Origin of the sequence: Geobacillus zalihae NBRC 101842 (assembly GCF_001544135.1) — a bacterium.
In the GTDB taxonomy this organism is placed as follows: domain Bacteria; phylum Bacillota; class Bacilli; order Bacillales; family Anoxybacillaceae; genus Geobacillus; species Geobacillus zalihae.
The window spans coordinates 225,050-281,591 of the sequence record NZ_BCPV01000001.1 but is presented as its reverse complement, the minus strand read 5'-3'; the positions used below and the strand labels follow the sequence as shown (position 1 = coordinate 281,591).

Annotated in this window: 60 protein-coding genes, 1 other RNA gene and 2 other annotated features (1 of these 63 only partly in view); of the genes, 53 read left to right on the top strand and 8 right to left on the bottom strand. The window is 53.8% G+C overall.

Annotation, left to right across the window (positions count from 1 at the left end; genetic code table 11):
- The first annotated feature begins 2 nt into the window (after positions 1 to 2).
- The 6 genes from ahpC (at position 3) to GZ1_RS01465 (ending at position 6,825) form a co-directional block, all read left to right on the top strand.
- Positions 3 to 566 carry an alkyl hydroperoxide reductase subunit C gene (gene ahpC / locus GZ1_RS01490; RefSeq protein WP_011232052.1) on the top strand — a complete coding sequence of 188 codons (564 nt, stop codon included), beginning with the start codon at positions 3 to 5 and terminating at the stop codon, positions 564 to 566.
- 14 nt (positions 567 to 580) lie between these two features.
- Entirely contained in the window at positions 581 to 2,110 is a 1,530-nt protein-coding gene (gene ahpF / locus GZ1_RS01485) for an alkyl hydroperoxide reductase subunit F (protein ID WP_011232051.1), read from the top strand.
- 201 nt (positions 2,111 to 2,311) lie between these two features.
- Positions 2,312 to 2,543, top strand: a binding site (T-box leader).
- A gap of 46 nt (positions 2,544 to 2,589) precedes the next feature.
- Complete coding sequence (gene hisS, locus GZ1_RS01480; RefSeq protein ID WP_033006345.1) at positions 2,590 to 3,870, top strand: histidine--tRNA ligase; 1,281 nt, start codon at positions 2,590 to 2,592, stop codon at positions 3,868 to 3,870.
- Positions 3,871 to 3,874: 4 nt separating this feature from the next.
- Positions 3,875 to 5,647, top strand: coding sequence for an aspartate--tRNA ligase (gene aspS / locus GZ1_RS01475; RefSeq protein WP_060787731.1), 1,773 nt, complete (start codon positions 3,875 to 3,877; stop codon positions 5,645 to 5,647).
- A gap of 75 nt (positions 5,648 to 5,722) precedes the next feature.
- Positions 5,723 to 5,909, top strand: a non-coding RNA gene (gene ssrS / locus GZ1_RS01470) — 6S RNA.
- A 151-nt stretch (positions 5,910 to 6,060) separates the two neighbouring features.
- On the top strand, positions 6,061 to 6,825 hold the full coding sequence (locus tag GZ1_RS01465; RefSeq protein ID WP_020756171.1) for a tRNA threonylcarbamoyladenosine dehydratase: 765 nt from the start codon (positions 6,061 to 6,063) through the stop codon (positions 6,823 to 6,825).
- Between the two features lie 546 nt (positions 6,826 to 7,371).
- Here the strand turns inward: GZ1_RS01465 and GZ1_RS01460 are convergent.
- Positions 7,372 to 8,022, bottom strand: coding sequence for an RsfA family transcriptional regulator (locus GZ1_RS01460; RefSeq protein ID WP_060787730.1), 651 nt, complete (start codon positions 8,020 to 8,022; stop codon positions 7,372 to 7,374).
- 181 nt (positions 8,023 to 8,203) lie between these two features.
- On the opposite strand from GZ1_RS01460, the gene GZ1_RS01455 reads away from it, so the two are divergent.
- The 25 genes from GZ1_RS01455 (at position 8,204) to GZ1_RS01340 (ending at position 34,251) form a co-directional block, all read left to right on the top strand.
- Complete coding sequence (locus GZ1_RS01455; protein WP_060787751.1) at positions 8,204 to 11,251, top strand: efflux RND transporter permease subunit; 3,048 nt, start codon at positions 8,204 to 8,206, stop codon at positions 11,249 to 11,251.
- 97 nt (positions 11,252 to 11,348) lie between these two features.
- A complete protein-coding gene (locus GZ1_RS01450; RefSeq protein WP_060787729.1) occupies positions 11,349 to 12,209 on the top strand; it encodes a TetR/AcrR family transcriptional regulator in 861 nt (286 codons plus the stop codon).
- A 107-nt stretch (positions 12,210 to 12,316) separates the two neighbouring features.
- A complete protein-coding gene (locus GZ1_RS01445) occupies positions 12,317 to 13,612 on the top strand; it encodes a replication-associated recombination protein A (RefSeq protein WP_020754560.1) in 1,296 nt (431 codons plus the stop codon).
- A 40-nt stretch (positions 13,613 to 13,652) separates the two neighbouring features.
- Positions 13,653 to 13,886 (top strand): hypothetical protein, encoded by a 234-nt coding sequence (locus tag GZ1_RS01440; protein ID WP_060787728.1) that lies wholly within the window; start codon positions 13,653 to 13,655, stop codon positions 13,884 to 13,886.
- 11 nt (positions 13,887 to 13,897) lie between these two features.
- The gene (gene cymR, locus GZ1_RS01435; protein WP_015375472.1) at positions 13,898 to 14,314 is read left to right on the top strand and encodes a cysteine metabolism transcriptional regulator CymR; all 417 of its coding nucleotides are present in this window, start codon (positions 13,898 to 13,900) and stop codon (positions 14,312 to 14,314) included.
- Positions 14,315 to 14,342: 28 nt separating this feature from the next.
- Positions 14,343 to 15,485: a cysteine desulfurase family protein gene (locus tag GZ1_RS01430; RefSeq protein ID WP_013524205.1), complete on the top strand. Its 1,143-nt coding sequence runs from the start codon at positions 14,343 to 14,345 to the stop codon at positions 15,483 to 15,485.
- A gap of 14 nt (positions 15,486 to 15,499) precedes the next feature.
- Positions 15,500 to 16,615 (top strand): tRNA 2-thiouridine(34) synthase MnmA, encoded by a 1,116-nt coding sequence (mnmA, locus tag GZ1_RS01425; RefSeq protein WP_011232040.1) that lies wholly within the window; start codon positions 15,500 to 15,502, stop codon positions 16,613 to 16,615.
- 88 nt (positions 16,616 to 16,703) lie between these two features.
- Complete coding sequence (locus tag GZ1_RS01420; protein WP_033005219.1) at positions 16,704 to 17,366, top strand: tetratricopeptide repeat protein; 663 nt, start codon at positions 16,704 to 16,706, stop codon at positions 17,364 to 17,366.
- A gap of 19 nt (positions 17,367 to 17,385) precedes the next feature.
- Positions 17,386 to 19,746, top strand: a complete 2,361-nt coding sequence (gene recD2, locus GZ1_RS01415) for an SF1B family DNA helicase RecD2 (RefSeq protein ID WP_060787750.1) — start codon at positions 17,386 to 17,388, stop codon at positions 19,744 to 19,746.
- 25 nt (positions 19,747 to 19,771) lie between these two features.
- Complete coding sequence (locus GZ1_RS01410; protein ID WP_060787727.1) at positions 19,772 to 20,245, top strand: PRC-barrel domain-containing protein; 474 nt, start codon at positions 19,772 to 19,774, stop codon at positions 20,243 to 20,245.
- Between the two features lie 15 nt (positions 20,246 to 20,260).
- Positions 20,261 to 20,452: a YrzR-like zinc ribbon domain gene (locus tag GZ1_RS01405; protein WP_008881018.1), complete on the top strand. Its 192-nt coding sequence runs from the start codon at positions 20,261 to 20,263 to the stop codon at positions 20,450 to 20,452.
- Between the two features lie 11 nt (positions 20,453 to 20,463).
- Complete coding sequence (locus GZ1_RS17900; protein ID WP_013144658.1) at positions 20,464 to 20,598, top strand: YrzQ family protein; 135 nt, start codon at positions 20,464 to 20,466, stop codon at positions 20,596 to 20,598.
- A gap of 120 nt (positions 20,599 to 20,718) precedes the next feature.
- Positions 20,719 to 21,780, top strand: a complete 1,062-nt coding sequence (locus GZ1_RS01400) for an AI-2E family transporter (protein WP_060787726.1) — start codon at positions 20,719 to 20,721, stop codon at positions 21,778 to 21,780.
- 47 nt (positions 21,781 to 21,827) lie between these two features.
- Positions 21,828 to 22,052 (top strand) — a binding site (T-box leader).
- Positions 22,053 to 22,098: 46 nt separating this feature from the next.
- Positions 22,099 to 24,735: an alanine--tRNA ligase gene (gene alaS, locus GZ1_RS01395; RefSeq protein WP_060787725.1), complete on the top strand. Its 2,637-nt coding sequence runs from the start codon at positions 22,099 to 22,101 to the stop codon at positions 24,733 to 24,735.
- A 67-nt stretch (positions 24,736 to 24,802) separates the two neighbouring features.
- Complete coding sequence (locus GZ1_RS01390) at positions 24,803 to 25,069, top strand: IreB family regulatory phosphoprotein (protein WP_011232033.1); 267 nt, start codon at positions 24,803 to 24,805, stop codon at positions 25,067 to 25,069.
- Between the two features lie 4 nt (positions 25,070 to 25,073).
- Positions 25,074 to 25,490: a Holliday junction resolvase RuvX gene (gene ruvX / locus GZ1_RS01385; RefSeq protein WP_011232032.1), complete on the top strand. Its 417-nt coding sequence runs from the start codon at positions 25,074 to 25,076 to the stop codon at positions 25,488 to 25,490.
- A gap of 15 nt (positions 25,491 to 25,505) precedes the next feature.
- Positions 25,506 to 25,805, top strand: a complete 300-nt coding sequence (locus GZ1_RS01380) for a DUF1292 domain-containing protein (RefSeq protein ID WP_020754570.1) — start codon at positions 25,506 to 25,508, stop codon at positions 25,803 to 25,805.
- A gap of 242 nt (positions 25,806 to 26,047) precedes the next feature.
- Positions 26,048 to 27,139, top strand: coding sequence for an endolytic transglycosylase MltG (gene mltG, locus GZ1_RS01375; protein ID WP_020754572.1), 1,092 nt, complete (start codon positions 26,048 to 26,050; stop codon positions 27,137 to 27,139).
- Positions 27,140 to 27,576: 437 nt separating this feature from the next.
- A complete protein-coding gene (locus GZ1_RS01370; protein WP_060787724.1) occupies positions 27,577 to 28,230 on the top strand; it encodes an O-methyltransferase in 654 nt (217 codons plus the stop codon).
- Entirely contained in the window at positions 28,227 to 29,156 is a 930-nt protein-coding gene (locus GZ1_RS01365; protein WP_020754574.1) for a peptidase U32 family protein, read from the top strand. The genes GZ1_RS01370 and GZ1_RS01365 overlap by 4 nt, the downstream gene beginning before the upstream one ends.
- Positions 29,157 to 29,174: 18 nt before the next feature.
- Complete coding sequence (locus tag GZ1_RS01360; protein WP_011232027.1) at positions 29,175 to 30,443, top strand: peptidase U32 family protein; 1,269 nt, start codon at positions 29,175 to 29,177, stop codon at positions 30,441 to 30,443.
- A gap of 1 nt (position 30,444) precedes the next feature.
- Positions 30,445 to 31,080 carry a uridine kinase gene (udk, locus tag GZ1_RS01355; RefSeq protein ID WP_060787723.1) on the top strand — a complete coding sequence of 212 codons (636 nt, stop codon included), beginning with the start codon at positions 30,445 to 30,447 and terminating at the stop codon, positions 31,078 to 31,080.
- Between the two features lie 110 nt (positions 31,081 to 31,190).
- Positions 31,191 to 31,667, top strand: coding sequence for a transcription elongation factor GreA (gene greA / locus GZ1_RS01350; protein ID WP_011232025.1), 477 nt, complete (start codon positions 31,191 to 31,193; stop codon positions 31,665 to 31,667).
- A gap of 121 nt (positions 31,668 to 31,788) precedes the next feature.
- Positions 31,789 to 33,561 carry a peptidoglycan D,D-transpeptidase FtsI family protein gene (locus GZ1_RS01345; RefSeq protein ID WP_060787722.1) on the top strand — a complete coding sequence of 591 codons (1,773 nt, stop codon included), beginning with the start codon at positions 31,789 to 31,791 and terminating at the stop codon, positions 33,559 to 33,561.
- A gap of 66 nt (positions 33,562 to 33,627) precedes the next feature.
- Positions 33,628 to 34,251 (top strand): YrrS family protein, encoded by a 624-nt coding sequence (locus GZ1_RS01340; RefSeq protein WP_060787721.1) that lies wholly within the window; start codon positions 33,628 to 33,630, stop codon positions 34,249 to 34,251.
- A 113-nt stretch (positions 34,252 to 34,364) separates the two neighbouring features.
- Here the strand turns inward: GZ1_RS01340 and GZ1_RS01335 are convergent, their stop codons facing one another.
- On the bottom strand, positions 34,365 to 34,574 hold the full coding sequence (locus GZ1_RS01335; protein WP_025949305.1) for a YrzA family protein: 210 nt from the start codon (positions 34,572 to 34,574) through the stop codon (positions 34,365 to 34,367).
- 189 nt (positions 34,575 to 34,763) lie between these two features.
- On the opposite strand from GZ1_RS01335, the gene GZ1_RS01330 reads away from it, so the two are divergent.
- The 10 genes from GZ1_RS01330 (at position 34,764) to ytvI (ending at position 44,237) form a co-directional block, all read left to right on the top strand.
- Positions 34,764 to 35,411: a class I SAM-dependent methyltransferase gene (locus GZ1_RS01330; RefSeq protein WP_011232021.1), complete on the top strand. Its 648-nt coding sequence runs from the start codon at positions 34,764 to 34,766 to the stop codon at positions 35,409 to 35,411.
- Between the two features lie 14 nt (positions 35,412 to 35,425).
- Positions 35,426 to 36,133, top strand: a complete 708-nt coding sequence (mtnN, locus tag GZ1_RS01325; protein WP_020756955.1) for a 5'-methylthioadenosine/S-adenosylhomocysteine nucleosidase — start codon at positions 35,426 to 35,428, stop codon at positions 36,131 to 36,133.
- Between the two features lie 388 nt (positions 36,134 to 36,521).
- Positions 36,522 to 37,445: a PLP-dependent cysteine synthase family protein gene (locus GZ1_RS01320; RefSeq protein WP_011232019.1), complete on the top strand. Its 924-nt coding sequence runs from the start codon at positions 36,522 to 36,524 to the stop codon at positions 37,443 to 37,445.
- A gap of 2 nt (positions 37,446 to 37,447) precedes the next feature.
- Positions 37,448 to 38,581, top strand: coding sequence for a bifunctional cystathionine gamma-lyase/homocysteine desulfhydrase (locus GZ1_RS01315; protein WP_011232018.1), 1,134 nt, complete (start codon positions 37,448 to 37,450; stop codon positions 38,579 to 38,581).
- A 62-nt stretch (positions 38,582 to 38,643) separates the two neighbouring features.
- Positions 38,644 to 38,892 (top strand): YrhC family protein, encoded by a 249-nt coding sequence (locus tag GZ1_RS01310; RefSeq protein ID WP_020278374.1) that lies wholly within the window; start codon positions 38,644 to 38,646, stop codon positions 38,890 to 38,892.
- A 375-nt stretch (positions 38,893 to 39,267) separates the two neighbouring features.
- On the top strand, positions 39,268 to 39,411 hold the full coding sequence (locus GZ1_RS17890; protein ID WP_011232016.1) for a YrzI family small protein: 144 nt from the start codon (positions 39,268 to 39,270) through the stop codon (positions 39,409 to 39,411).
- A gap of 522 nt (positions 39,412 to 39,933) precedes the next feature.
- Entirely contained in the window at positions 39,934 to 40,647 is a 714-nt protein-coding gene (gene sigK / locus GZ1_RS01300) for an RNA polymerase sporulation sigma factor SigK (RefSeq protein ID WP_060787720.1), read from the top strand.
- A gap of 197 nt (positions 40,648 to 40,844) precedes the next feature.
- Entirely contained in the window at positions 40,845 to 42,113 is a 1,269-nt protein-coding gene (locus GZ1_RS01295; RefSeq protein WP_011232012.1) for a cation:dicarboxylate symporter family transporter, read from the top strand.
- 406 nt (positions 42,114 to 42,519) lie between these two features.
- Complete coding sequence (gene uptA, locus GZ1_RS01290) at positions 42,520 to 43,131, top strand: undecaprenyl phosphate transporter UptA (RefSeq protein ID WP_011232011.1); 612 nt, start codon at positions 42,520 to 42,522, stop codon at positions 43,129 to 43,131.
- An 80-nt stretch (positions 43,132 to 43,211) separates the two neighbouring features.
- Positions 43,212 to 44,237: a sporulation integral membrane protein YtvI gene (gene ytvI / locus GZ1_RS01285; protein ID WP_011232010.1), complete on the top strand. Its 1,026-nt coding sequence runs from the start codon at positions 43,212 to 43,214 to the stop codon at positions 44,235 to 44,237.
- A gap of 132 nt (positions 44,238 to 44,369) precedes the next feature.
- Here the strand turns inward: ytvI and motB are convergent, their stop codons facing one another.
- The 3 genes from motB to pssA form a co-directional block, all read right to left on the bottom strand.
- A complete protein-coding gene (motB, locus tag GZ1_RS01280; protein ID WP_011232009.1) occupies positions 44,370 to 45,149 on the bottom strand; it encodes a flagellar motor protein MotB in 780 nt (259 codons plus the stop codon).
- Entirely contained in the window at positions 45,142 to 45,933 is a 792-nt protein-coding gene (gene motA, locus GZ1_RS01275; RefSeq protein ID WP_011232008.1) for a flagellar motor stator protein MotA, read from the bottom strand. Before motA ends, motB begins: the two co-directional genes overlap by 8 nt.
- A 174-nt stretch (positions 45,934 to 46,107) precedes the next feature.
- Positions 46,108 to 46,647 (bottom strand): CDP-diacylglycerol--serine O-phosphatidyltransferase, encoded by a 540-nt coding sequence (gene pssA / locus GZ1_RS01270; protein WP_014196390.1) that lies wholly within the window; start codon positions 46,645 to 46,647, stop codon positions 46,108 to 46,110.
- A gap of 123 nt (positions 46,648 to 46,770) precedes the next feature.
- Between pssA and GZ1_RS01265 the strand changes: the two genes are divergently transcribed.
- Complete coding sequence (locus GZ1_RS01265) at positions 46,771 to 47,565, top strand: phosphatidylserine decarboxylase (protein WP_011232006.1); 795 nt, start codon at positions 46,771 to 46,773, stop codon at positions 47,563 to 47,565.
- Between the two features lie 36 nt (positions 47,566 to 47,601).
- On the opposite strand, the gene GZ1_RS01260 is transcribed toward GZ1_RS01265, so the two are convergent.
- On the bottom strand, positions 47,602 to 47,742 hold the full coding sequence (locus GZ1_RS01260; protein WP_008879941.1) for a sporulation histidine kinase inhibitor Sda: 141 nt from the start codon (positions 47,740 to 47,742) through the stop codon (positions 47,602 to 47,604).
- A 327-nt stretch (positions 47,743 to 48,069) separates the two neighbouring features.
- Between GZ1_RS01260 and GZ1_RS01255 the strand changes: the two genes are divergently transcribed.
- From GZ1_RS01255 to GZ1_RS01220, 8 genes are read left to right on the top strand one after another with little or no spacing between them, the layout of a single operon-like run.
- Positions 48,070 to 48,585: a YqeG family HAD IIIA-type phosphatase gene (locus tag GZ1_RS01255; RefSeq protein ID WP_013144682.1), complete on the top strand. Its 516-nt coding sequence runs from the start codon at positions 48,070 to 48,072 to the stop codon at positions 48,583 to 48,585.
- Between the two features lie 2 nt (positions 48,586 to 48,587).
- Positions 48,588 to 49,697, top strand: a complete 1,110-nt coding sequence (gene yqeH, locus GZ1_RS01250) for a ribosome biogenesis GTPase YqeH (protein WP_033006028.1) — start codon at positions 48,588 to 48,590, stop codon at positions 49,695 to 49,697.
- 23 nt (positions 49,698 to 49,720) lie between these two features.
- The gene (gene aroE / locus GZ1_RS01245) at positions 49,721 to 50,551 is read left to right on the top strand and encodes a shikimate dehydrogenase (protein WP_013144684.1); all 831 of its coding nucleotides are present in this window, start codon (positions 49,721 to 49,723) and stop codon (positions 50,549 to 50,551) included.
- 3 nt (positions 50,552 to 50,554) lie between these two features.
- On the top strand, positions 50,555 to 50,848 hold the full coding sequence (gene yhbY / locus GZ1_RS01240; protein WP_013524182.1) for a ribosome assembly RNA-binding protein YhbY: 294 nt from the start codon (positions 50,555 to 50,557) through the stop codon (positions 50,846 to 50,848).
- 39 nt (positions 50,849 to 50,887) lie between these two features.
- Positions 50,888 to 51,538 carry a nicotinate-nucleotide adenylyltransferase gene (locus GZ1_RS01235; RefSeq protein ID WP_060787719.1) on the top strand — a complete coding sequence of 217 codons (651 nt, stop codon included), beginning with the start codon at positions 50,888 to 50,890 and terminating at the stop codon, positions 51,536 to 51,538.
- Positions 51,447 to 52,025 (top strand): bis(5'-nucleosyl)-tetraphosphatase (symmetrical) YqeK, encoded by a 579-nt coding sequence (yqeK, locus tag GZ1_RS01230; protein WP_060787718.1) that lies wholly within the window; start codon positions 51,447 to 51,449, stop codon positions 52,023 to 52,025. Before GZ1_RS01235 ends, yqeK begins: the two co-directional genes overlap by 92 nt.
- Complete coding sequence (rsfS, locus tag GZ1_RS01225) at positions 52,022 to 52,378, top strand: ribosome silencing factor (RefSeq protein WP_013144688.1); 357 nt, start codon at positions 52,022 to 52,024, stop codon at positions 52,376 to 52,378. The genes yqeK and rsfS overlap by 4 nt, the downstream gene beginning before the upstream one ends.
- Positions 52,375 to 53,118, top strand: coding sequence for a class I SAM-dependent DNA methyltransferase (locus tag GZ1_RS01220; RefSeq protein WP_060787717.1), 744 nt, complete (start codon positions 52,375 to 52,377; stop codon positions 53,116 to 53,118). The genes rsfS and GZ1_RS01220 overlap by 4 nt, the downstream gene beginning before the upstream one ends.
- A gap of 54 nt (positions 53,119 to 53,172) precedes the next feature.
- On the opposite strand, the gene GZ1_RS19135 is transcribed toward GZ1_RS01220, so the two are convergent.
- Together GZ1_RS19135 and comER are read right to left on the bottom strand one after the other, a co-directional pair.
- Positions 53,173 to 53,493 (bottom strand): hypothetical protein, encoded by a 321-nt coding sequence (locus GZ1_RS19135; protein ID WP_021322005.1) that lies wholly within the window; start codon positions 53,491 to 53,493, stop codon positions 53,173 to 53,175.
- Complete coding sequence (gene comER / locus GZ1_RS01210) at positions 53,490 to 54,308, bottom strand: late competence protein ComER (protein ID WP_011231997.1); 819 nt, start codon at positions 54,306 to 54,308, stop codon at positions 53,490 to 53,492. Before comER ends, GZ1_RS19135 begins: the two co-directional genes overlap by 4 nt.
- 102 nt (positions 54,309 to 54,410) lie before the next feature.
- Between comER and GZ1_RS01205 the strand changes: the two genes are divergently transcribed.
- From GZ1_RS01205 to GZ1_RS01195, 3 genes are all read left to right on the top strand, one after another.
- Positions 54,411 to 55,034: a helix-hairpin-helix domain-containing protein gene (locus tag GZ1_RS01205; protein ID WP_060787716.1), complete on the top strand. Its 624-nt coding sequence runs from the start codon at positions 54,411 to 54,413 to the stop codon at positions 55,032 to 55,034.
- A 129-nt stretch (positions 55,035 to 55,163) separates the two neighbouring features.
- Positions 55,164 to 55,634, top strand: a complete 471-nt coding sequence (locus GZ1_RS01200) for a ComE operon protein 2 (RefSeq protein ID WP_020755680.1) — start codon at positions 55,164 to 55,166, stop codon at positions 55,632 to 55,634.
- Positions 55,631 to 56,542, top strand: the beginning of a protein-coding gene (locus GZ1_RS01195; RefSeq protein WP_060787715.1) for a DNA internalization-related competence protein ComEC/Rec2. 1,338 nt of this gene lie beyond the right edge of the window; only the first 912 of its 2,250 coding nucleotides appear in the window; it begins with the start codon at positions 55,631 to 55,633; its stop codon lies beyond the right edge, outside the window. Before GZ1_RS01200 ends, GZ1_RS01195 begins: the two co-directional genes overlap by 4 nt.

Here is a 56,542-nt window from a genome sequence, read left to right as displayed (position 1 = left end):
CAATGTCTTTGGTTGGGAAAAAAGTACAACCATTCCGTGCCCAAGCGTATCACAACGGCGAATTCATCGAAGTGACAGAGCAAGACTTCATGGGGAAATGGAGCATCGTTTGCTTCTATCCAGCGGACTTTACGTTCGTCTGCCCGACGGAGCTCGAAGATTTGCAAGATCACTACGCGACGTTTAAAGAACTTGGCGTGGAAGTGTACTCGGTTTCGACCGACACTCACTTTACTCATAAAGCATGGCACGATACATCGCCAGCCATCAGCAAAATCGAATACGTGATGATTGGCGATCCTTCGCATCAACTGTCGCGCATGTTTGATGTGCTCGATGAAGAACAAGGATTGGCGCAGCGCGGCACGTTCATCATCGATCCAGACGGCGTCATTCAAGCGGTGGAAATCAATGCGGACGGCATCGGCCGCAACGCCAGCACGCTGATTGATAAAATTAAAGCGGCCCAATATGTGCGCAACCATCCGGGTGAAGTCTGCCCGGCGAAATGGAAAGAAGGAGCGGAAACGCTGAAGCCAAGCCTAGACCTCGTCGGCAAAATTTAAGGGGGGCTTAGGCGATGCTGCTGGATGCTGACATCAAGGCGCAACTAGCCCAGTATTTGCAATTGCTTGAAAATGATATTGTCTTGACGGTAAGCGCGGGAGACGACAACGTTTCCCGCGATATGCTTGCTTTAATCGATGAATTAACGGCGATGTCGTCGAAAATCAAAGTGGAAAAAGCGAAGCTGGAACGAACGCCAAGCTTCAGCGTCAACCGGGTCGGCGAAAACACCGGCATCACCTTCGCCGGCGTGCCGCTCGGCCATGAATTTACGTCCCTCGTTTTGGCGCTGCTTCAAGTGAGCGGGCGGCCGCCGAAAGTCAGCCAAGACGTCGTGGACCGCATTCAACAAATCAGAGGCAAACATCATTTTGAAACGTACGTCAGCTTGACCTGCCACAACTGCCCGGACGTCGTGCAAGCGCTCAACATTATGAGCGTGTTGAACCCAGATATTTCGCATACGATGATCGACGGGGCGGCGTTTAAAGAAGAAGCGGAGCAAAAAGGGATTATGGCCGTACCGACGGTGTTTTTAAACGGCAAACTGTTCGCGAGCGGCCGCATGTCGCTTGAAGATATCCTCGCCAAATTAGGGAGTGCTCCGGATGCTTCTTCCTTCGCCGACAAAGAGCCGTTCGACGTGTTGGTGATCGGCGGCGGCCCTGCGGGTGCGACAGCAGCCATTTACGCAGCGCGCAAAGGCATTCGCACTGGGATTGTTGCGGAGCGCTTCGGTGGACAAATTTTAGATACGCTCGGCATTGAAAACTTTATCAGCGTCAAATATACGGAAGGACCGAAGCTTGCGGCCAGCATTGAGGAACATGTGAAGCAATACAACGTCGACATCATGAACTCGCAGCGGGCAAAACGACTCGAGAAAAAAGACTTGATTGAAGTCGAGTTGGAAAACGGCGCCGTGTTGAAAAGCAAAACGGTTGTGATCGCAACGGGCGCCCGTTGGCGCAACCTTGGCGTGCCGGGCGAGGAAGAGTTCAAAAACAAAGGGGTCGCCTATTGCCCGCATTGCGACGGCCCGCTGTTCGAAGGGAAGCACGTGGCGGTCATCGGCGGCGGGAACTCTGGAGTCGAAGCGGCGATTGACCTCGCTGGCATCGCCAGCCATGTGACGCTGCTTGAGTTCGCCCCTGAACTCAAGGCCGATGCTGTTTTGCAAGATCGTTTGTACAGCTTGCCGAACGTAACGGTGATTAAAAACGCGCAAACGACGGAAATCACCGGCACGGACAAAGTCAACGGCTTGACGTACATTGACCGGGAAACAGGGGAAGAACATCATATCGAATTGCAAGGCGTGTTCGTGCAAATCGGCCTTGTTCCGAACACCGAATGGTTGGAAGGAACGGTGGAACGGAATCGCTTCGGTGAAATTATCGTCGATAAACGCGGCGCGACGAACATTGAAGGCGTCTTTGCCGCGGGCGACTGCACGGACAGCGCCTATAAGCAAATCATTATTTCGATGGGCTCGGGTGCAACCGCAGCGTTAAGCGCGTTTGATTATTTGATTCGCCATTAAAGAGAGCCGAAGGTGGACCGCCTCTTCGATCCCATGGAGGGGCGGTTCAATGAATCGGCTCTCTTTTTTTACAACAAGGAGAAAAATGCGATGAGACATCAAGGTTTTTCTCTTTGCGAACAACCATGAATCACAGCTGCTAGGACAACTTGACAAACGGGCGAGATTGTCCGTAATATAAAATTACATCTTTCTCATACGGAACAACCGATGATGGAGAAAAGTAGTTAAGGTCCACATGGCCAGAGAGGAAGCGCCCAAGGCTGCGAGCGCTTCTCCATGATGGCTTAACGAAAGACACTCCGTAGGTTTCCCTTTGAACGCGCTTTGCGCCAGTAAAGGGGAACGTGTGCCATGCGTTAATGGCGACAAGCGGAAGCCGGATCGGCTTCAATTAGGGTGGCACCGCGGGAATGACGCTCTCGTCCCTATCGATCACAGGGACAAGGGCGTTTTATTTTGGGCAAAGGAGGATGAGCATGGCTTTTCAAATTCCAAGAGGGACACAAGATGTGCTGCCGGGTGACTCGGAAAAATGGCAATATGTCGAGCACATTGCCCGCAGCCTCTGCAGCCGGTATGGGTATCAGGAAATCCGGACGCCGATTTTTGAACATACGGAGCTTTTTTTGCGCGGCGTGGGGGATACAACGGACATTGTGCAAAAAGAAATGTACACGTTCGAAGACAAAGGGGGGCGCGCGCTGACGCTCCGCCCGGAAGGAACGGCGCCGGTTGTCAGAGCGTTTGTCGAGCATAAGCTGTACGGCAGTCCGAACCAGCCGCTGAAATTGTATTACAGCGGGCCGATGTTTCGCTACGAGCGTCCGGAAGCGGGACGGTTCCGCCAGTTCGTCCAGTTCGGCGTCGAGGCGCTCGGCAGCAGCGATCCGGCGATTGACGCCGAGGTGATGGCGCTAGCGATGCATATTTACGAAGCGCTTGGCTTAAAACGGATCCGGCTTGTCATTAACAGCTTGGGCGACCTTGACAGCCGCCGGGCGCACCGAGAGGCGCTTGTTCGCCATTTTTCAAACCGCATCCACGAGCTGTGCCCGGACTGCCAGACGAGGCTTCATACGAATCCGCTCCGCATTCTCGACTGCAAAAAAGACCGCGATCATGAGCTGATGGCGACGGCGCCGTCGATTTTAGACTATTTAAATGACGAATCGCGCGCCTATTTTGAGAAAGTGAAACAATACTTGACAGCGCTCGGCATCCCGTTTGTCATCGATGCGCGGCTCGTGCGCGGGCTTGACTATTACAACCACACGACGTTTGAAATTATGAGCGAAGCGGAAGGATTTGGCGCGGCGGCGACGCTGTGCGGCGGCGGGCGTTACAACGGGCTTGTCCAAGAAATCGGCGGTCCGGAGACGCCGGGCATCGGCTTTGCCTTGAGCATCGAGCGGCTGTTGGCCGCCCTTGACGCCGAAGGAGTGGAATTGCCGGTGGAGAGTGGGCTTGACTGCTATGTCGTCGCTGTCGGTGAGCGGGCGAAAGACGAGGCGGTCCGCCTCGTTTATGCATTGCGCCGCTTTGGATTGAGGGTCGATCAAGATTATTTGGGCCGAAAATTGAAGGCGCAGCTGAAGGCCGCCGACCGGCTTGGGGCATCGTTTGTCGCCATTATCGGCGATGAAGAACTCGAGAGACAGGAAGCGGCGGTAAAGCATATGGCGAGCGGCGAGCAAACGAATGTACCGCTCGGCGAGTTGGCGCACTTTTTGCATGAACGGATCGGGAAGGAGGAGTGAGCGAATGGAACGGACGTATTATTGCGGAGAAGTGCCGGAAACGGCCGTCGGCGAGCGCGTCGTGCTCAAAGGCTGGATGCAAAAGCGCCGCGACTTAGGCGGCCTCATTTTCATTGACTTGCGCGACCGAACGGGCATCGTCCAAGTTGTCGCCAGCCCGGACGTGTCGGCTGAAGCGCTGGCGGCAGCGGAGCGCGTGCGGAGCGAATACGTTTTAAGCGTCGAAGGAACGGTCGTCGCCCGCGCGCCCGAGACGGTCAATCCGAACATCGCGACCGGCCGCATTGAAATTCAGGCCGAACGAATCGAGATCATCAACGAGGCAAAAACGCCGCCGTTTTCGATTTCCGATGACACGGATGCGGCGGAAGACGTGCGCTTAAAATATCGGTATTTGGATTTGCGCCGCCCAGTCATGTTTCAAACACTGGCGCTTCGCCACAAAATCACAAAGACGGTGCGCGACTTTTTGGATAGCGAACGCTTTTTGGAAATTGAAACGCCGATGTTGACGAAAAGCACGCCGGAAGGGGCGCGTGACTATTTGGTGCCAAGCCGCGTCCATCCGGGCGAATTTTACGCGTTGCCGCAGTCGCCGCAAATTTTTAAGCAGCTGCTCATGGTCGGCGGCGTGGAACGGTACTACCAAATCGCCCGTTGCTTCCGTGACGAGGATTTGCGCGCCGACCGCCAGCCGGAATTTACGCAAATCGACATCGAAATGTCGTTTATCGAACAAGAGGATATTATCGATTTAACCGAACGGATGATGGCTGCCGTCGTGAAAGCGGCAAAAGGGATCGACATCCCGCGCCCGTTTCCGCGCATCACGTATGACGAGGCGATGAGCCGCTACGGCTCGGACAAGCCGGATATACGCTTTGGCCTCGAGCTCGTCGACGTATCGGAAATCGTTCGTGATTCAGCATTTCAAGTGTTCGCCCGCGCCGTCAAAGAAGGAGGCCAAGTGAAGGCGATCAACGCGAAAGGCGCTGCCCCTCGCTATTCGCGTAAAGATATTGACGCCTTAGGAGAATTTGCCGGCCGCTACGGGGCGAAAGGGCTCGCCTGGCTGAAAGCGGAAGGCGAAGAGCTGAAAGGACCGATCGCCAAGTTTTTCACCGATGAGGAACAGGCGGCGCTGCGTCGAGCGCTTGCTGTCGAAGACGGAGATTTGCTTTTGTTTGTCGCCGACGAAAAAGCGATCGTCGCCGCGGCGCTCGGCGCGTTGCGGCTGAAGCTTGGCAAGGAGCTCGGCTTGATCGACGAAGCGAAGCTCGCGTTTTTGTGGGTGACGGATTGGCCGCTTTTGGAGTATGACGAAGAAGAAGGGCGCTATTACGCCGCCCACCATCCGTTTACGATGCCGGTGCGCGACGACATTCCGCTGTTGGAGACAAACCCAAGCGCCGTCCGCGCGCAGGCGTACGACCTCGTCTTAAATGGCTATGAGCTTGGCGGCGGCTCGCTCCGCATTTTCGAGCGGGACGTGCAAGAAAAAATGTTCCGCGCCTTAGGGTTCAGCGAAGAAGAAGCGCGCCGTCAGTTCGGATTCTTGCTTGAGGCGTTTGAATACGGCACTCCGCCGCACGGCGGCATTGCGCTTGGCCTTGACCGGCTGGTGATGTTGCTCGCTGGGCGCACGAACTTGCGCGATACGATCGCGTTTCCGAAAACGGCGAGCGCGAGCTGCTTGCTTACCGAAGCGCCGGGGCCGGTCAGCGACAAGCAGCTCGAGGAGCTGCACTTGGCGGTTGTGCTTCCGGAAAACGAGTGACAGCGGCATCTGAAAAAGAAACGTTGGCAATAGGTGTTCACAAAGGCTGAAAAATGTGTTACAATCAAACTAACAACCGTCCTAATGTGTTCGTCGGATCACTGATCGTTTTGACCGAACAGTTTATGATCCGGGAGCTCGGGGTTTCCAAGCGGCGTGCACGCCTCTTCGTCACAGGGGAAGCGCAAACCTTGGAACAGGGCACCCACCTATGGGAGAGCGGGTTCAAAACGAAGGCATCGACGGCACGATTGGGACTGGCAACAGTAAGGAATCAACAACATTTCCCCTATGCGGATGGCCGCGTAGGGGTTTTGTTTTGCCAGCAAAATGCCGTTGCCTCTTTTGCTGTCTTGATGGTAGGATAAAAAGCGGCATAAACACCAATTTTGGAGCAAACGGAGAGGAGAACGATGCTGCATCAATTTTCCCGCAATGAACTCGCGATTGGCCCTGAAGGGTTGGAACGCTTAAAAAACGCCACCGTCGCCGTCCTTGGCGTCGGCGGCGTGGGGTCGTTCGCCGTCGAGGCGCTCGCCCGTTCCGGCATTGGCCGCTTGGTGCTTGTTGATCGCGATAACGTCGATATCACCAACATCAACCGGCAAATCCATGCGTTGCTCTCGACCATCGGGCGTCCGAAAGTGGAGCTCATGAAAGAGCGCATCGCCGACATCAACCCGGCGTGCGAGGTGATCGCTTTGCAAATGTTTTATACGGAAGAGACGTATGAGCAATTTTTCGCCTATGATCTGGATTTTGTCATCGATGCGTCCGACACGATTGTGTACAAAGTGCATTTGATGAAACAATGCCTCAAGCGCGGCATTCCGATCATCTCCAGCATGGGTGCGGCGAACAAAATGGATCCGACCCGGTTCCGCATTGCCGATATTTCGAAAACACACACCGATCCGATCGCGAAAGTCATCCGCGCCAAGCTGCGCAAAGAAGGGATCCGCCGCGGCATTCCGGTCGTCTTTTCCGACGAGAAGCCGGTGAAAATCCGCGAAGATGTCCGCCAGGTTGTCGGCAATGACGCTTCGCCGATCCGCAAGGCGAAAATGCCGCCGTCTTCGAATGCTTTCGTTCCATCAGTTGCCGGGCTCATTATGGCTTCCTACGTGATAAATCGTCTATTAGAGGGAATTCCTATAAGGCGCGTTGGCGACGATTGAACTCTTCCACCTTCATCCTATTTCGCGCAGGAGACTCCCACTTCAACGACCAAAGGGAGGAAGTGGGAGAGGAATGCGCGTTCCCCCTTTCTTTTGTGGTATGATAGAATAAAGACGTGGAGAAAACCGTTCAATAAAGGCACTCCAATAACGGCTGCTCGATGTATGGAGTTGGTTGCAGGAAACGTTGCAACCGTCAAATATCGAGCGTAGGTCTGTCTGTTGTGTGTGGAAGCCAAGTACTGCCAACAGACACACCGAGAGAATCGGTAACGATGCAGGCATGACCTGCGTCGTTGGGCAGCTGTCAACCTGCCCCCTGATGCAACCCCAAGTCAAGGAAGGAGGACGAAGTCCGCTCGCACTTCTGGGGAGTGGCAAGCCCCCACTTCAAGCGTGAGCGAAGTGGGGGTAGTTGACTTCGAACAAAATGGGAAGGCGAAGGTTCCTGTAAACATCCGGTGCATTCACCGGTTTGTTGCGGGCGCTGTCCGTCGTTCCAGCGGTGAAAACGTGTCCCGATGCTTGTTGGGGCACCTTCTTTTTTTATGAATGGGCGAGCGATTCGTTCGATCCGTTCGCCTCGGCGGCAAACAGCTGGGCAAGAGAGAAGCGGTCGCCTTCTTCGGAAGCGAGCTGGCGGGCGCGGGCCATGATTTTCACGAGCGCCTCATAATCTTCTTGCACGGTGGTCTGCCTCGTTTCAAGGCGTTCGAGTTTTTGAGCAAGCTGTTCGTTCCGCGCCTGCCATTCCGCCCGCTCGCGTTTCAGGCGCTCGTTGTCTTGGCGGATCGCTTCCATCTCCTCGATGCCGCGCCGCAATGTTTGCAAAAATGAAATGCACTGCTCCAGTGTCAATGGGGCTGCCGGGAGAAAAGGCGATGACCCTTCGGCGCCGTCCCGTTCTCCAGAAGGACTCCAAGCAGCAACCGTATTGTCTTTTTGCCACTTTTTCATCATTTCGAGCGCCCGTTTCCGTTCTTTCCGCTGCTTTTTTGCCTGTTCGATCGCCTCAACGTACCGTTTGCGCACCTCGGCGTTCCAACGGAATCCGCATGCTGCCGCTGTGCGGTGCAGTTGTCTCCCAACGACTTCAAAAGCGGCAAGTTGCGTTTTTCCTTCGCGTATATATTGCAGCACCGTTTCAGCCAACAGTACATCTTCTTCATGTGACCAAGCATCCTGTCTTGTTTTCATGTTGTCCACCCCATCAAATGGTAATGTTGATATGGTCATAGTTTTTCCGTTTGATTTCCACTTTAAACTTCGCCCTTTTCATTTTTCCCATTTTCATGTATCATAGAAATAGTTTTGTATGACCGGTCAGTTCAAAATAATTAGACTGATTGGTCAAAATCGTGGGATGAGAGGTGGCATGATGACGTTTTTGACTAGGTTCAGTTTGAAAAATGCGGCAGCTGTGTTTGTATGTTCGTTTTTGCTCATGTTTCTAGGACTGTATTCCTTCTCCTCCTTGAAGGTCGATTTGCTGCCGAACATTGAATTTCCCCAGTTGTCGATTGAAGCGGTCTATCCTGGGGCTTCTCCGCAAGACGTGAATGAGGAGGTCACGGCCAAGCTCGAGGAAAAACTGAAGTCCCTTGACGGGCTTAAGCAAATGCAGAGTTCTTCCTATGAAGGAATGGCTGTTATCAATCTTGAATTCCCGTTTCGGACAGATATGGAGAAAATGGAGCGGCAGGTCGAATCGCTCATTGATAAGGCAGGATTGCCCGATCATGTCCAAACGGAAGTCAATCGGTTTTCATTCGGTTCCATCCCGGTTTTCAACATTTCCTTGTTTGCCAAAAACGGAACCGATCTGCAAACGTTGCTGGAAACCGAAGTGATTCCAGAATTGAATAAAATCGACGGGGTGAATTCCGTTTCGATCGGTGGAGACAGCGAGCGCCTCATCCGGATCACAGTCGATCGGAAAAAGGCTGCTCAGGCGGGATTGAACTTGTCAGAGATTAAAAACCAAATCAATGAAAAGGTGTTGGCGTTCCCGGCTGGAACGTTGCAAACCGATACATGGCAAATTCCTGTTCGCGTCGAGGAAAAATTGAACACCATCCATGAGTTGAAAAATCTGAAACTCGTGCCGACAGCTGTTCCTATGGCGGCGAATGGATTGCAGCGCGTTGCGTCCGTGAAGCTTGGGGATATTGCGACGATTGAGGAAGTCAACGAGCAAAGCGAATTCACCCGCTATAATTTGAAGCCATCGCTGTCGATGGCGGTGACGAAAAAACAAGATGCCAATACGATTGAAGTGGCAGACCAAGTGATCAACGTGCTGAATTCCTACAAACATCAGTTTGATTATTCCATCGGGTTTGATTCGTCAGCTGGCATCAAACAATCCGTTGAATCGCTTGTCCGTGAAGGGCTGCTCGGGGCGCTGTTCGCTTCGCTGGCCGTCTTGCTCTTTTTGCGCAACGTTCGGGCGACTGTGATTGCCATCGTCTCGATTCCGCTCTCGCTGCTTGTATCGGCCATTTTTCTCAATCGCATGGATATTACCCTCAATGTCATGACGCTTGGCGGCATGGCCGTCGCCGTCGGCCGAGTCGTGGATGACAGCATTGTCGTGATCGAAAATATTTTCCGCCGCGTCCGCCGGGAGAAAACAGGCATGAGCGATGATTTAGTCGAGCAATCAACGAAAGAAATTGTCAAAGCGATTGTGTCCTCGACCATCACAACGGTTGTCGTCTTTTTGCCTCTCGGGCTTGTTGGGGGCATTACAGGGGAATTTTTCCTGCCTTTTGCCTTGACGATTACGTTTGCCCTGTTGGCCTCTTTGTTGGTGGCCGTGACGGTTGTGCCGATTTTAGCGAAATTTTCGTTCCGCCGTGTGCCGCCAGAGGAAAAAGAAGGAGCGCTTCAGCGTCTGTATGGCCGAATCATTGAATGGGCGCTCAACCATAAAGCGATTGTCTTTGTGTTGTCGGTTGTGCTATTGGTTGGTTCATTGGCGCTCGTGCCGAAACTTGGATTTACGTTTTTGCCGAACGAAGAGCAGAAAACGCTGGTGGCGAGCATTGAACTGCCGGCTTCCACATCGGTGGTCAAAACGAATGATGTGTCGTTGGAGATGGAAAAGATGTTTTTAAAACGAAGCGATGTCGAGAGCGTCACCGCCGCAGTGGGAAGCCGCGATTTCCGCACAGGATTGAAACGGCCCAATCAAGCCAGCTATTATATTCTATTAAAGGACAGCGCTGACACCGCGAAAACCGTGGCCGTTCTCGAAAAAGAAATGCGCCGCATCGCCAATCAGCTCGCGCCCGGGGCCAAAGTGGGCGTGCAAGAGATGTCGAGCGGAGGGCCGCCAACGAATAATAACGTGAATATTGACTTATACTCCAATGACTTGGAGGCGCTCCAAACAGCAGCCAAACAGGTCGAGACGTATTTAAAACAACGCGATGATGTCAAAGATGTGACGAATAACTTGACGGAAAAGCAAAAACAAGTGATTGTCGCCATTGATCCGGAAAAGGCGGCCGCTTATGGCGTTTCGGGCATGCAATTGCTCGGGGCGGTGGCCGATGCAACCAAACCGGTCGATGTAGGGACGCTGAAACTCGGCGGCAAGGATGAGCAAGTCGAACTTTCGTATGATGAAACGTTGGGATCGATCGATGAGTTGAAAGAGCTTCCGATCGTGACGAGAAACGGAGTGATTCCACTTTCAGCTGTCGCCGAAGTGAAAGAGGCGGACGTGTATACGTCCATTCAAAAGCTGGACGGAAAAGTGTTTGCCCGCGTATCCGCCCAGATTGTCGGCGACAACATTCAGAAAGTCACGAATGATATTTCGAAACATGTAAATGATTTGAAGATCCCATCCGATGTCACAGTGAAAACGGGCGGCGGAAGCGATGAGACGGTGCAGACGTTCCGCGAGCTCGGTGTGGCCATGGCGGCGGCCATCGGGCTTGTGTATTTGACGATGCTGATTACATTTGGCAAAGTGCGGGTGCCGCTGATCATTTTATCTTCCCTTTTGTTTGTTCCCATCGGTTCGCTGTTTGCTTTGTATGTGGCCGATGAGCCGCTTTCCATCAGCGTCATGATCGGCTTGTTGATGCTCATTGGCATCGTGACGACCAATGCGATCGTGCTGGTGGATCGAATCGGGCAAAACCGCGAACAAAAACGGATGACGGTGCGAAGCGCCATCATTGAAGCCGGCAAAACACGGCTGCGGCCGATTTTAATGACAGCCTTTGCGACTGTGACAGCGCTCATTCCGCTTGCGCTGACGAATGAGGCCGGCACGTTGATTTCGAAAGGGCTGGCCATCACGGTCATCGGCGGCCTGACGTCGTCGACGTTATTGACGCTTGTGTTCATTCCTGCGATGTATGAGGCGTTTTTCTTCCGGACGGCAAAACGCGAACCGATGGCAAAATGACAGGGCTGGATGGCCGGATAACGGGCCGTCCGGCATTTTTTTTCATGGCAAGATCGACTATAATGGACATGAAGAAGGAGTAAGGAAGGAGAAAACATTGGGACGGAAAGAGGACATCATTGAAACGGCGATGAAATTATTCGCCGAAAAAGGCTATCACGCTACCTCCATGCAGGAAATCGCCGAACGGAGCGGAGTAGCCAAAGGTTCGATTTACAATTATTTCAAATCAAAAGAAGAGTTGGCTGTATCGATTTTCCGCTACCATTATGAAGTCTTGTTTCACCAGCTTAAACAAATCGAGGCTGATCCCTCCTTAACCGCGCGCGAGCGGTTAAGGCGTCAGTTGACTGTACAAATCCAGCTGTTTGACGAACATAAAGAGCTGGTGCAAATGCAGTTGGGCGAACAAGCCGTGAAGGTGAGCCATGAGGTGCAGCATCTGGTGTTTCGCATCCGCGCCCATACGCTCCACTGGTATCGCCGGGCGATTGAAGACATATACGGCGAACAAGTGCGTCCAGTTTCGTTTGATTGCGCGACGATGCTCAACGGAATGCTGAAAGAATATCTGATTTACTTGGCGGTAGACCGAAAGCCGCTGCTTCCTGAGAAGCTTGCCCCCTTCTTGCTCGATCGGCTTGATGCCATCGTTGCCAGCCTGCTTGACGGCAAGACGGGGTTGCTCGATGAAACGATGATGGCGGATTACATGGCTGCGGCGACCCAAGAGCGGAGTCAATGGAAAGAACGGGCCATCAGCTGTTTAGAGCGCATGGCGGCGCTGCGTCCGGTTGAAGACGATATTCTTCGCTCGCTGCGCTTATTGAAGGAAGAACTCGAGAAAGGGGAGACAGCTAGGCGGTTTATGGTGGAGGCGCTTTTGCTCTATTTGGCGAAATACTCGCTTCCGCTGTACAATGAGTTGAAGGAGGCCATTGAACGCTATTTTGATTAAAACCACCGCTCTTCCCACGGGGAGACGCCCCATTCGCCGAAAATGAATAGGCGGCATCGGAGGATGTCTGTGAACATAGCGTCATCAATCTCAAGGAGGGGGTCGGCATGCCCAAAACGACGGAGCCGCTTGCTTGGCGGATGCGGCCGCGGACGATCGATGAGATCGTTGGGCAACAGCACATCATTGGCCCTAGTACGCCGCTTTATAAAATGGTCAAAAAAGGTCATGTTCCCTCGCTTTTGCTTTACGGAGAGCCGGGGACAGGGAAGACGTCACTCGCTTACGCCATTGCCCGCACCGCCGGGCGCGAATGGGTCGCCATCAATGCGACGACCGCCGGCAAAAAGGAAATCGAAGAGGCAGTCGAAGCGGCGCGCTGGTCAGGGAACGTCGTGTTGTTTATCGACGAAATCCATCGGCTGAATAAAGCGCAGCAAGACGTTTTGTTGCCGCATCTCGAATCCGGGCTCGTGACCTTGATTGGCGCCACAACGGAAAACCCGTTTCACGAGGTCAATCCCGCCATTCGCAGCCGCTGCGGGCAAATCCAACAACTGAAACCGCTCACGCCGGATGACCTCTTGATCATTCTGAAACGGGCGCTCGCTGATCCGGAACGAGGGGTCGGCGAGCCGCCGGTTGTCATTGACGAGTCGTTGTTATGGCGCATCGCCGAGGCAGCCGGTGGGGATGCGCGCGTCGCGCTTTCGCTTCTGGAGGCGGCGGTTGCGGCTGCCGATGAGCGCCACGGCCGCTTGTATATTGATGAGGATATCGTGGCTTCATGCACCGCAAACCGCGGTTTTACCCATGACAAATATGGCGATCATTATTATTCGTTGTTGTCCGCGTTTCAAAAAAGCGTGCGCGGCAGCGATGCCGATGCCGCGCTTCATTATTTGGCCCGTCTGCTTGAAGGCGGAGACTTGGCGGCCGTTTGCCGGAGATTGCTTGTGATGGCTTATGAGGATATCGGACTTGCCAATCCGATGATGGGAGTGAAAGTACAGGCAGCGGTCGAAGCGGCGGAACGCCTCGGGCTGCCGGAAGCGCGCATTCCGCTCGCGGTTGTGACGATTGAACTCTGTTTAAGCCCGAAATCCAACAGTGCTTACAAGGCGCTGGACGCTGCCATTGCCGATGTCCGTTCCGGCAAGCTTGGCGATATTCCGGATCATTTAAAAGACGCTCATTACAAAGGGGCGGCTGCACTCGGGCGTGGACAAGGCTACTTGTATCCGCACGATTATCCGAACAGCTGGGTGGCGCAAACGTATTTGCCCTCCGCTCTGGAAGGCGTCCGCTATTATGAACCGAAAGAGCATGGCGAGGAAAAACATTACGCCAAAGTGTACCGGCGGCTTGAGCAGTTGAAACAAGAGGTCAAGGTTCAGCCGTGAAGGGAAAGGGATTTTTATGATATAATAACACAGGCGTTTCATGCTCGCTTTGACCGAGCTGACCGGATGGAACGTGGCGTACCTTCGCATCGGGATCGAAGCGTTCGTGCTGTTGGCCGGCTGGTTGCTCGGCGGCCCGGTGTCGTTTGGCACGTTCCTTTTTTGTGTGACGATCGGTTCGATTGCCGGCTTGGCGCTGCCGCAATGCCAAAAGGTCGCAAGCCGCCTGCTTGGACCGGCCGCCGGCACTCGGATGCAAGGGTTAAGCCGTTAGGAGGGATATGAATGAAGATTTCGACGAAAGGCCGATATGGCTTGACGATTATGATTGAATTGGCCAAAAAATATGGCGATCGTCCGATCTCGCTTCGTTCGATCGCCAAGGCGAACAATTTATCCGAACATTATTTAGAGCAGCTCGTCACGCCGCTGCGCAACGCCGGGCTCGTCAAAAGCATTCGCGGAGCGTATGGCGGCTATGTGCTTGCTGAACATCCGGCGAAAATCACCGCCGGCGACATTTTGCGCGTGTTGGAGGGGCCGCTGGCCCCGGTCGAGGAGCTCGAGGAGGAAGAGCCGGCGAAGCGCGAGCTATGGATTCGCATCCGCGATGCGGTCGAGGAAGTGCTCGACAGCACAACGCTCGAAGATTTGGCGAAGTATAGCGACGGGGATGAAGGGGCATATATGTTTTATATTTAAGCATACAGAAAGGAAAGGAGAATGGCCGTTGGAACGGATTTATTTGGACCATGCGGCAACTTCCCCGGTCCATCCAGACGTGGCTGCCGGTATGGTCCAGTGGATGACGGAACAGTTCGGCAACCCGTCAAGCATCCATCATTTTGGACGGCAGAGCCGCCGCGCGGTCGATGAAGCGAGGGCTGTCATCGCCCGCTCGATTGGGGCGAAAGAGACGGAGATTGTGTTTACAAGCGGCGGCACGGAAGCAGATAACTTTGCGGTCATCGGAACGGCCATAGCGAACCGCGGCCGCGGCAATCATATCATTACAACCGCCATCGAGCATCATGCGGTGCTGCGCGCTTGTGAATATTTAGAGACGCAAGGGTTTGAGGTCACGTATTTGCCCGTTGACGAACAAGGGACGGTATCGGTCGAGGATGTCAAGGCCGCGCTGCGCGATGAGACCGTTTTGGTGTCGGTCATGTTTGCCAACAACGAAGTCGGCACGATCCAGCCGATTCGCGAAATCGGGGCGCTGCTTCGCGATCATCCGGCTTATTTCCATACGGACGCCGTCCAGGCGTACGGGCTTCTTCCGATCGATGTGAATGAATACGGGATCGATTTGCTGTCGATTTCCGCTCATAAAATCAACGGCCCGAAAGGAAGCGGCGCGCTTTATGTCCGGGAAACGGTCCGCATCACTCCGCTCCTTTTCGGCGGCGAACAGGAGCGGAAGCGGCGCGCCGGCACGGAAAACGTCCCCGGCATCATCGGCTTGGCGCAGGCGGCGGAAATCGCTGAGCGAACAAGGGAAGAGAAACGTCGGCAATATGCGGCGTGGCGCGAGGCGATGCTTGCGATTTTCCGCTCCTCAGGGATCGACTATGCGGTCAACGGCCGCCCGGATGGCCTGCCGCATATTTTGAATGTCGCCTTCCCGGGAACGAATGTCGAATCGCTGCTCGTGAACTTGGATTTAGCCGGCATTGCCGCCTCGAGCGGGTCAGCATGCACCGCCGGGTCAATCGACCCGTCGCACGTGCTTGTCGCGATGTGCGGAAAAGAGTCGGAGCGCATCCGTTCGTCTGTGCGCTTCAGCTTCGGGCTCGGCAATACGATGGAACAAATCGAGCGGGCGGCCGAGGAAACCGTGAAGATCATAAAGCGGCTCACAAACCGCTAAAGGGGGGAAACAGCATGAACAAAGCGCCGCACGAAACGCGCGTCGTCGTCGGCATGTCCGGCGGGGTCGACTCGTCGGTCGCTGCGCTGCTATTGAAAGAACAAGGATATGATGTGATCGGCATTTTTATGAAAAACTGGGATGACACCGATGAAAACGGCGTTTGCACGGCGACTGAGGACTACGAAGATGTCGTGCGCGTCTGCAACCAAATCGGCATCCCGTATTATGCGGTCAATTTTGAAAAACAGTATTGGGACAAAGTGTTTACGTACTTTTTGAATGAATACAAAGCCGGGCGCACGCCGAACCCGGACGTGATGTGCAATAAGGAAATTAAGTTCAAGGCGTTTTTAGAGCACGCCATGTCGATCGGCGCCGATTACATCGCAACCGGCCATTACGCCCGCGTCGAGTTTCGCGATGGCGAATATAAAATGCTGCGCGGAGCCGACCCGAACAAAGATCAAACGTACTTTTTAAACCAGCTCGGCCAAGCTCAGCTGTCGAAAGTGATGTTTCCGATCGGCCATTTGCAGAAAGCGGACGTGCGCCGGATTGCGAAAGAGGCTGGGCTCGCCACCGCTGGAAAAAAAGACAGCACGGGCATTTGTTTTATCGGTGAACGCGATTTCAAAGAATTTTTGAGCCATTATTTGCCGGCCCAGCCGGGAGTGATGAAAACGCTCGATGGCGAAGTGAAAGGGCGGCATGACGGCGTCATGTATTACACGATCGGCCAGCGCCACGGCCTTGGCATCGGCGGCAGCGGCGAACCGTGGTTTGTCGTCGGCAAAGATGTGCGCGAAAATGTGCTGTATGTCGCCCAAGGGTTTGAAAACGAATATTTGTATTCCACCTCGCTAAAGGCGGTCGATGTCAACTGGGTGTCTGACCGCAAGCCGGAAGCGCCGTTCCGTTGCACGGCGAAATTTCGCTATCGTCAGCCTGATGTCGGCGTGACGGTCCACCCGCTTGCGGACGGCGGGGCGGAAGTCGTGTTTGATGCGCCGGCGCGGGCGGTGACGCCGGGGCAGGCGGTTGTTTTTTACAACGGCGAGGAATGCCTCGGCGGCGGCACGATCGATGAAGTGTTCCGCAACGGCGAAAAGCTTTGGTATGTTGGTTGACGGATGTGCCGGTGCGCACGATCTTCAATCAGGCTATTAGGCTGGGGGCCGTTGCTTGAAAATCACGTTGAATCAGGGGGGATGGGCGATGGCCAATTTCAACGAACAAGGCTTGGCGTATATGCGCGAGGGGAAGTATGAGGAAGCCATCCGCTGTTTTTCCGCTGCGGTCGAACAGCATCCGGACGATCCGGCCGGGTACATTAACATCGGCACGGTTCTCGTTGCTGCCGGTGAAGAAGAGAAGGCGCTTGACTGTTTCCGACAGGCGCTGAAAATTGACAAGAAGGCGGCGGCCGCGTATTACGGCATGGGTACAGTGCATTATAAGCGTGAGCAGTTCGCGAAAGCGAAAGATATGTTTGAGCGCGCGCTTGGGCTTGGTCTTGACGATGCCGATACGCATTTTATGCTCGGCATGTCCTTATGGCGGCTCGAGATGCCGCGGCTGGCGCTGCCGTATTTGCAGCGCGCGGCTGAGCTGAACGAGACGGATGCCGAAGCGCTGTTTCAGCTTGGCCTTTGCCTCGCCACGCTCGATTATGTCGATGAGGCGAAGCGTTATTTCGAAAAAACGTTGGAACTCGATCCGCGCCACGCTGATGCGTACTACAATTTAGGCGTCATTTATGCGTACAAAGATGAGCTCGATGCCGCCCGCCATATGTTTGCCGCTGCCTTGGAAGCCAAGCCCGATCACGTGCTTGCCGGATACGGAAAGAAACTGATGGAAAAGCGGCTTGCGCCGTAAAAAGGCAGGGGGATGGCTGTTGCAAGAGCAACAAATCCTCGCCCTTGACGGACGCACGTTCATTAAAGGATTGTGCTTGGCGGTCATTTTTCATAACGAGGAAACATTGTACACGGTCGTCCGCGTGCGTGTTGAGGAAACGAATGAAGCGCCCGTTGAGGAGGAAGTCGTCGTCACCGGCTATTTTCCGCGTTTAAACGAAGGGGACGTCTACATCTTTTACGGACAATTCCGCCAACATCCGCGTTTTGGCCGCCAATATGCGGCTAGTCAGTTCCGCAAACAGCTTCCGAACACGAAAGAAGGAGTCATTCATTATTTATCGAGCGGTTTGTTTAAAGGAATCGGCAAAAAAACGGCTGCGGCGATTGTCGAGACGCTCGGCGAAAACGCGATCGCCGCGATTTTGCGCGACCCCAAGGCGCTAGAGCGTGTGCCGAAGCTGACGAAAAAAAAGGCGAAGCAGCTGTACGATGCGCTTCGCGCCCACGAAGGGCTTGAGCAAACGATGATCGCCCTCGCCCAGCTCGGTTTTGGCCCGCAGCTGGCCATGAAAATTTACCAAGCGTATGGCGAAGAAGCGATTGACATCATCCACGAGAACCCGTACCAGCTCGTTGAGGATATCGAAGGGATCGGCTTTGGCCGCGCTGATGAAATCGGGCGCCAGCTCGGCATTTCCGGCAGCCATCCGGCCCGGCTGCGCGCCGCCTCGTTGTTTGTTCTTGAACAGGCGTGCTTGCAGGAAGGGCACGTTTATTTGCGCGAGGAAGAGCTGATGGAGCGCATCGGGGAGCTGCTTGACGGAAGGCTGAGCGGTGCGGTGGATGGACGAGCGATCAGCCAAACGCTTCTGATGTTAAGCGAGGAAGGGAAGCTGATCGCCGAGCAAGGGCGTTATTATCTCCCTTCCCTTTACTTCGCCGAGAAAGGGATCGTCTCCAACATTAAGCGGCTGCTCGGGCAGACGCCGCCGTCGGCGTTTGCCGAGTCGGAGTTTTTGCTGGCGCTTGGGGCGCTTGAGGAACGGCTTGGCATGCAATATGCCCCCCAGCAAAGGGAAGCGATCCAACAAGCGCTTTCTTCGCCGCTGTTTATTTTGACCGGCGGTCCGGGAACGGGGAAAACGACGGTCATCAAAGGCATCGTCGAGCTGTTTGCCGCCCTAAACGGCCTGTCTCTTGACCCGGCTGACTACAAACAAGGCGAGCCGTTTCCGGTGCTGCTGGCCGCACCGACCGGCCGAGCGGCGAAGCGGATGAGCGAGGCGACCGGGCTGCCGGCGGCGACGATCCACCGCTTGCTCGGCTGGAATGGGGCGGAAGGGTTCAGCCGCGACGAGAACGAACCGATTTCCGGCAAGCTGCTTGTCATCGATGAGATGTCGATGGTCGACACGTGGCTCGCCAACCAGCTGTTAAAAGCCGTGCCAAACGGCATGCAAGTCATTTTCGTCGGCGATGAGGATCAATTGCCATCCGTCGGGCCAGGGCAAGTGCTGAAAGACTTGCTCTCTTCAGGCGTCATTCCGTTCGCTCGGTTGACCGAGGTGTATCGCCAGGCGGAAGGATCATCGATCATCGAGCTTGCCCATAAGATGAAGCGCGGCGTCGTGCCGGACGATTTGACCGCTCCGAAGGCAGACCGTTCCTTCATCCGCTGCCGTGCGGGCCAGGTCGTCGATGTCGTGCGGCAAATCGCGGACAACGCGCGCAAAAAAGGGTTTTCCGTCAAAGATATTCAAGTGCTCGCCCCGATGTACCGTGGTCCAGCGGGCATTGACCAATTGAACAAAGCGCTTCAAGAGCTGTTCAACCCGCCGGCTGAGGGGAAGCGGGAGCTGTCGGTCGGTGAGGTCGTCTACCGCGTCGGCGATAAGGTGCTGCAGCTCGTCAATCAACCGGAAGACAATGTGTTTAACGGCGACATCGGCGAAATCGTTGCCATTTTTTACGCCAAAGAAAATATCGAAAAGCAAGACTTGCTCGTCGTCTCGTTTGATGGCATTGAAGTGACGTACACACGGCAAGATTTAGGACAAATCACCCATGCGTACTGCTGTTCGGTTCATAAGGCGCAAGGAAGCGAGTTTCCAATCGTCATTTTGCCCGTCGTCAAAAGCTATTACCGGATGTTGAAACGGAATTTGTTGTATACTGCGGTGACAAGAAGCAAGCAGTTTCTCGTTTTATGCGGGGAAGAGGAAGCGTTTCGATTCGGCGTCGCAAAACAAAGCGACGGAGCGCGCCAGACGGCGCTCGCTGAGAAGCTGGCGGGGGCGGCGGCTCCGTTTGTCGAGGTCGAACTGCCGTTTGAAGAGGCGAACATGGGGATGGAAAACGTTACGCCGTATGACTTTATGGGCGATGAGCCAAGCTAAAGGTGGCTGGAAAGGTGGGAGAACGATGCGGACGTTTTCCGACATCAAGGGCCTTCCCATTTATGAACAAACGACGGGAAAAATGGTCGGAACGATCGCTGACATTTGGTTTACCAGCCACGGCGCGGTCAAAGGGCTTGTCGCGGAACAGGACGGTTTGTTCGGCCGCCGCCGCTATTTGCCGCTTTCAGCCGTGCAGTCGTTCGAAAACGACCGAGTCATCATCTGTGATGCAGATAGCTTCCAGCCGTTTCCTTCTCCTGACAGCGGCCACTCTCTTTACGGCGAACGCGGCCTCGCCGGCAGCATGGTTGTCGCCGCGGACGGAACAACGATCGGACTGTTGGATGACGTATATTTTGACGGGCAATTGGGCAAAATTGACGGATACGAGATCAGCGAGGGATTTTTTTCCGATTTGACCGAAGGAAAGAAACGAATGGAGCTCGCTCCGTTCACCGCCAGAGAAGGCGTGGTCACCGTGGAAACAACGATGTAAGGAGAGTGGCTGTCCATGCTCATTTGCCCGAATTGCAAACGAAAAAATTTAGGGAAAATCGGCGTCAACCAGTACTACTGCTGGGATTGCTTTATTGAGCTGTCCGTCTCGAAAGGGATGATCCACGCCCATCAAGTGGAAGAAGACGGAACGTTGAGTTCCCTTGACGACTTGTTTGACGACCACGAACGCACGATCCAATTTTAGGGGGGACACGCATGAACCGGATGATGACGTCGCTGTTAGCAGTCGGATTAGGCGTCGCCGCTTATCAGCTCGCCCAACGAAACGATTGGATGAACGGTCGCACGATGCGGAGGATGCGCCGCCGCTTGATGCAAGCGATCCGCTGACGGCGCTGCCGCCCTCGCCTTTGCGCGGGGGCGGCGCCTTGTGGCTGTCAAATAGTGCTAAAAGCGGTGAAGGCATATTTCTCGCCGCATCTCCTACACTAAACGGTAGGAGGTGTGGCGATGGGCGAGCAACAATGGCTGTCGTTCTTTCGCATCGGAAAATGGCTGCTGATTACGGCAATCATCTATTTGATCGTTCGGATGAAAGACGTTTGGTGGCCGGTCATCGATTTTATCGCAACGGTGTTGACGCCGTTTTTGCTGGCGTCGTTTATTACGTATTTGCTCTACCCGCTTGTGGAATCCATCCATCGCAAAGGAATGCCGCGCGCCCTTGCCATTTTGTTGATTTATTTGTTGTTTTTCGGTTTGGTCGGCTACGGCTTGTACCGCGGCGTGCCGCTATTCATCGCCCAGTTGCGTGAACTGGATGAACAGCTGCCGTCTTTGATGAATACATACCGCCAATGGGTGCGCCACATCCACGACGAGACGTCGAATTGGCCGCTTGAGGTGCACACACGCATCGAGGGGATGTTTGCCGAGATCGAGCAAGCAGCGGCGGCCGCCGTCGCGATGGCGATTCATGCCGCCAAATCGTTCATCGGTTCGGCGGCGACGCTGTTGATCATTCCGTTTATCGTCTTCTATATGTTAAAAGACATCGATGTGTTGAAAAAAGCGGTTTGGTACATGACACCGAAGCGGTGGCGTGGGCCGGGGATGGCGTTTTTGAAGGATGTCGATGAATCGCTCGGCGGCTACATTCGCGGCCAGCTGTTCGTCTGTGCGGCGATCGGTCTGGCGGCGGCGCTCGGCTTGTGGCTTGCCGGCATGGATTATCCGCTGTTGCTCGGCTTTGTCATTGGCGTGACGAACATCATCCCGTATTTTGGCCCGCTGATCGGCGCCGTTCCAGCGGTCATTTTGGCTGCCACCGTCTCGCTGAAAATGGTCGTGATCGTGCTTGTCATCATTTTTACCCTGCAGTTTTTAGAAGGGAACGTTTTGTCGCCGCTGATCGTCGGCAAAAGCGTGCATATGCATCCGCTTGCCATTATGCTCGCCCTCTTTGCCGGCGGTGAACTCGCCGGCGTGCTCGGCCTCATTCTTGCCGTTCCGACGGCGGCGGTGCTGAAAGTGGCCATCGCCCATTGGAAAGAGCATTATGCTTCGCATTGACAAATGCTCTCTGCTTGTCTATAATCTTTCAATGAAAAAAGCGAATACATAACGCGATGACGGATCGAGTATGTTGCAGTCCATCTTAACGCGCGAGTTCGCGCACAGAGAGGAATTTCCGCGGCTGAAAGAAATTCCAGATGAAGGGCAACAGAAGGCTAATCCGGAGCGCAGGCAAAACCTGACGCAAGGCTGCGTTACGGCCAAAGAGGTGATGGGCGTTTTTTGCCCATAAACAGGGTGGTACCGCGAGCATAACTCTCGTCCCTGCAGGGGATGGGAGTTTTTTTATATAAAAGGCGAAAGGGGAGGATCATCATGAAAAAGCTGACATCCGCCCAAGTGCGGCGCATGTTTTTAGAGTTTTTCCAAGAAAAAGGCCATGCGGTTGAGCCGAGCGCATCGCTCATTCCGGTCGACGACCCGTCACTGTTGTGGATCAACAGCGGCGTCGCGACGTTGAAAAAATACTTTGACGGGCGCATCGTTCCGGAAAACCCGCGCATTTGCAACGCGCAAAAATCGATCCGCACCAACGACATCGAAAACGTCGGGAAAACGGCGCGCCACCATACGTTTTTTGAAATGCTCGGCAACTTTTCGATCGGCGATTACTTCAAGCGCGAAGCGATCCATTGGGCATGGGAGTTTTTGACGAGCGACAAATGGATCGGTTTTGATCCGGAACGGTTGTCCGTTACTGTCCATCCGGAAGACGAGGAAGCGTACAACATTTGGCGCAACGAAATCGGCTTGCCAAAAGAGCGAATCATTCGCCTTGAAGGAAACTTCTGGGACATCGGCGAAGGCCCGAGCGGTCCGAACACGGAAATCTTTTACGACCGCGGCGAAGCGTTCGGCAACGACCCGAACGATCCGGAGCTGTACCCAGGCGGGGAAAATGACCGCTATTTAGAAGTATGGAACCTTGTCTTTTCGCAGTTTAACCATAACCCGGACGGCACGTACACGCCGCTGCCGAAGAAAAACATCGACACCGGCATGGGCTTGGAGCGGATGTGCTCGATTTTGCAAGACGTGCCGACGAACTTTGAAACCGACTTGTTCCTGCCGATCATCCGCGCGACCGAGCAGATCGCCGGCGAGCGGTATGGCGAAGATCCGGACAAAGACGTCGCCTTTAAGGTGATCGCCGACCATATTCGCGCCGTGACGTTCGCGATCGGCGACGGGGCGCTGCCGTCAAATGAGGGCCGCGGTTATGTGCTGCGCCGCCTGCTCCGCCGCGCGGTGCGCTATGCGAAACATATCGGCATTGAACGTCCGTTTATGTACGAACTCGTCCCGGTCGTCGGCGAGATTATGCACGACTACTATCCGGAGGTGAAAGAAAAAGCCGATTTCATCGCCCGCGTCATCCGGACGGAAGAAGAACGGTTCCATGAAACGCTCCATGAAGGGCTCGCCATATTGGCGGAGGTGACCGAAAAGGCGAAAGAGCAAGGAAGCCGTGTCATTCCGGGCGAGGAAGCGTTCCGCCTGTATGATACGTACGGCTTTCCGATCGAGCTGACGGAAGAGTACGCCGCTGAAGCGGGCATGACGGTCGACCATGCCGGATTTGAGCGCGAGATGGAGCGGCAACGCGAACGGGCGCGCGCGGCCCGGCAAGATGTCGATTCGATGCAAGTCCAAGGCGGAGTGCTCGGTGACATTAAAGATGAAAGCCGGTTTGTCGGCTACGATGAGCTTGTTGCCGCATCGACGGTCATCGCCATCGTCAAAGACGGGCGGCTTGTCGAGGAAGTGAAAGCCGGCGAAGAGGCGCAAATCATCGTCGATGTGACGCCATTTTACGCCGAAAGCGGCGGACAAATCGCTGACCAAGGCGTGTTTGAAAGCGAAACAGGAACAGCAGTCGTCAAAGATGTGCAAAAAGCGCCGAACGGCCAACATCTTCATGCGATCATCGTCGAACGCGGAACGGTGAAAAAAGGATCCCGCTATACGGCGCGCGTCGATGAAGCAAAGCGGATGCGCATCGTAAAAAACCATACGGCGACCCATTTGCTCCATCAAGCGCTAAAAGACGTGCTCGGCCGCCATGTCAACCAAGCGGGGTCGCTTGTCGCCCCGGACCGGCTTCGTTTTGACTTCACCCATTTTGGGCAAGTGAAGCCAGAGGAGCTCGAGCGCATCGAAGCCATCGTCAACGAACAAATTTGGAAAAGCCTCCCGGTTGACATTTTTTATAAACCGCTCGAGGAAGCGAAAGCGATGGGCGCGATGGCGCTGTTTGGCGAAAAATACGGCGACATCGTCCGCGTCGTCAAAGTCGGCGACTACAGCCTCGAGCTGTGCGGCGGCTGCCATGTGCCCAACACATCAGCCATCGGGTTGTTTAAAATCGTCTCCGAGTCCGGCATCGGCGCCGGCACGCGCCGGATTGAAGCGGTGACCGGGGAAGCGGCATACCGCTTTATGAGCGAACAGCTTGCTATTTTGCAAGAGGCGGCGCAAAAACTGAAAACAAGCCCGAAAGAATTGAATGCGCGTCTTGACGGACTGTTTGCCGAGCTGAAAGAGCTCGAGCGCGAAAATGAATCGCTTGCTGCCCGCCTCGCCCATATGGAAGCTGAGCACCTCACCCGTCAAGTGAAAGATGTAAACGGCGTGCCGGTGTTGGCGGCAAAAGTGCAGGCCAATGACATGAACCAACTGCGGGCCATGGCTGATGATTTGAAACAAAAGCTCGGCACGGCGGTCATCGTGTTGGCGTCCGCCCAGGGCGGAAAAGTGCAACTGATTGCCGCAGTAACGGACGATTTGGTGAAAAAAGGATTCCATGCCGGCAAGCTGGTGAAAGAAGTAGCGTCGCGTTGCGGTGGGGGCGGCGGCGGGCGCCCGGATTTGGCGCAAGCTGGCGGCAAGGACCCAAGCAAGGTCGGCGAAGCGCTCGGTTATGTCGAAACATGGGTGAAATCCGTTTCCTAATTGGCGCGGATCGTGTACAATGGATGTAAAAGGACGGGGTGCCTGAATAAGGAGCGAGGTGGAAACGGTGAGCTCGTTTGACCAAACGATGCAGTTTCATTTTTCCGAGGAGCCGGCCGAGACGAACGTTCGCGAAGTGTTGTTGACGGTGTATGGCGCCTTGCAGGAAAAAGGCTACAATCCGATCAACCAAATTGTCGGCTACTTGTTGTCCGGCGACCCAGCTTACATTCCGCGCCATAAAGATGCGCGTGCGCTCATCCGCAAAATCGAACGCGACGAATTAATCGAGGAATTGGTGAAATTCTATTTACAGGGGCAACGAAAGGATTAACCTGATGCGGACGCTAGGATTAGATTTGGGAACGAAAACGCTCGGCGTTGCCGTTAGCGACGAACTCGGCCTTACAGCGCAAGGATTGGAAACGATCGCCATTGATACGGAGCGCGGCGACTACGGCTTAAAGCGGCTGCGCGCCATCATCGATGAGTACGGCGTCGATACGATTGTCGTCGGGTGGCCGAAAAACATGAACGGCACGCTCGGGCCGCGCGCTGAGGCAAGCGAGCGGTTCGCCGCCAAATTGCGCGAGGAGTTTTCTTTGCCCGTTGTGCTTTGGGATGAACGGCTGTCGACGATGGCCGCCGAACGGATGTTGATCGCTGCCGACGTCAGCCGGAAAAAGCGGCGGAAAGTGATCGACAAAATGGCGGCGGCCGTCATTTTGCAGTCATATTTGGACAGTAAACGATAAATTGGAGGAGAAAACATGGAACACGGAGACCGTCATATTACGGTTGTCGACGAACATGGCAACGAGCAGCTGTGCGAAATTTTGTTTACGTTTGAATCAGATGATTTCGGCAAATCGTATGTGTTTTACTATCCGGTCGGCGCCGAAGCCGAAGACGAGGACGGCGAGACGGAAGTGCACGTTTCCGCCTTCATCCCTGGGGATGAGAACAAAGAAGGCGAACTGCTCCCAATCGAGACGGAAGAAGAGTGGGACATGATCGAAGAAGTATGGAATACGTTTTGCGCTGAACAGGAAGAGGAAGACGACGAATAACGGACAGCAGAGGGGGGCCAAAAGGATCGGGGCCCCTTTTCTTATTGTCGTATTATGCGCTGAGAAACGATAAGTTGTGTTCCATGCAATGGTTCAGACATCTTCTTGTTTGTCCGACAAATGTTGCGAAGGGCTTCGATTGACCGGCGCGTTTCCTCCCCTGGCTTTGCATTTTTTGACCGTCAAGGGCGAAAAATGCGGAACTTTGTAGTATAATATGGCCGGGTGAAAGGAGGACAAAGATGAAACAGAACGATTTTAGGGCGCCAGAGGCGCGGCTTGTGCGGAAAATCGTCTTGATTGTCTGTGCTGTTCTGCTGGCGGCGTTTGTCATTGCCGGCGCCAGCAGTTTCTTATACATCCGTTCAGCGCTTAAGCCCGTCGACCCGAATGACCGCACCCCGGTCCATGTCTCGATTCCGATCGGTTCATCGGCGGCGGCGATTGCCGAGCAGCTCGAACAAAAGCGGCTCATTAAAAGCGCGGCCGTGTTTCGCTTATATGTCCGCTGGAAAAATGAATCCGGCTTCCAGGCTGGGGAGTATGAGTTGACGCGGGCGATGCCAATGGCGCGCATCATCGAGCTGTTAAAAACGGGGAAATCGCTAAAAATCGGATTGAAGCTGACCGTTCCGGAAGGGTCGCAATTGGTGCAAATCGCTGACCTCATTGCCGCGAAAACAGGGTACAAACAAGAACAAATTATGAAATTGCTTAACGATCGCGCGTATATCGAACGGCTGATGAAAATGCACCCGGATTTGTTGACTGATGATATTTTTCACAAAGGCATCCGCTATCCGCTGGAAGGCTACTTGTTCCCGGCGACGTATGTGTTTGCTGACGAAAAGCCGCCGCTCTCAGAGATCATTGAGGCGATGGTGGCGAAAACGGCAGCTGTGCTTGACACATATAAGGCAGCGATGAAAGAAAAGAACATGTCGCCGCATCAGCTGTTGACGATGTCGTCGCTCATTGAGGAAGAGGCGACGGAAAAAGCTGACCGCGAAAAAATCGCCAGCGTGTTTTACAATCGGCTGCACCGCGGCATGCCGCTTCAAACCGACCCGACCGTTTTGTACGCCCTTGGCGAACATAAAGAGCGTGTGTTGTATAAAGATTTGCAGGTCAATTCGCCGTACAACACGTACATGCATAAAGGGCTGCCGCCGGGGCCGATCGCCAACGCCGGCGTAATGTCGATCGAAGCGGCGCTTGAACCGGCGGCGACCGACTATTTATACTTTTTGGCGACACCGGGCGGCGAGGTCATTTTTACGAAAACGTTGGCCGAGCATAACCGGGAAAAGGCGAAGCATATTGGAAAACAATAGGTCAAAACGGAAGGTAATGGCCGGTGGGGTGAAACGGCTTCGCTTTTCCGTTGTTTTATGGTAGTATAGTTGAACAGACCAACGATAAGAGTCCTTTGCGGCTCTTATTTTTCATGACGACAAAGCGCAAATGCCGGGTTGTATATAGATGCAATTTGAAGCTTTACCATTTGTAGTTTTTCCCGAGTATTTGATCGACTGTCGGGCGACCGAACAACGCCGCTTAAAGACCCATATATGGGTCTGTGAAGCAGGCCGGTTGTTCGGTCTTCCGTCACGCCAAGGCGTGACGGAGGCAAGCCTGTGGCTTGCCTCCGACAGTCGAAAAGGGGCAAACCGCTTTTCCGTCAAGGATATATTAAACTTCTTCGTTGCATCTATATAGTTCAACTTTGGCGAGCGCTTTTCAGTTTGCTGACGGCAGGGAGGAATTCCTCTTGCTTTCCCATGACATTGTTTCGTACTTGCAAAAGCTGCGTCCGGCGCCGGATGAGGACATTGAGGAGATGGAGCAGTACGCCTATCGGCACCGCATACCGATCATGGATCCGGTGAGCGTCGAAGTGCTGTTATTCATCTTGAAGCTGATCAGGCCGCGCCGCATTTTGGAAATCGGCACGGCGATCGGCTATTCGGCGATCCGGATGGCAAAGGCGCTGCCGGACGCGCGCATTGTGACGATCGAAAAAGACCGGGAGCGGTATGAGCGCGCCCGTTTTTACATCGAAAAGACGAACACCAAGCGGCAAATCGAGGCGGTGTTGGGCGATGCGCTCGCGGTCGAGGCCAATGTGGCGGCCGCCGCGCCGTTTGATGTGCTGTTTATTGATGCCGCCAAAGGGCAATATGAGCGCTTTTTTACGCTCTATGAGCCGTTTGTGGCTGCAGGCGGCCTCATCATCAGCGACAACGTCTTGTTTAAGGGGCTCGTCGCCGCCGAAGCGCCGGCGGACAATCGACGGCTTTGGAACATCGCCCGAAAAATTCGCCGCTACAATGAGTGGCTCATGAGTCGAAGCGGTTATGATACGGTCATCATTCCGGTCGGCGATGGGCTCGCCATATCGAAAAAACGAGGTGAAGAACAGTGAAAAAACCCGAATTGCTCGTGACGCCGACGAGCGTTGCCCATATCGACGAGCTGGCTGAAGCCGGAGCGGACGCGGTCATCATTGGCGAGCAGCGCTACGGTTTGCGGCTTGCCGGCGAATTTTCCCGCCATGATGTCGCTGCCGCCGTCAAAGCCGCCCACCGGCGCGGCATGAACGTGTATGTGGCGATGAACGCCATTTTCCATAACGATAAAGTGGACGAGCTTGGCGACTACGTCGCGTTTTTGGCTGATGTCGGCGCCGATGCCATCGTCTTCGGCGATCCCGCGGTGCTCTTGACTGTCCGAGAAACGGCGCCGCACATGAAGCTCCACTGGAGCACGGAGACGACAGCGACGAACTGGTATGCGTGCAACTATTGGGGCCGGAAAGGGGCGAAGCGCGCCGTCTTGGCCCGCGAGTTGAACATGGACGCCATTTTGGAAATCAAAGCCCATGCCGAAGTGGAAATCGAGGTGCAAGTGCACGGCGCGATGTGCATGTACCAATCGAAGCGCTCGCTGATCGGCAGCTATTTTGAATATCAAGGGAAAGTGATGGAAGTTGAACGGAAGAAGTACGAAAAAGGGATGTTTCTTTACGACAAAGAGCGTGACAACAAATATCCGATTTTTGAAGACGAAAACGGCACGCATATTATGAGCCCGAACGATGTTTGCATGATCGATGAGCTCGGCGACATGGTCGAGGCCGGCATCGACAGCTTTAAAATTGACGGGATTTTGCACGAGCCGCGCTACATTACCGACGTGACGAAGCTGTACCGCCGCGCCATCGATTTATGCGCGGATGACCGCGAGCGGTACGAACGGGAAAAAGAGGAGCTGCTTGCGGCCGTTGAAGCGCTTCAGCCGCCGCATCGCCGCATCGACACCGGATTTTTCTTCAAAGAGACCATTTATTGAGAAAAGGAGGGAAGCAGCATGCTTTTAAAAAATGATCGCATCTCTGAAATCATTGACGGCAAGCGCGTCATTGTGAAAAAGCCAGAGCTGCTCGCCCCGGCCGGCAACTTGGAAAAACTGAAAATCGCCGTCCATTACGGCGCAGACGCCGTCTTTATCGGAGGCCAAGAGTACAGCTTGCGCGCCAACGCCGACAACTTTACGATCGAGGAAATTCGCGAAGGGGTCGAATTTGCCAATCGATACGGAGCCAAAGTATACGTAACGGCCAATATTTACGCCCATAACGAAAACATCCCTGGCCTTGATGACTATTTGCGGGCGCTTGAAGATGCCGGTGTTTGCGGCATCATCGTCGCCGACCCGCTCATCATCGAAACGGCGCGCCGGGTGGCGCCGAAGCTTGAAGTGCATTTAAGCACGCAGCAATCGCTTACCAACTGGAAAGCGGTCCAATTTTGGAAAGAGGAAGGGCTCGAGCGGGTTGTGCTCGCTCGTGAAGTGGGCGCAGAAGAAATCCGGCAGATCAAAGAGAAAGTCGATATTGAAATCGAGGCGTTCATCCATGGGGCGATGTGTTCCGCCTACTCCGGCCGCTGTGTATTGAGCAACCATATGACGGCGCGCGACTCAAACCGCGGCGGATGCTGCCAGTCGTGCCGCTGGGATTACGATTTGTATCAGCTCTCGGACGGCCGGGAAATTCCGTTGTTTGAAAAAGGGGACGCTCCGTTTGCGATGAGCGCGAAAGATTTGAACTTAATCCGCGCCATTCCGGTGATGATCGAATTGGGTGTGGATAGCTTGAAAATTGAAGGGCGGATGAAATCGATCCATTACGTGGCGACGGTTGTCAGTGTCTACCGGAAAGTCATTGATGCCTACTGCGCTGACCCAGACCATTTCACGATCCGCGAAGAGTGGGTGCGGGAGCTGGAGAAATGCGCCAACCGCGAGACGGCGCCGTCGTTCTTTGACGGCTTCCCGGATTATACGAACCATATGTACGGGACGCACAGCCGGAAAACGACGCATGAATTCGCCGGTTTGGTGCTTGGCTATGACCCGGAGACGGGCATCGCCACCGTCCAGCAGCGCAACCATTTCCGCCCGGGCGATGAAGTCGAATTTTTCGGTCCGGAAATTGAAAACTTCACCCAAGTGATTGAGAAAATTTGGGACGAAGACGGCAACGAGCTTGATGCGGCGCGCCATCCGTTGCAAATCGTGAAGTTTAAGGTCAAGCGCCCTCTCTTCCCGTACAACATGATGAGAAAGGAGAATTAAGATGGGGAAGAAGCCCGTTGTCATCGGCGTCGCCGGCGGCTCCGGCTCGGGGAAGACGAGCGTCGCCCGCGCGATTTACGACCATTTCGGCGACCGCTCGATCCTTGTTTTGGAGCAAGACTTTTACTATAAAGACCAAAGCCATCTTCCGTTTGAAGAGCGGCTGAAGACGAACTATGACCATCCGCTGGCGTTTGACAACGATTTGTTGATTGAGCATATTCATAAGTTGCTTCGCTATGAGCCGATTGACAAGCCGGTGTACGATTATACGCTGCACACTCGCTCAAGCGACGTCATTCGCGTGGAGCCGAAGGATGTCATCATCGTGGAGGGCATTCTTGTCTTGGAGGATGAGCGACTCCGCAATTTAATGGACATTAAAGTATATGTCGACACCGACCCGGACATCCGCATCATCCGCCGTCTCATCCGCGATATGAAAGAGCGCGGCCGCACGTTCGATTCGGTCATCGAGCAATATTTGTCCGTCGTCCGGCCGATGCACAACCAGTTTGTCGAACCGACGAAGCGCTACGCGGATGTGATCATTCCGGAAGGCGGACAGAACGTCGTCGCCATCGATTTAATGGTGGCAAAAATTCGCACAGTTCTTGAACAAAAAGCGGTTTTGTAATAACATAACAGAGACAAAACAATATATTATATAACAAGTAAGCGTACGAACAGCCGTTTTTGCTGTTCGTACGTTTTACATAATGCAGAATATATAGAGGAGTGAGATGAATGGCGAACGAAAAGCAGTATCCGATGACGAAAGAGGGAAAAGAGAAACTGGAACAAGAGCTTGAGTACTTAAAAACGGTCAAGCGGAAAGAAGTGGTGGAGCGCATTAAGATTGCGCGCGGGTTCGGGGATTTGTCGGAAAACTCGGAGTACGATGCTGCCAAAGATGAGCAGGCGTTTGTCGAATCGCGCATCCAAATGCTTGAAAACATGATCCGCAACGCCGTCATCATTGAAGAAGACAAAGAAAACCCGGACGTCGTCTCGCTCGGCAAGTCGGTCACGTTCATTGAACTGCCGGACGGCGAGGAAGAGACGTATACGATCGTCGGCAGCGCTGAAGCCGATCCGTTTGAAGGGAAAATTTCCAACGACTCGCCGATTGCGAAATCGCTTCTCGGCCGCCGCGTCGGCGATGAGGTGACGGTGCAAACGCCGGGCGGGGAAATGCTTGTGAAAATCGTGGCTGTGAAATAAGAAGCAGGAGGCGGCCGACCTGAACAAGCGGCGGTGTGCGAAGCGAAGCGAAGAAAATTGCCGCCGCTTGACGTTTCAAACGGAAACACCTCGTCAACACTGATGATGAGGTGTTTTCTTTATGTGGAAAAAACGAACGCTTGCCATGCTCGCCCTCATTCAACTGGGCTTGTTGTTGCTTGTCGGGCGATTGGCGCAGATCCAGCTGATTGACGCCGAGTCGTTCGCCAATCATAATTTAATTGCCGAAAGCGTCGCCCAGCGGACACAAGAACTGATCATTGACGACGGGCGCGGCTCGTTCGTCGACCGAAATGGCGCGCCGCTCACGAAGCGATACGTGCCGTCGCTTGTCTTATTCCCGTTTTTAACGACGATGAAATGGCCGATGGAACAAGTCGCCCGCATCACCGGCGTCTCTAAAGAAGAGATCCGCCGCCAGCTTGAGCAGGCGGACGGTCCGTTCGTCTTAGAGAAGGATGGAGAGCCGCTCGCCTTGAGCGCCCAGCAAATGAAGCAAATTAACGATTTGCGCATTCCGGGGGTATTTGCCGTCAACAAGCAATATCCGCTGGAAACGGTGTACGCCCCGCATTTGCTTGGCTTCACCCGTCCAGATCAGGAGCTCATCAAGAAGCGTTATCCAAAACGGCCGCTGCCGCCAAAGACCGAAGTGGGCATTCAAGGACTTGAGAAGGCGTTTGATGAATTTTTGCTCGCCGACGGCGAAACGAAGCTGCTTTATCACGTTGACGCCGAAGGGCGGCCGCTGTTTGGGCTCGATGTCAAATACAGCGACACGGGCAACCCGTTTTATCCCGTCACCGTGCAAACGACGCTTGACCGTGACTTGCAGCAAGAGATGGAGCAGATCGTTGACCGATACGGGTTGAAAAAAGGCGGTCTCGTTTTGCTGGATATTGACACAAACAGTGTGCTCGCCATGGTCAGCCGCCCAAACATGGACCCGCGTGATCCGTACAAAAACCGCGGGGCGGAAAACCAAATCGTGTTGCCGCAAATCCCTGGCTCGATTTTGAAAACCGTCATTGCGGCCGCGGCGCTTGATGAGGGGCTCGCCTCGCTTGAGACAACGTTTGACTGCAGCCGAAAAATTGACGGCAAAACCCGCGATGAGGAGCATGATTACGGCATGCTTGATTTAGCGGACAGCTTTGCCGTCAGTTGCAACAATGCGTTCGCCACGCTCGGCAAGCAGTTGATCGAGCACGATCCGGATGCGTTTGAAACGTATGCGAGAAAGCTCGGGCTGTATCCGACGGCCGGATGGGAAGGGGCGGTGTACCATGAAGAGCATTTCCGTCAGTTCCCGGAGGAGCAGAAGGGGACGATTTGGCATGATCCGCGCGACAAGAGGGTGCCGCTTGCGGTGGCGCAAACGGCGATCGGGCAAAAAAATGTACGCGTCTCGCCGCTTGGCGTCGCCAACATGATGGCGACCATCGCCCGCGGCGGCGAAGCGCTTCAGGTGCGGGCCGTTGACAAAGTGCTGTATAAAAACGGTGCGACCCTCTTTTCGTTTCCGCCTCAACCGGCTTCAGACATGGCGCCGATCGCGCCGCAGACGGCCGAAGAGCTGCAGCGGCTTTTGCGCAGCGTTGTCACCAAAGAGGATGGCACCGGCCGCCGCTTCCGTTCGCTGCCGTATCCGGTCGCCGGCAAATCCGGGACGGCGGAGACAGGAAAAATGGACGGCGGCGCTGAATTCATTAATAAATGGTTTGCTGGCTATTTTCCAGCCGACCGTCCGAAATACGCCCTTGCTGTCGTTGAGCTCGACTGCCCGAGCGGGCGGGCTTCGACGAATGATGTGTTCGCCGCTGCAGTCGAGGCGCTTTATGCTTATGACCGCGCCAAAAATGAAGTGAAGTGACGAACCAAATGTAAGGGGAATCCATGTTTCCAGCACGAACATCATCCAAAGAAGGGAGAGGAGACGGTGGCGCAAATCGAGACGCGCTTTGCCGCCCGCGCCAAACGGCGGAGGATCAACCGTTGGCTCAACGGAGCCATTGCCGTTGTCGTGCTGCTCATTTTGATTGTCGGCGGGAACTTGCTGTTTGGCGGCGAACCGAGCAAGAAGGAGATGGATCGCGAAGCCAAAACAGAAGCGGCCAATGCGAAGCGGGTGGAAGTGGAAACAGGCGAAGCGGCGGCGCCGACGGAAGCTGAAACGCCGGCCGAGGAAGAAGACGCTGCTTCCACCGATGAAACGAGTAAAGCCGGTGCGACAGAGACGCCGGGCCCGCCGGGGTCCAACGTTGAAAAAGAAATCGTCAATCCGGCATGGCAGCCGATCGGTACGACGCAATCGGAGCCGCATGAAACGGTGTTTAAGAAAGATTCCGTCGACTGGAAGGAAATGCTCGATGCCGTCAGCTATGCGACCGGCATCGCTCCGGAGGAGATGATCGTTTGGTTCATCGGCAACAACGGACCGAACAAAGCAGTCGCGACGATTTCGACGAAAGATCAAATCGCCCATTACAAAGTGTACATTGAATGGGTGACGAACGAAGGCTGGAAGCCGACGAAAGTGCAAAAGTTGAAGCAAAAGCCATAAGCGGCATGATGAGGGGAAGCGGAGATATTCGAAACGTTGGCGGCATCAGTGAAACGATGGCGGTTCATTAGCGGCGGAAACATACACAGGCGCCCAAAAACGAAGGGCGCCTGTTATTTTTTCGCTTTGAAATGAACGACTGCGCTGTAGAACCGCTTTCCGTTTTCCATGACGTGCATTTGATGGGATACATGATGGACGGAAAGCAAGAGCGCCTTGTTATGTTCAATTTGTTCGTTGATTTTTTTCTCGAGCGTCCGCAAGTCGTCCGCTTCAAAAAATTCGATTTTGTCCTCGATCAAATCAAGAGAAATGTTCGGCATCGTTCTTCCTCCTTTCCATTGTCAGTGTAGCAAATTTTCCCGCCCTCATCCACCGGAGTACAAGGGGGAACAATACGAACGAACATGATCGTTGAACAAGGGAAAAACATATGCTACAGTAAGAGCAGGCAATACGAAAAAAACATACTATATTTATAGGAATTATAAACTTTTTTGGGGTGTGACCATATGGGCAGAGAGTTTCTTGACTTGTTTGAGCAATGGGCGGAATCGTATGACCGATCGGTCGAAGGATACGATGAGCAATATCGAGACGTGTTTGCCGGTTATGACCGCATTTTAAGCACGGTCGCCGACAAAGCCGGCCAAGTCGTGCTCGAGTTTGGCGTCGGCACAGGCAACTTGACGAAAAAGCTGCTTGAGCGCGGCAAGCAGGTGTACGGGATCGAGCCATCGGCGCCGATGAGGAAAAAAGCGGCGGAAAAGCTCAGCGGGCGAGCGGTCATTCTGGACGGCGATTTTTTGCAATTTCCGACACCGCCGGAGCCGATCGACACGATCGCCAGCACGTATGCGTTTCATCATTTGACGGATGCGGAAAAAGACGAAGCGCTGGCCAAATATAGTCAATTGCTCCATCCGGGTGGTAAAATAGTGTTTGCCGATACGGCGTTTCGCGACAAAGAGGCGTTCCGCCAGGCGATTGAGGAAGCCCGAGCGCGCGGCTTCCACGATTTGGCCGACGATTTGGAACGCGAATATTATACGACGCTTGACGTATTGGCATCACTGTTTTCCAAGCATGGCTTTTCCGCCTCCTTTGCGCAGCAAAACGCGTTCGTCTGGGTGATGGAGGCGGTGAAACAAACGACATAGAAAGAGGGAGAACGATGAAAGCAGCCATTATTGGAGCCATGGAAGAGGAAGTGGCGATTTTGCGTTCGCGCATGGAAGGGCGCGAGGAAACGGTCATCGCCGGGTGCGAATTTTCCAAAGGGCGCCTTGACGGCGTGGAGGCGGTGTTGTTGAAATCCGGGATCGGCAAAGTGAACGCCGCCATGGGAACGACGCTTCTGCTTGACCGCTTTCGCCCTGACTTCGTGATTAACACGGGGTCAGCTGGCGGATTTTTGCCTTCGCTTCGTGTCGGAGATCTTGTCATTTCCAAGGAAGTCGTCCATCATGACGTCGATGTGACCGCGTTCGGCTACGCTTACGGGCAAGTGCCTGGCCTGCCGGCGCGCTACCGGGCGGATGAGGCGCTTGTTGAGGCGGCCAAGCAGGCGGCGGCGCGGCTTGATGGCCTGCAGGCAGTGACCGGCTTGATCGCCACCGGCGATTCGTTTATGAACGATCCAAAGCGAGTCGAATTTGTGCGCGGTCAGTTTCCGGAATTGTGCGCCGTCGAAATGGAAGCGGCGGCGATCGCCCAAGTGTGCGTGCAATTTGGAACGCCGTTTGTCATCATCCGGGCGTTGTCTGATATTGCTGGTGAGGAGTCGGACGTGTCGTTTGAACAGTTTTTGGAGACGGCGGCGAAACATTCGGCTGAACTTGTCTTGTCGATGCTTTCCGTTATGAAACAGAAGCGCGATTAAGATGCAGCGAAAAAGCAGCTTGTCTATGTTCTCGACTGTCGGAGGCAAGCCGCAGGCTTCTTCCGTCACGCCTAGGCGTAACGGAAGACCGAACAACCGCCTGCTTCACAGACCCATATATGGGTCTTTAAGCTGCGTTGTTCGGTCGCCCGACAGTCGATCGAATACTCGGTAAAAGTTGCAAATGGTGATGCTTCAAATTGCATCTATATAAGTTGTAATAAAGATTTTCCGATTGCTCGATTCTGTTTTCCTTCATACAAGTCAGTTTGGTAGAATGCGGCGGGCGCTCTACTGGATGTAAAACAAAGTTTCAACTTATATATATAGACAACAAAACACCGCCGTTTTGCTGCTAAACTGAGCGTGAAGAAACGGAGTGACTTGTATGCGCGTAGCAAAAAGCATCCATGAGTTGATCGGCCATACGCCGGTTGTCGAAATTACGCGCTTCCCCCTCCCGGAAGGCGTTCGGCTGTTCGCCAAGCTTGAATACTTCAACCCTGGCGGAAGCATTAAAGACCGGCTCGGACAAGAGCTGTTGCGCGAGGCGTTTGCATCAGGAAAACTGAAAGAGGGGGGCACGATCATCGAGCCGACGGCCGGCAACACCGGCATCGGTCTGGCGCTGGCGGCGATCGGCAAAAACGTGAACATCATTTTTTGTGTGCCGGAAAAATTCAGCATCGAAAAACAACAGCTGATGAAGGCGCTCGGGGCGCAAATCGTTCATACACCGACTGAAGAGGGAATGGAAGGGGCCATCCGCAAAGCGGAGGAGCTCGCCCGCACGATTCCAGGGGCCTATTGCCCCCAGCAGTTCCAAAACCCGGCTAACCCAAGGACGTATTACAAGACGCTCGGTCCGGAGCTGTGGGACGATTTGGACGGACAGATCGACATTTTTGTCGCCGGCGCCGGCTCCGGCGGCACGTTTATGGGGACAGCGACGTTTTTAAAAGAAAAAAACCCGGCCATTAAAACGGTCATCGTGGAACCGGAAGGCTCGATTTTAGGCGGCGGCAAGCCGGGTCCGCATCGGACGGAAGGGATCGGCATGGAGTTTTTGCCGCCGTTTATGGATCCGGATTATTTTGATGCCATCTACACGATCGCGGACGATGACGCGTTCCGGCGCGTCAGCGAACTCGCAAGACAGGAGGGGCTTTTGGTCGGCAGTTCGTCTGGCGCCGCGTTTCATGCCGCCTTGATGGAAGCAGAGAAGGCAAAGCCAGGGACGAATATCGTCGTCATTTTTCCGGACGGGAGCGAACGCTATTTAAGCAAACACATTTATGAAGGTGGGAGGTAACGATGAGGCGGAAAACAATGCTCATTCATGGCGGCATTCCGGGGGATCCGCATACGGGAGCGGTGTCGGTCCCGATTTATCAAGTGAGTACGTATAAGCAAGAAGAAGTTGGAAAGCATAAAGGGTTTGAATACTCGCGCACCGGCAACCCGACGCGCGCGGCGCTTGAGAAGCTGATCGCCGATCTCGAGGGCGGCGAAGCCGGCTTTGCGTTCGCTTCCGGTATGGCGGCCATTACGGCCGTCATGATGTTGTTTCAAAGCGGCGACCATCTGGTGCTCACTGACGATGTCTACGGCGGCACGTATCGCGTCATGACGAACGTGCTGAATCGGTTCGGGCTTGAGGCGACGTTCGTCGATACGAGCGATGTCGCCAACATCGAGGCGCACATCCGGCCGAATACGAAAGCCATCTATATCGAAACGCCGACGAACCCGCTGTTGAAAATCACTGACTTGCAAGCCGCCGCCGCCATTGCCCGTGCGCATGGGCTGCTATTGATCGTCGATAACACGTTTTCCACTCCGTACTTTCAGACGCCGCTTGAGCTTGGCGCCGATATCGTCATCCATAGCGCGACGAAATATTTAGGCGGCCATAGCGACGTCGTCGCTGGGTTGGCGGTTGTCCGCACGCCGGAGCTTGCCGAGCGGCTCCATTACGTGCAAAATTCAACCGGCGGCGTGCTCGGGCCGCAAGATTCATGGCTATTGATGCGCGGGATGAAAACGCTCGCCGTGCGGATGGAGGAACATGAAGAAAATGCGCGCCAAATCGCTGTTTTTTTGGCTGAACACAAGGCGGTCAAGCGCGTCCATTATCCAGGTCTTCCGGATCATCCGAACCACGAGTTGGCGAAAAAGCAAATGCGCGGATTTGGCGGCATGATTTCGTTTGATGTCGGCAGCTTGGAGCGCGCCGAGAAAGTGCTGTCGCGCGTGCGCTACTTTACGCTTGCCGAAAGCTTAGGGGCGGTCGAAAGTTTAATTTCGTTGCCAGGGAAAATGACGCACGCCTCGATCCCGAAGGAACGGCGCGAACAGCTCGGCATTACCGATGGCCTGATCCGTTTGTCGGTCGGGCTTGAAGATGTCAACGATCTGCTTGACGATTTGGCGAAGGCGCTTGGCTGAAATTGCCGCTCCCCCCTTCTGTCCATGTATGATACAGTGAAAGGGGAGAGGAGGGATCGGGCTTGAACGAGCAGCAACGAAACGAGCTGCGGGCCAAGGCGGGCGACTTTAAAACATACAGCCTCGTCTTGTTCGCGTTTGGAGCGTTTCTCTATTTCGGAACGATCATCCCAGAAGCGGTTGAGACAGCGAAAAAGCCGTTCGCCCTATTGGCAGTCGCCGTCTGTTTTACCGCGTCGCTTTCCTGTTTGCGCCAAGCCGCCCGCTATGCCCGCCGTCTTGAGGAAGAAGAAAAGCGGTTCGAACCGTAAACCTGCCTTTTGGCCGAAAGGCGGGTTTTTGTTTAGCCACCATGCTGGCGTTCAAGGGAAAGCAAGCTTTTTGCCTATTTTGCAAAAAAACGGTTTACAATGGAAATAATTTTGGATATAATTGCCTACGTAGCATCATTTCCAAAGGGAGGTCGAAGACAATGACAATGATGATGTGGACAACAGTAACGCATCCATTCTATCAAACGGCTATTCGACCTTCCGCCGACCGGGAATGAACGTGCACCGATGACGAAAAACAGCGATCAGGCCGCAGAAGGGGAGTAGTCTCGCTTTCTGCGGCCTTTTTGTACGCTTAGCCGCAGAAACGCCTTCCTTCTGCGGTTTTTTTGCATGGAAAGGAGGTGAGGGGGTATGACGATCCATTTGTTTTTTATCACGATCACGATTGAGCGGAGAAAGCCGCGGCAACGGAACATCGAAGAGGAGCGGTTCGCGCGTGCAGCTGAGGAGGAGTTGCTTGACCGCAAATGTTCCGCTCATCAACGGTTGTTTTAAAACAATGGAGATGAAAGGGGAGAAGATTCATGTCAATTGTACCAGTATGGCTTGTGATGTGGATGAAACAGACGGGAGACTCGACTTGACTCAGGCTAAAGGGGGGATATCGGTGCTCCGCGTGCTGTTGTTGACGGTCGAATTTCACGAATTGTTCAAAATGTGGCGGAAGCGCTCCTTGTCTTCTTTGGTAAAATAAAATCTAGAAGAGAAGGTCAAGGAGGGAACGGGGATGTTCGCCATTGTCATGTCGATCATCATTACCGCGTCGATTGCGCTTGTTGTCGCCGCGGAAGTCAGCGTTGAGGCCAAAGCGTAACGGCGGTTCTTCTGCATCGGGAGGGGGATAAGCAGGCGGACCGCATCAGCAGAACGTTGGCATCAATCGTTTTTGATTGGTCAGGTCATTGCCGGCTCATTTCGGGCCGGTCTATTTTTGTCGTAAAGACACGGACAACATCGCCCCTGCATATACATAACGATAGGCGGTTTCCGCCGATGACAGCAGGCGGGGGTGAGAGCATGTCCGGCATTTTCACGGCGTTTACGTTTCTGTTGAAAGAGCTGACGTTTCTTGTCTCGTATATTAAAAACAATGCGTTTCCCCAGCCGTTAAGCGCTCAAGAAGAGGAAAAGTATTTGACGCTGATGGCAAAAGGCGACGAGCAAGCCCGCAACCGGCTCATCGAACACAACTTGCGCCTTGTTGCCCACATTGTGAAAAAGTTTGAAAATACGGGAGAAGAGGTCGAGGATTTAATCTCCATTGGCACGATCGGCTTGATCAAGGCGATTGAAAGCTATTCGCCGGGCAAAGGAACGAAGCTGGCAACGTATGCGGCTCGATGTATCGAGAACGAAATCCTGATGCACCTGCGTTCATTAAAAAAAACGCGCAAAGACGTCTCGTTGCATGAGCCAATCGGCCAGGACAAAGAAGGAAACGAAATCAGCCTGCTTGATATTTTAAAAGCCGAAGGCGAAGACATCGTCGATGAAATCCACTTGAACATGGAGCTCGAACAAGTCAAACAATATATCAGCGTGCTTGATGAGCGGGAAAAAGAGGTGATCATCAATCGCTTTGGCCTCGGTCGGCAGCGGGAAAAAACGCAGCGTGAAATCGCCAAAGAGCTCGGCATCTCGAGAAGCTATGTCTCGCGCATTGAAAAACGGGCATTAATGAAAATGTTTCACGAGTTTTATCGGCAGGAAAAAGAAAAACGGCGGTCATAACAAAAGCGGGTTGCTGGTGCAGCGACCCGCTTTTTCAGTAGTGGAAGAATAGAAATTATTTTAAAAAACTGAATTCTTTCATTTATATCCTTTGATGAAGCGATTTCAATCAAAAATATTGACAGATTTTATTTTTAAAAGTAAAATAATTTTGTCGTCTTTTGTCTAAATTTGTCTAAAGGAGGCGAAAAAGCATCATGCGCAAGATCGGCTTGGCATGGCAAATTTTCATCGGCCTTATTCTCGGGATTATGGTTGGGGCCATTTTTTACGGAAGCCCTAAAGTAGCGACGTATTTGCAGCCGATCGGAGATGTTTTTCTCCGTTTAATTAAGATGATCGTCATCCCGATCGTCGTCTCGAGCTTGATTGTCGGCGTCGCCAACGTCGGTGATGTGAAAAAGCTCGGAAAGTTGGGCGGCAAAACGATCCTTTATTTTGAGATCATTACGACGATTGCCATTATCGTCGGCCTCTTGGCAGCGAACATTTTCCAACCAGGCGTCGGCGTCAATATGAAGTCGCTTGAGAAAACGGATATCCAGTCGTATGTCGATACGACGAACGAAGTGCAGCACCATTCGATGGTTGAAACATTTGTCAACATCGTGCCGAAAAACGTGTTTGAAGCGCTGTCGACCGGGAATATGCTGCCGATCATCTTCTTCTCGGTGATGTTCGGGTTGGGCGTAGCCGCGATCGGTGAAAAAGGGAAACCGGTGCTTCGCTTTTTCCAAGGCACAGCGGAAGCGATGTTTTATGTGACGAACCAAGTGATGAAGTTTGCGCCGTTTGGCGTTTTCGCCTTGATCGGCGTGACGGTGTCGAAATTCGGCGTCGCTTCGCTCCTTCCGCTCAGCAAGCTTGTTGTGCTCGTTTATGCGGTCATGGCGTTCTTCGTGTTGGTGGTGCTTGGCGCTGTGGCCAAATTGGTAGGTACAAATATTTTCCATATTATAAAAATCTTAAAGGATGAATTAGTGCTTGCCTATAGCACGTCGAGCTCGGAAACCGTGTTGCCTAAGGTTATGGAAAAAATGGAGAAATTCGGTTGTTCAAAGGCTGTAACATCCTTTGTCGTTCCGACCGGCTATTCGTTCAACTTGGATGGGTCGACGCTCTATCAGGCGCTGGCGGCTGTCTTTATCGCTCAACTGTACGGCATCGACATGCCGATTTCGCAGCAAATCTCGCTTGTGCTCGTTTTAATGGTGACGTCCAAAGGGATTGCCGGTGTCCCAGGCGTATCGTTTGTCGTCTTATTGGCGACGCTTGGCACGGTTGGCATTCCAGTTGAAGGATTGGCGTTTATCGCCGGCATCGACCGCCTTTTGGACATGGCGCGCACAGTGGTCAACGTCATCGGCAACTCGCTGGCGGCGGTTGTGATGTCGAAATGGGAAGGGCAATATAACGAAGAACAAGGAAAACAATACATCGCTGAGCTGCAGCAGCAAAGCGCCTAAGAGAAAAGTGGCTCAGATGTGTTGATTAACCAATAATAACTATGTATATAGATGCAACAAAGAAGTTTAACATATCCTTGACAGAAAAGTGGTTTGCCCATTTTCGACTGTCGAAGGCAAGCGTGTGGCTTGCCTCCGTCACGCCTTAGCGTGACGGAAGACCGAACAACGCCGCTTCACAGACCCATTCATGGGTCTGGAAGCGGCGCTGTTCGGTCACTCGACAGTCGGATGCAATGACCGGCAAAGACGAAAAATGTTAAAGCTTTAAATTGCATCTATATAGATGATCATCGACACTCGTGAAAGCGGCTGAATGATCAGCCGCTTTTCCCGTTTTGTTGGCAAGGAACGTATAGTATAATGAAAAAATGGACAAGGAAGCGAAAGACAAGGAGGAAAAACGGTGCACGAAGTCATTCAATCGATGTTTTCCTTTTTGACCAGTTTAGGCTATGTCGGCATCGCTCTCGCCTTGATGGTGGAAGTGATCCCCAGCGAGATCGTGTTGGCTTATGCCGGTTATTTGGTAGCGCGGGGGGATGTCTCATTTGCTGGGGCCGTGGCAGCTGGGACAATAGGCGGCACGGTGGCGCAGTTGTTTTTGTATTGGATGGGCTACTATGGCGGACGGCCGTTTCTAGATCAGTATGGGAAATATGTATTGATCCAGAAAAAACATTTGGATGTGGCGGAACGCTGGTTTGCGAAATTTGGCCCCGGCGTCATTTTCAGCGCCCGGTTTATCCCCGTTGTCCGCCATGCGATTTCGATCCCCGCCGGCATTGCGCGGATGAAGTGGTTGCCGTTTACGATTTACACGGTGTTGGCCATCATCCCATGGTCCATCTTGTTTATTTGGTTGGGAGAGCAGCTTGGCCAACGATGGCGGCAAATTGACGAGATGGCGGCGCCATACGTCCGACCGGCTATTGCAGCGGCGGTGGCGGTGGCGGCGATTTACATCGTTTGGCAACGACGACGCCGTGCTGCAGATGAAAACGAGCGCATGAAATAGTTGCCCGTCCGCATGCTGTCGGCTATATTTATACATGAACCATCTTTTGGCTAAATTTTTATGAAAAATGAGGGACGAACGTGAAACGTTGGATTATCATTGCGTTGCTATTCGCTGTGGGGCTATGGCTTGTGCCATACAGCGTGCCTCTTCTTTTCGCACTTGCGACCGCGCTTTTGCTCGAGCCGTCCATCCGCCGATTGCAAGAAAACTATAAGCTGAAGCGCGCGCACGCCGTCACGGTGATTTTTTCATTGTTCATCATCATTCTTGGGCTTTCCCTTTACTTTCTAGTCGTGATTTTTGTGCAACAAGTGATGGCGCTCTCGCAAAAACTGCCTTATGTGCTAAACGAAGCGACGAAAGTGCTCGACCGCCTCATTCAAACGTGGCAGTCGTATTCCAGCTCCATTCCGCAGGAAATCATCGATTCGCTTGAACGCGGCGTCAATACCGTCGAGCAAATGCTTTTGTCGTTTGCGACCAACTTGACGCAGTCGCTCGTCCATTATATTGCCGCCATTCCGGCGTTTTTGATTCATTTTTTAGTGTATTTGATCGCACTGTTTCTCATTTGCCTCGATTTGCCGCAGCTGAAGCAAGGCATGCGCCGCTATTTGTCCGAACGGACCGAACAGCGGCTTGGGATGGTCGTCGCCCAGCTGAGCAAAGCGGGGATCGGCTTTTTAAAAGCGCAGTTTTTGCTTAGTTTAATTACGTTTTTCCTCGCGCTGGCTGGCCTTTTCGTGTTGGGGGTCGACTATGCGGCGTTGATGGCGCTGGTCATCGTCGTCGTTGATATTTTGCCGATTTTAGGAACGGGTTCCGTGCTTGTTCCGTGGGGGCTCATCAGCATGGCGAACGGCAACAATACGCTTGGCATCGGGCTCATCGTGCTGTTTGTCGTCATCACCGTCGTGCGCCGGATCATTGAGCCGAAAGTGTTTTCCACCAATTTGGGCATTTCCCCGCTCGCCGCGCTCGTCAGCGTCTATCTGGGGTTTCAGCTGCTTGGCTTTATCGGGTTGTTCGTCGGGCCGGTCGTTGTCATTTTGGTTGAGGCGCTTGCCAAAGCCGGAGTCATTAAATGGACGATCAAGCTTTGATTTTTTCGAATAAAGGTCTTTGCGGACGAAGGAGGAAAAACCGGCGAACCGCCGGTTTTTCTGTTTGGACATGGAAAAGAGAGTTTTGGCAAAGCGACGGCTAAAGAAAACCGCCCGCTGAAGGCGCGGCGGTCACTGAGTGGATGTGGACGAATCATTGACGTCGGTGCGCGGCAAAATTAAAATTTCGACACGCCGGTTTTTCATCCGCCCGGCAGCGGTGGCGTTGGAGGCGATCGGCTTGTATTCGCCATACCCTTTGGCGCTGAAATAGCGCGGATCGAGTTGCTTGTTTTCAAGCAGCACTTTCATGAAATTGACGGCGCGCATGACGCTCAGCTCCCAGTTGGAAGCAAATTTCTCATTATGGATCGGCACGTTGTCCGTATGGCCGCTGATGATGATATTGCGCGGCGGGTTCATGACGAGCAAAGCGGAGATTTCCGCCGCAAGACGCCGGTCTTTCATGCGCACTTCGGCGCTGCCGGAGTCGAATAAAATATCATCCAAAATGGTAATCGCGAGCCCTTCGTCCGTCAAGGAAGTCTGCAGTTTTCCCGTCAGCTTGTTGTCGTGGATGTAGCTGTCGATTTTCGCTTTGATTTGCCCTAATTCTTCTTTTTCCTTTCCGTTTACGACTGGGGAAGGCTGCTTTGCTTGATGCCGTCCTTCTTCGTCTTGGGCCGGTGGAGTGATCGGCTCGATCGGGCTTTGAAAGTCAAGAACACCCGTTCCGCCGGCAAAGGCGGTGCTAAAGGCGCGCGCAATTTCTTGAAACTTCTTTTGGTCGATTTGGCTGCTCGCAAACAAGACGATGAATAGGGCGAGCAATAGCGTCAATAAATCCGCGTACGGAATCAGCCATGCCTCGCTCATATGGTCGTCATGCTTGTTCTTTTTTTTCTTAGCCATTGGCCGTTTCCCCTTGCACCAGCGCTTGGCGCCGCTCGTTTTCCGGCAAGTATGAGGCGAGTTTTTGTTCGATCATGCGCGGGGCTTGTCCTTCCAAAATGGACAGCACCCCTTCAATCATGATGTAGCGCACGCGCGCCTCTTCCTTCGATTTCCGCCGCAGTTTGTTGGCAAACGGATGCCAAAGCACATAGCCGGTGAAAATGCCGAGCATCGTGGCGACAAAAGCGGCGCTGATCGCCTTGCCGAGCTCGGCGATGTTTTCCATATTGCCAAGGGCGGCAATCAGGCCGATGACGGCCCCAAGCACCCCGAGCGTCGGCGCGTACGTGCCTGCTTGGGAAAAAATCGCGGCATTCGCTTCGTGGCGCTCTTCCATGGCGACGATTTCCTCTGTCATGACATCCCGGATGAACTCTTGCGTTTGCCCATCGATTGCCATGCTGAGTCCGTTGCGCAAAAACGGGTCGTCAATGTCGTCCAATTTCGCCTCGAGCGCCAGCAGCCCTTCGCGGCGGGCGATATTCGCCCAATCGACGAACAGCGGAATCAGTTGTTCGACCGTCGGCGTCGTTGATTCCGTGAAAATGACTTTGAAAAGCTTTGGCACTTTTTTAATTTCGTGCGTCGGAAAGGCGATGACGACCGCTGCCGCCGTCCCGACGAGAATGATGAGGATGGCGGCCGGATTGATCAATACAGCAGGCGAAACGCCCTTAAAGTACATGCCCAGCCCGACGGCAATGACACCAAGGATGATGCCGATGACCGATGTTTTGTCCAAATGAATCCCCCCGCTTTTTCCATACGAACGATCTACGCCATTGGGCGTTTTTATGAAGAAACCATATTTATCATATACTGAATATAGGAGGTTGAAAAGGGAAAAAGGTGTGACATGAGACGCAAAAAGCCGCCCGCTCCATTAGGATGACGGAAAGGGCAGCTCCGATGATCATCATATTTTTTTCAGTTTAAACGTGCCGACCATTAAAAACGATAAAATGAGCGCCAAAAACATAAACGATTGCGGCGGGAAGTACGGGATGGCTAAATAGCCGAGCGTCATCAGCACCCCGGCGGCGGTGATCGGCAGCCCCGCAAAGTAGCCGTTGTTTTCTGTGATGTTGAAGCGAGCGAGGCGGAAGGCGCCGCAAGCGATGTACAAAACGGTGAATACCGCGCCGGGCGCGCCGAACTCATGGAACAAGCCTTGGTACATCAGCAAGGCGGGAGCGACGCCGAAGGAGACGATGTCGCTCATCGAATCGAGCTGCTTGCCAAGTTCGGATTCAATGTTCATCTTGCGCGCCACAGCGCCGTCAAAGCGATCGACAAACGCTGCTAAAAAAACGAGCAGCACGCTCATATGAAGCTGCCCTTTCAGCGTAGCCAGGACGGAAAAGCCGCCAAGCGACAGGTTTGTCATCGTCAAAATGTTTGCCACGTTTGCTTTCAGCTTTTTTAACGTATAATCTAAATAGTCCGATAAGAACAAGTTTCCCCACTCCTTTTCCAACAGAAAACGCCAAAAGAAAATTCTACTACCATTATACTCATTTTGGCGGTAATATGGAAGGTAGTAACGAATGGCGATGTTGCGCTACTGGAGGGAACGTGCTTGCGAAAATGGCTTTATCGTTTGTTCATCGAGCTGACCAATCACTCGCTTTCTTCAAAGCTGCTCGCTTCGTTTGCCAAATCGCGACTCAGCGGGCTATTGATATCATCGTATGCAAAAATTTATCATATTAACCAAGACGAAATGGAAAAAAGCTTAAAAAATTATAAGACGTTGCAGCAACTGTTCGTCCGCCGGCTGAAGGCTGGGGTGAGGCCGGTCGACGCTGATGAGCATACGGTCGTCAGCCCGGTCGACGCCGTCATTGAAGACATGGGCACGATTCGAGAAAACTGCGAAATGATCGTCAAGGGAAAGCCGTATTCCATTGCAGAAATGCTCGGCAGCGTTGAAGCGGCACAACCGTATGTGAACGGGTTCTTTTTTATTCTGTATTTAAGCCCGAGTCATTATCACCGCATCCACAGCCCAATATCTGGAGTGATCGAAAAGCAGTGGGCGCTCGGCCGCAAGTCGTATCCGGTCAACCGTCTTGGCTTAAAATATGGGCGTCGGCCGCTCGAGAAAAATTACCGCCTCATCACCGAGGTCACAGCCGGCGGCAAGCGCTTGGCGATCGTGAAAATCGGCGCCATGTTCGTCAACAGCATTGAATTGACCCATGAGGGTGAGCAGCTTGTAAAAGGAGAGGAAATGGCGTATTTTTCGTTCGGTTCAACGGTCGTCTTGCTGTTTGAACGCGGAAGTTTCGCCCCTGACCCGCGCATTGTTGCGCCCATGCCGATCAAAGTCGGCGAGCGGCTCGGCTATTGGTGCGAGGCGCATGAGCGCTAAGGCTTTCCGAAACAAAAAAAGCCCGAAGGCCTTCGCTTATGAGGACAGCTTAATTTTGTGGGTCAATGAACGGCGCTGGATTTCTTTTTCAATCAACTCGATGAATTCCGGGCTGAGGTTGAGTTCTTTCGCCTTGAAGTACGACTCGATCAACAGCTCGTCGGACAAATGTTTCATCGGGGGCGTCCTCCTTTTTTGGATGGAATATGCCAAACATGTCATACATATAATGGTAGGTTACTTACAATGTACCATGACTTGGGAGAGAGAACAACCGTTCTGTTATCCACAGAAGGTGGTGGATAACATGTGGAAAACATGTTTATAAAACGCAGGAAGTGTGATGACTAGCTTGTGTATAATGTGGGCAACAGTTATCCACAAGATGGACAGTCGCGAAATTTGTCGAAAGTTTTTTCTATTTATCATCGGTAAACTTTGTTTTGAAACAAACGTTAAAATTCGCTATGATGGGAAAAGCAAATGGAAAGGCGGGTGTCCGGCATGCTTCACTACTTTTTGCCAAGCCAGTTTGCCAAGCGTGTGATCGACATTACTCCGGATGAGCTGAAACAAAAAGGGGTCAAAGGGATCATCACTGATTTGGACAATACGCTTGTTGAATGGGATCGGCCGAGCGCCACCCCGGAGCTGGCCGCATGGTTTGATGCGATGAAGCAGGCGGGCATTAAGGTCGTCATCGTATCGAATAATAATCAACAACGCGTGCAGTCGTTTGCGGAGCCGCTTGGCATCCCGTTCATCTTTGAAGCGCGCAAACCGCTGACACGCGCGTTTTTGCAGGCATTAAAGATGATGGAGCTTAAGAAAGAGGAAGTCGTCGTCATCGGCGATCAGTTGCTGACGGATGTGCTTGGGGGCAACCGGCTCGGACTAAACACGATTTTAGTCGTCCCGGTCGCCCAGACGGACGGATTATGGACGCGTTTCAATCGAAAAATGGAGCGGAGAATTTTAAAGGTGATGCGCAAAAAAGGGATGATTTACTGGGAGGAATGATCGTGGAGCCACAACTGCGTTGCATCGGCTGCGGAGCGGCCATTCAGTTTGACGATCCGAAAAAGGCGGGCTATGCGCCGAAAAGCGTGCTCGAAAAAGACGAGGAAGAAATCATTTGCCAGCGCTGCTTCCGCTTGAAACATTACAACGAAGTGCAAGACGTGCCGCTTGATGACAGCGATTTTTTAAACATGCTGCACCGCATCGGGGAATCGAAGGCGCTTGTCGTCAACATCGTCGACATTTTCGATTTCAACGGCAGCTGGATTCCTGGCTTGCCGCGGTTTGCGGCCGATAATCCGATTTTGCTTGTCGGCAACAAGGCGGATTTATTGCCGCGGTCGGTCAAATACCCGAAGCTGCTGCGCTGGATGCGCCGCATGGCGGAAGAGCTCGGGCTCTGTCCGGTTGACGTCTGCCTTGTCAGCGCAGCGAAAGGAATTGGCATGGCGAAGGTGATGGAAGCGATCAACCGCTACCGTGAGGGCGGCGATGTCTACGTCGTCGGCTGCACGAATGTCGGCAAGTCGACGTTCATCAATCGGATCATTGAAGAGGCGACCGGCAAAGGGAATGTGATTACCACGTCATATTTCCCGGGGACGACACTCGATATGATCGAAATTCCGCTTGAGGGTGGAGCGACGCTGTATGATACGCCGGGGATCATCAACCATCACCAAATGGCGCACTTTGTTGATGCGCGCGATTTGAAGATCATTACGCCGAAGCGGGAAATCCATCCGCGCGTTTATCAGCTCAACGAAGGGCAGACGCTCTTTTTCGGAGGCTTGGCCCGCCTCGATTACATCAAAGGCGGGCGCCGCTCGTTCGTCTGCTACATGGCCAATGAGTTGACGGTTCATCGGACAAAGTTGGAAAAAGCCGACTCCCTTTATGCCAATCAGCTTGGCGATTTGCTGTCGCCGCCAAACAAACGCTATGCCGCTGAATTTCCGCCGCTTGTGCCGCGCTCGCTGTCTGTCAAAGAGCGGAAGACAGACATCGTCTTTTCCGGACTCGGCTGGGTGACGTGCAACGACCTGGGTGCTCAGCTTGTCGTCCATGCTCCAAAAGGGGTCGACGTATTTATCCGTCAATCGTTGATTTAATGGAAAGCGGGAGGAGGAGAAACGTGGAAAAGGTATACGGGTTGATTGGGTTTCCCGTCGAGCACTCGCTGTCGCCGCTCATGCATAATGATGCATTCGCCCGTTTGGGCATTCCGGCGCGCTATCATTTGTTTTCCGTCGAACCGGGGCAAGTCGGTGCGGCGATCGCTGGCGTGCGGGCGCTCGGCATCGCCGGGGTGAACGTGACGATTCCGCACAAACTGGCGGTCATTCCGTTTTTGGACGAAGTGGACGAGCAGGCGCGCCGCATCGGGGCGGTCAATACGATCGTCAACGACAACGGCCGGCTCGTCGGCTATAATACGGACGGACCTGGCTACGTCAAGGCGCTCGAGGAGGAAATGGACGTCAGTCTCGACGGCAAGCGGATTTTGGTGATCGGCGCTGGCGGCGGGGCGCGCGGCATTTACTTTTCGTTGCTGTCGACGGCAGCCGAGCGCATCGATATGGCCAACCGGACGGTGGAAAAAGCGGAGCGGCTCGTCCGCGAAGGGGGGGATGGCCGCTCGGCGTATTTTTCGCTCGCCGAGGCGGAAACGCGGCTTGACGAATACGATATTATCATCAATACCACTTCTGTCGGCATGCATCCGCGTGTCGAGGTGCAGCCGCTTTCTCTTGAACGGCTGCGGCCAGGGGTGATCGTTTCCGATATTATTTACAATCCACTGGAAACAAAATGGCTGAAAGAAGCGAAAGCCCGCGGCGCCCGTGTGCAAAACGGCGTCGGCATGCTCGTGTACCAGGGAGCGCTAGCGTTTGAAAAATGGACCGGCCAATGGCCGGATGTCAACCGGATGAAACAGCTTGTCATCGAAGCGTTAAGGAGGTAACATATGCTAACGGGAAAACAAAAACGGTTTTTGCGCGCTCAAGCCCATCATTTGAAACCGATTTTTCAAGTCGGCAAAGGCGGCGTGACGGAAGCGATGACCGAACAAATTGCGGCGGCGCTCGAAGCGCGCGAGCTGTTGAAAGTGAGCGTTTTGCAAAACTGCGAAGAAGACCGCCACGCCGTCGCCGAGCAGCTCGCGGCTGGAACGGGGGCGGAAGTCGTGCAAGTGATCGGCAATACGATCGTCTTATACAAAGAATCGAAGGAGCATAAACAAATCGTTCTGCCTGATTGACAATGGGAGCAGCCACGGCAGGCGGCGGGAGGAAAGAAGATGGGAAAAATCGGGGTTTTCGGCGGCACGTTTGATCCGCCTCATTACGGTCATTTGCTCATGGCGAATGAAGTGCTTGACGCCCTTCAGTTGTCAGAAATTTGGTTTCTGCCCAACCGCCTTCCTCCCCATAAGCAGCACGAACAAGTGACCAAAAGCGAAGACCGGCTGCGCATGCTCGAGTTGGCAGTGGCTGGCCATCCGCGCTTTCATATTGAGACGATCGAACTCGAGCGGGAAGGGCCTTCGTATACGTACGACACGATCCGGCAGCTTGTCGCGATGCATCCTGATGACGAATTTTATTTCATCATCGGCGCCGATATGGTCGAATATTTGCCGAATTGGCACCGCATCGATGAGCTCATCGAGTTGGTGACGTTTGTTGGCGTCAAGCGGCCGGGGTTTTCCATGGAAACGCCGTATCCGGTCATCGAAGTTGAGGCGCCGCAGTTTGCTGTTTCTTCCTCGCTCATCCGCGAGCGGGTGCGGAACGGACAGACGATTCGCTATCTTGTACCGGAAGGCGTCAGACTTTATATTGAGGAGAAGGGATTATATGGAGCGAGAACAGGCGTTGCTGATTGTGAAACAACAGTTGACGGAGCAGCGCTACGAGCATACGCTTGGCGTTGTCGAAACGGCCGTTAAGCTAGCCAACCAGTATGGCGCCGACGTCAAAAAAGCGGAATTGGCCGCCATTTTCCATGACTATGCGAAATTCCGCCCGGTTGAAGAAATGAAACAAATCATTTTGGCGCAAAATATGCCCAACGATTTGCTTGCTTACAACAGTGAGCTATGGCATGCGCCCGTTGGCGCCTATTTGGTGCAGACAGAAGTCGGCATCAACGATCCAGAGGTGCTGGATGCCATTCGCTACCATACGTCGGGAAGGGCTGGAATGACGGTGCTTGAAAAAATTATTTATTTGGCCGACTATATGGAACCAGGGCGCCGCTTCCCGGGCGTTGACGACGTACGGCGCTTGGCGGAAGAAGACCTCAACCGGGCGCTGTTGCAGGCGGTGAAAAATACGATCGCGTTTTTGCTTGAGAAGCGCCAGCTCATTTATCCAGATACGATTCATGCGTACAATTCACTCATGCGTGAAGTGAAGGGGGAAGCAAAACGGTGACGGAACAAGAGGCGTTGCAGCTTGTCGTCCGCGCGGCGGATGATAAAAAGGCGGAAAACATTGTCGTCTTGAACATGAAAGGCATTTCGCTTGTCGCCGATTATTTTGTCATTTGCCATGGCAATTCGGACAAACAAGTGCAGGCCATCGCCCGCGAAATTCAAGACCAAGCGGAAGAACACGGCTTAGCGGTGAAGAGGGTTGAAGGATTCCAGGAGGCGAAATGGGTGCTTGTCGATTTGGGCGACATCGTTGTGCATGTTTTTGCCAAAGAGGAGCGCGAGTATTACAACCTCGAACGGCTTTGGGGGGACGCCCCGACGGAAGACGTCGCGGCTGTGCTGCAGCCATGACCTATGCTCGTTTCGCCGATTGGTACGATGCGCTCATGGCCGAGGCGCCGTATGATGCATGGCAATCGTTTGTGGAACGGGCATTCGCCCAATACACCAAACGGCCGGGGAGACGGGTCATTGACATCGGCTGCGGGACGGGAGAGCTTGCCATCCGCCTTGCCAAGGCCGGATGGCAAGTATCCGGCGTTGATCTCTCTGAACATATGCTCGCCGTCGCCCAGGCGAAAGCCGAAGCGGCGGGAGTGGAGGTGCCGTTTTTCGAACAAAACATGGCGGAGCTCGACGGGTTTTCTGATCTCGATGGCGCCTTCCTGTTTTGCGATGCTCTCAACTATTTAACGGATGAAGAGGATGTGAAGCGGACGTTCGCCGCCGTCTCCCGCGCCCTTGGCGGCGGCGGGCTGCTTTTGTTTGATGTCCATTCGGTCTACAAAATGGACGTCCTGTTCCGCGACGCCGTGTTTGCGGACCAGGATGACGACCTCAGCTACATATGGACGTGCCATCCGCTTGACTGGCCGCACAGCGTCGGGCATGAACTGACGTTTTTCGTCCGCCGCGGCGAGTGGTACGAGCGCTATGACGAATGGCACGAGCAACGCACATTTGCGCGCGAGGTTTATGAGCGATGGCTCGAATCCGCTGGCTTCGAGGTGCTTGAAGTGACCGCCGATTTCACCGATGCGCCCCCGACCGAGACGGCGGAGCGGTTGTTTTTCGTCGCGCGGAAGCGGTGAGGGGCGAAGAGCGAGAAATCATAAATCATAAAAAGAAACGTGGATGAGGAAGATTTAGGGAGATTTTGGTTGAAACATAAAATCATGCAGGGAAAATGCTCTATCGTTTTGCATCCGGCTTAATAGCTGGCTGAGGATTGAAACGAGTGTAATGTCAACCAAACGTAATTGGAAGAAATCTTGTGCCCGGCTCAATAGCCGAATGAGGATCGAAACAATATAGATAAAAACAAGCAACAGCTGAAAGGTTGAACGACGATGGAATCCAACGAAAAATCCGTAAATATGAAAACCCCAGCCGTACAAGCTGGGGTCCATTTTTTTGTCGAACGAAGCAGGATTTTCGCTGCTGCTTGTCAAATGAAAATCAATCAAGGAAACTGTTGCTTCACCTTCTCCACATCTTCTTTAAACTTCTCATGTGTTTTCGCCAGCACTTCTTCAAAGACGCCGTTCATTCGTTGTTCCAGCACAGCGATTCCTTCCCCGGTAATGCCGCCTTTGACGCATACTTTTTCCTGCAACGTTGGCAATGTGTACAGATTCCGCTTGAGCAGTTCCCCAAGGCCGATGATCATATCGGTCGCCAGCATCGTCGCCTGTTCCTTCGTGATGGCGGTTTTGGCCGCTGCGGCGTCGATGAAGCGCTGAAGCAAATAGCTGAAAAACGCTGGACCGCAGCTTGAGATGTCGGAAGCGACGCGGGTGATGGCCTCGTCGATGTACACCGGCGAGGCGATGCGCCGGAGAAGATCATCGATCGTTTGCCGGCAGGCGGCTGAGCAGCGCGAGCCGAAGGTGACAAGGATGCTGCCGGAGAGCGCCCGGTTTGCAATGCTCGGAATGGCGCGCACGATTTGGCAAGGGACGGCTGCTTCAAGCTGTTCGACGCTGATCGGGCTTGTGATCGATACGAGGTAGTGTTCGTTTGTCCAGTGCGGGGCCAGTTGCTGCAATAATGGGTGGATGTCGAGCGGTTTGACGCATAAAAAGACGAGGCTGGATTGTTTGATGACTTCAGCCGCATCGGCAACCACTGCAATGCCGGGATGCGCGCGTTGTATCGCGAACGCTTTCGCAAGCGTACGGTTCGTTATGACGAGCTGATCCGCTTTCACGGCGCCGGAGTCGAGGAACGCTTCGATTAAGATGGTGCCCATATTCCCCGTGCCGATAACGCCGATGTTCATGCATTGTCCCCCCTCCCGGTTTTGGTTCACCGGAACTCTCTTTTTCGATATGTATGAGAAAAAGGCTCGGTTTATGACTGGAGATGGAAAGGATGGGATCGTATGTGGGAGCATGTGCAGGAGCTTGGAAAACGTTATGGGAAAGCGGGGGTGCTCTTGTTGTTTGCCGCGGCGGCGGGGTTATGGGTGTTTCGTCATCCGACGGATGAAAAGGAGCAAGTCGTCTTGCCGGCGGCGGCTGAAACGGATGCCGCCCGGCCGGAAGAAAAAAAGGACGAGGCGCCCAAAACCGCTGTGGTGGATGTGAAAGGGGCGGTCGCGAAGCCAGGAGTGTACGAAGTGGCGGCGGACGCCCGCGTTCGCGATGTTATCGCCCTAGCCGGCGGATTGACGGACGAGGCGGATGAAACGAAAATCAATCTGGCGGCAAAAGTGCGCGATGAGATGATGATTTACGTGCCGAAAAAAGGCGAGGCCGCAGCGGCGTCAAATGCCACTTTTACGTCTCTGAACGATGGGGCTCGGGACGGGACGCAAGTGGCGGTCAATACGGCGACGGAAGAGGAGTTGATGCAGCTTCCCGGCATCGGACCGGCGAAGGCAAAAGCGATCATCGCCTATCGCGAAGAACACGGGCCGTTTCAGCGGGTGGAAGATTTGTTGAATGTAACCGGAATTGGCGAAAAAACGCTGGAGAAATTGAAACCGTATTTGCTTGTGCCGTAAACGAGGCGGGGGAGCGCAATGCTTCTCGTTTATGGGCGGATCAGGGCTGCTGCGGACGTTTTTCGGCGTTGACGGGGGCAGGCGGCGGCGGGTAGACTAAAAGTATGGAAACGAGCGGAGGGATGGAAAATGGAACGCATCACATGGGATCAATACTTTATGGCGCAAAGCCATTTGCTCGCGCTGCGCAGCACGTGCACAAGGCTCGCCGTCGGAGCGACGATTGTGCGCGATAAGCGCATCATCGCCGGCGGGTACAACGGCTCGATCGCCGGCGGCGCCCATTGCACCGATGAAGGGTGCTACGTGATTGACGGCCATTGTGTACGGACGATCCATGCGGAAATGAATGCCATTTTGCAATGCGCCAAGTTCGGCGTCCCGACCGAGGGGGCCGAGATGTATGTCACCCATTTTCCGTGCTTGCATTGTTGCAAGGCGATCATTCAAAGCGGCATCCGCGCTGTCTATTACGCCCAAGACTACAAAAACCACCCGTACGCCTTGGAGCTGTTTGCTCAAGCTGGCGTCCGGCTCGTGCAAGTGCCGCTGAAAACGGATGTGTTTGCCTTTCTTGCCAGCGGCGGAGGTGAAGCATGAAGGGACAAGCCGTCTATCCCGCCGCGGCGGCGCTTTTGGCCGTCGCGGCGGCCTCGCCGTCCCAAACCGCCTGTCTTCTCCTCGTTGTGTATCTCCTTCTTCTTTTCATCCGCCGGCCGCACTGTTTCCTTCCTGCTCTCGTTGCAGCTCTCTTCTTTTTTGTCTATTTTCTCATCATTGATCATCATAACAAAACTTCCCTTTCCGGCGGCCGTCATTCGCTTTCCGTTCGTTTTTCCGCCGCGCCGGCGATCGACGGCGATCGATTGCAGGCGGCGGTGCAAGCTGGCAAGGAGCGGGTGCAGCTCCGTTACATCATTCGGACGGCTGCGGAAAAAGAAGCGCTGCGTGCGCACCTCATGCCTGGGGTCGTGTGCCGGCTAAAGGGAACGCTCGAGCGCCCCATGCCAGCTGGCAATCCGTATGCGTTTGATTACCGCCTTTATTTGCGCCGCCACCGCATTCATTGGCTCTTTCTCCCTGAGGCGATCGATCTTTCTGCTTGCGTGCGCGTCCGTCCCGCCATCATCGAACGGCTTGAAGCCATTCGCGAGGCTGGCGTCCGCCGCATTGAAGCCCGGTTTCCGCCGGAAGCGGCCGGCATCGCCGCTGCGCTCATTTATGGCGAACGCCGCTCGTTGGACGAGGAAGTGATTAGCGGTTACCAGCAGCTCGGGATCATCCATTTGTTGGCCATTTCCGGCGGCCATGTCACCCTGCTTGTCGGCGCTGCGTTGGCCGCTGCCATTCGGTTTGTGACGCGCGAAGCGGCCGTGCTTGCTTTGCTCGTTTTCTTGCCTATGTATGCGGTGCTCGCCAGCGCTTCGCCGTCGGTGCTGCGCGCTTGTGCGACCGGGATGATTGTGTTGGCCATCCAGTGGAAAAAAGGAAGGATCCATCCGCTGGAT

Bases quoted from the DNA above. Each gene is read 5' to 3' on its own strand.
- GZ1_RS01295 (WP_011232012.1), top strand. From the start codon at position 40,845: ATGCGCAAGATCGGCTTGGCATGGCAAATTTTCATCGGCCTTATTCTC.
- GZ1_RS01260 (WP_008879941.1), bottom strand. From the start codon at position 47,742: ATGAAACATTTGTCCGACGAGCTGTTGATCGAGTCGTACTTCAAGGCG.
- ahpF (WP_011232051.1), top strand. From the start codon at position 581: ATGCTGCTGGATGCTGACATCAAGGCGCAACTAGCCCAGTATTTGCAA.
- GZ1_RS01360 (WP_011232027.1), top strand. From the start codon at position 29,175: ATGCTTTTAAAAAATGATCGCATCTCTGAAATCATTGACGGCAAGCGC.
- ahpC (WP_011232052.1), top strand. From the start codon at position 3: ATGTCTTTGGTTGGGAAAAAAGTACAACCATTCCGTGCCCAAGCGTAT.
- GZ1_RS01320 (WP_011232019.1), top strand. From the start codon at position 36,522: ATGCGCGTAGCAAAAAGCATCCATGAGTTGATCGGCCATACGCCGGTT.
- udk (WP_060787723.1), top strand. From the start codon at position 30,445: ATGGGGAAGAAGCCCGTTGTCATCGGCGTCGCCGGCGGCTCCGGCTCG.
- aspS (WP_060787731.1), top strand. From the start codon at position 3,875: ATGGAACGGACGTATTATTGCGGAGAAGTGCCGGAAACGGCCGTCGGC.
- GZ1_RS01315 (WP_011232018.1), top strand. From the start codon at position 37,448: ATGAGGCGGAAAACAATGCTCATTCATGGCGGCATTCCGGGGGATCCG.
- yqeK (WP_060787718.1), top strand. From the start codon at position 51,447: ATGGAGCGAGAACAGGCGTTGCTGATTGTGAAACAACAGTTGACGGAG.
- GZ1_RS17900 (WP_013144658.1), top strand. From the start codon at position 20,464: ATGAACCGGATGATGACGTCGCTGTTAGCAGTCGGATTAGGCGTCGCC.
- GZ1_RS01465 (WP_020756171.1), top strand. From the start codon at position 6,061: ATGCTGCATCAATTTTCCCGCAATGAACTCGCGATTGGCCCTGAAGGG.
- GZ1_RS01220 (WP_060787717.1), top strand. From the start codon at position 52,375: ATGACCTATGCTCGTTTCGCCGATTGGTACGATGCGCTCATGGCCGAG.
- mnmA (WP_011232040.1), top strand. From the start codon at position 15,500: ATGAACAAAGCGCCGCACGAAACGCGCGTCGTCGTCGGCATGTCCGGC.
- comER (WP_011231997.1), bottom strand. From the start codon at position 54,308: ATGAACATCGGCGTTATCGGCACGGGGAATATGGGCACCATCTTAATC.
- mltG (WP_020754572.1), top strand. From the start codon at position 26,048: ATGAAACAGAACGATTTTAGGGCGCCAGAGGCGCGGCTTGTGCGGAAA.
- GZ1_RS01235 (WP_060787719.1), top strand. From the start codon at position 50,888: ATGGGAAAAATCGGGGTTTTCGGCGGCACGTTTGATCCGCCTCATTAC.
- GZ1_RS01440 (WP_060787728.1), top strand. From the start codon at position 13,653: ATGCTCGCTTTGACCGAGCTGACCGGATGGAACGTGGCGTACCTTCGC.
- alaS (WP_060787725.1), top strand. From the start codon at position 22,099: ATGAAAAAGCTGACATCCGCCCAAGTGCGGCGCATGTTTTTAGAGTTT.
- GZ1_RS01200 (WP_020755680.1), top strand. From the start codon at position 55,164: ATGGAACGCATCACATGGGATCAATACTTTATGGCGCAAAGCCATTTG.
- hisS (WP_033006345.1), top strand. From the start codon at position 2,590: ATGGCTTTTCAAATTCCAAGAGGGACACAAGATGTGCTGCCGGGTGAC.
- GZ1_RS01335 (WP_025949305.1), bottom strand. From the start codon at position 34,574: ATGCCGAACATTTCTCTTGATTTGATCGAGGACAAAATCGAATTTTTT.
- GZ1_RS01400 (WP_060787726.1), top strand. From the start codon at position 20,719: ATGGGCGAGCAACAATGGCTGTCGTTCTTTCGCATCGGAAAATGGCTG.
- ruvX (WP_011232032.1), top strand. From the start codon at position 25,074: ATGCGGACGCTAGGATTAGATTTGGGAACGAAAACGCTCGGCGTTGCC.
- GZ1_RS01405 (WP_008881018.1), top strand. From the start codon at position 20,261: ATGCTCATTTGCCCGAATTGCAAACGAAAAAATTTAGGGAAAATCGGC.
- motB (WP_011232009.1), bottom strand. From the start codon at position 45,149: ATGGCTAAGAAAAAAAAGAACAAGCATGACGACCATATGAGCGAGGCA.
- greA (WP_011232025.1), top strand. From the start codon at position 31,191: ATGGCGAACGAAAAGCAGTATCCGATGACGAAAGAGGGAAAAGAGAAA.
- GZ1_RS01410 (WP_060787727.1), top strand. From the start codon at position 19,772: ATGCGGACGTTTTCCGACATCAAGGGCCTTCCCATTTATGAACAAACG.
- sigK (WP_060787720.1), top strand. From the start codon at position 39,934: ATGTCCGGCATTTTCACGGCGTTTACGTTTCTGTTGAAAGAGCTGACG.
- cymR (WP_015375472.1), top strand. From the start codon at position 13,898: ATGAAGATTTCGACGAAAGGCCGATATGGCTTGACGATTATGATTGAA.
- yhbY (WP_013524182.1), top strand. From the start codon at position 50,555: ATGCTAACGGGAAAACAAAAACGGTTTTTGCGCGCTCAAGCCCATCAT.
- GZ1_RS01380 (WP_020754570.1), top strand. From the start codon at position 25,506: ATGGAACACGGAGACCGTCATATTACGGTTGTCGACGAACATGGCAAC.
- GZ1_RS01460 (WP_060787730.1), bottom strand. From the start codon at position 8,022: ATGAAAACAAGACAGGATGCTTGGTCACATGAAGAAGATGTACTGTTG.
- GZ1_RS01455 (WP_060787751.1), top strand. From the start codon at position 8,204: ATGACGTTTTTGACTAGGTTCAGTTTGAAAAATGCGGCAGCTGTGTTT.
- GZ1_RS01205 (WP_060787716.1), top strand. From the start codon at position 54,411: ATGTGGGAGCATGTGCAGGAGCTTGGAAAACGTTATGGGAAAGCGGGG.
- GZ1_RS01255 (WP_013144682.1), top strand. From the start codon at position 48,070: ATGCTTCACTACTTTTTGCCAAGCCAGTTTGCCAAGCGTGTGATCGAC.
- GZ1_RS01345 (WP_060787722.1), top strand. From the start codon at position 31,789: ATGTGGAAAAAACGAACGCTTGCCATGCTCGCCCTCATTCAACTGGGC.
- GZ1_RS01330 (WP_011232021.1), top strand. From the start codon at position 34,764: ATGGGCAGAGAGTTTCTTGACTTGTTTGAGCAATGGGCGGAATCGTAT.
- GZ1_RS17890 (WP_011232016.1), top strand. From the start codon at position 39,268: ATGACGATCCATTTGTTTTTTATCACGATCACGATTGAGCGGAGAAAG.
- mtnN (WP_020756955.1), top strand. From the start codon at position 35,426: ATGAAAGCAGCCATTATTGGAGCCATGGAAGAGGAAGTGGCGATTTTG.
- GZ1_RS01420 (WP_033005219.1), top strand. From the start codon at position 16,704: ATGGCCAATTTCAACGAACAAGGCTTGGCGTATATGCGCGAGGGGAAG.
- GZ1_RS01445 (WP_020754560.1), top strand. From the start codon at position 12,317: ATGCCCAAAACGACGGAGCCGCTTGCTTGGCGGATGCGGCCGCGGACG.